The 57,671-nt window shown below is 64.4% G+C and carries 48 protein-coding genes (2 of these 48 running past the window's edge); 21 read left to right on the top strand and 27 right to left on the bottom strand.

Going from position 1 to position 57,671, the window contains the following annotated elements; translation table 11 throughout:
• The 11 genes from wecC to SNE34_RS09035 all read left to right on the top strand — a co-directional run.
• Positions 1-720 carry the 3' portion of a UDP-N-acetyl-D-mannosamine dehydrogenase gene (gene wecC, locus SNE34_RS09080; protein ID WP_332616664.1) on the top strand. Its footprint begins 543 nt before the window's first position, so the window shows 720 of its 1,263 coding nt (coding positions 544-1,263); its start codon lies beyond the left edge, outside the window; it ends in the stop codon at positions 718-720.
• 63 nt (positions 721-783) lie between these two features.
• Positions 784-4,557 (top strand): glycosyltransferase family protein, encoded by a 3,774-nt coding sequence (locus tag SNE34_RS09075; RefSeq protein ID WP_332616663.1) that lies wholly within the window; start codon positions 784-786, stop codon positions 4,555-4,557.
• Positions 4,554-6,602, top strand: a complete 2,049-nt coding sequence (locus SNE34_RS09070; protein WP_332616662.1) for a DUF6270 domain-containing protein — start codon at positions 4,554-4,556, stop codon at positions 6,600-6,602. Before SNE34_RS09075 ends, SNE34_RS09070 begins: the two co-directional genes overlap by 4 nt.
• A 162-nt stretch (positions 6,603-6,764) precedes the next feature.
• Positions 6,765-7,241, top strand: coding sequence for a hypothetical protein (locus tag SNE34_RS09065; protein ID WP_332616661.1), 477 nt, complete (start codon positions 6,765-6,767; stop codon positions 7,239-7,241).
• A gap of 62 nt (positions 7,242-7,303) precedes the next feature.
• Entirely contained in the window at positions 7,304-8,908 is a 1,605-nt protein-coding gene (locus SNE34_RS09060) for an FkbM family methyltransferase (RefSeq protein ID WP_332616660.1), read from the top strand.
• On the top strand, positions 8,905-12,528 hold the full coding sequence (locus tag SNE34_RS09055) for a glycosyltransferase (protein ID WP_332616659.1): 3,624 nt from the start codon (positions 8,905-8,907) through the stop codon (positions 12,526-12,528). Before SNE34_RS09060 ends, SNE34_RS09055 begins: the two co-directional genes overlap by 4 nt.
• Before the next feature lie 68 nt (positions 12,529-12,596).
• A complete protein-coding gene (locus tag SNE34_RS09050) occupies positions 12,597-13,067 on the top strand; it encodes a hypothetical protein (protein WP_332616658.1) in 471 nt (156 codons plus the stop codon).
• A 38-nt stretch (positions 13,068-13,105) separates the two neighbouring features.
• Positions 13,106-14,458: a hypothetical protein gene (locus SNE34_RS09045; protein WP_332616657.1), complete on the top strand. Its 1,353-nt coding sequence runs from the start codon at positions 13,106-13,108 to the stop codon at positions 14,456-14,458.
• A complete protein-coding gene (locus tag SNE34_RS14830) occupies positions 14,400-14,555 on the top strand; it encodes a DUF6270 domain-containing protein (RefSeq protein ID WP_425604491.1) in 156 nt (51 codons plus the stop codon). Before SNE34_RS09045 ends, SNE34_RS14830 begins: the two co-directional genes overlap by 59 nt.
• A 99-nt stretch (positions 14,556-14,654) precedes the next feature.
• Positions 14,655-16,772 (top strand): hypothetical protein, encoded by a 2,118-nt coding sequence (locus tag SNE34_RS09040; protein WP_332616656.1) that lies wholly within the window; start codon positions 14,655-14,657, stop codon positions 16,770-16,772.
• A 39-nt stretch (positions 16,773-16,811) separates the two neighbouring features.
• On the top strand, positions 16,812-17,516 hold the full coding sequence (locus SNE34_RS09035; RefSeq protein WP_332616655.1) for a class I SAM-dependent methyltransferase: 705 nt from the start codon (positions 16,812-16,814) through the stop codon (positions 17,514-17,516).
• An 18-nt stretch (positions 17,517-17,534) separates the two neighbouring features.
• On the opposite strand, the gene SNE34_RS09030 is transcribed toward SNE34_RS09035, so the two are convergent.
• From SNE34_RS09030 to SNE34_RS09005, 6 genes are all read right to left on the bottom strand, one after another.
• The gene (locus SNE34_RS09030; protein WP_332616654.1) at positions 17,535-17,912 is read right to left on the bottom strand and encodes a GtrA family protein; all 378 of its coding nucleotides are present in this window, start codon (positions 17,910-17,912) and stop codon (positions 17,535-17,537) included.
• A 19-nt stretch (positions 17,913-17,931) separates the two neighbouring features.
• Complete coding sequence (locus tag SNE34_RS09025; protein ID WP_332616653.1) at positions 17,932-18,906, bottom strand: glycosyltransferase family 2 protein; 975 nt, start codon at positions 18,904-18,906, stop codon at positions 17,932-17,934.
• Between the two features lie 7 nt (positions 18,907-18,913).
• A complete protein-coding gene (locus SNE34_RS09020) occupies positions 18,914-19,873 on the bottom strand; it encodes an NAD-dependent epimerase/dehydratase family protein (RefSeq protein ID WP_332616652.1) in 960 nt (319 codons plus the stop codon).
• Positions 19,874-19,939: 66 nt separating this feature from the next.
• The gene (gene wecB / locus SNE34_RS09015) at positions 19,940-21,103 is read right to left on the bottom strand and encodes a non-hydrolyzing UDP-N-acetylglucosamine 2-epimerase (RefSeq protein ID WP_345786101.1); all 1,164 of its coding nucleotides are present in this window, start codon (positions 21,101-21,103) and stop codon (positions 19,940-19,942) included.
• Positions 21,100-22,038, bottom strand: coding sequence for an electron transfer flavoprotein subunit alpha/FixB family protein (locus SNE34_RS09010; RefSeq protein WP_332616651.1), 939 nt, complete (start codon positions 22,036-22,038; stop codon positions 21,100-21,102). The genes wecB and SNE34_RS09010 overlap by 4 nt, the downstream gene beginning before the upstream one ends.
• A complete protein-coding gene (locus SNE34_RS09005) occupies positions 22,038-22,790 on the bottom strand; it encodes an electron transfer flavoprotein subunit beta/FixA family protein (protein ID WP_332616650.1) in 753 nt (250 codons plus the stop codon). The genes SNE34_RS09010 and SNE34_RS09005 overlap by 1 nt, the downstream gene beginning before the upstream one ends.
• A 136-nt stretch (positions 22,791-22,926) precedes the next feature.
• Here SNE34_RS09005 and SNE34_RS09000 point away from each other — a divergent pair, with 136 nt between their 5' ends.
• The 4 genes from SNE34_RS09000 (at position 22,927) to SNE34_RS08985 (ending at position 28,341) form a co-directional block, all read left to right on the top strand.
• Positions 22,927-24,354, top strand: coding sequence for a mannose-1-phosphate guanylyltransferase/mannose-6-phosphate isomerase (locus SNE34_RS09000; RefSeq protein WP_332616649.1), 1,428 nt, complete (start codon positions 22,927-22,929; stop codon positions 24,352-24,354).
• 222 nt (positions 24,355-24,576) lie between these two features.
• The gene (locus SNE34_RS08995) at positions 24,577-25,317 is read left to right on the top strand and encodes a CoA transferase subunit A (protein WP_332616648.1); all 741 of its coding nucleotides are present in this window, start codon (positions 24,577-24,579) and stop codon (positions 25,315-25,317) included.
• Complete coding sequence (locus SNE34_RS08990; RefSeq protein ID WP_332616647.1) at positions 25,317-25,949, top strand: CoA transferase subunit B; 633 nt, start codon at positions 25,317-25,319, stop codon at positions 25,947-25,949. The genes SNE34_RS08995 and SNE34_RS08990 overlap by 1 nt, the downstream gene beginning before the upstream one ends.
• 31 nt (positions 25,950-25,980) lie before the next feature.
• Positions 25,981-28,341: an acyltransferase family protein gene (locus SNE34_RS08985; RefSeq protein WP_332616646.1), complete on the top strand. Its 2,361-nt coding sequence runs from the start codon at positions 25,981-25,983 to the stop codon at positions 28,339-28,341.
• 4 nt (positions 28,342-28,345) lie between these two features.
• Here the strand turns inward: SNE34_RS08985 and SNE34_RS08980 are convergent, their stop codons facing one another.
• The 6 genes from SNE34_RS08980 to SNE34_RS08955 form a co-directional block, all read right to left on the bottom strand.
• Positions 28,346-28,690, bottom strand: coding sequence for a hypothetical protein (locus SNE34_RS08980; protein ID WP_332616645.1), 345 nt, complete (start codon positions 28,688-28,690; stop codon positions 28,346-28,348).
• A gap of 257 nt (positions 28,691-28,947) precedes the next feature.
• A complete protein-coding gene (locus SNE34_RS08975) occupies positions 28,948-30,447 on the bottom strand; it encodes a DUF4331 domain-containing protein (RefSeq protein WP_332616644.1) in 1,500 nt (499 codons plus the stop codon).
• A 640-nt stretch (positions 30,448-31,087) separates the two neighbouring features.
• Positions 31,088-31,651 (bottom strand): dTDP-4-dehydrorhamnose 3,5-epimerase, encoded by a 564-nt coding sequence (gene rfbC, locus SNE34_RS08970; RefSeq protein ID WP_332616643.1) that lies wholly within the window; start codon positions 31,649-31,651, stop codon positions 31,088-31,090.
• On the bottom strand, positions 31,648-32,532 hold the full coding sequence (rfbA, locus tag SNE34_RS08965; protein ID WP_332616642.1) for a glucose-1-phosphate thymidylyltransferase RfbA: 885 nt from the start codon (positions 32,530-32,532) through the stop codon (positions 31,648-31,650). Before rfbA ends, rfbC begins: the two co-directional genes overlap by 4 nt.
• A 2-nt stretch (positions 32,533-32,534) precedes the next feature.
• Positions 32,535-33,596 carry a dTDP-glucose 4,6-dehydratase gene (rfbB, locus tag SNE34_RS08960; RefSeq protein WP_332616641.1) on the bottom strand — a complete coding sequence of 354 codons (1,062 nt, stop codon included), beginning with the start codon at positions 33,594-33,596 and terminating at the stop codon, positions 32,535-32,537.
• Between the two features lie 146 nt (positions 33,597-33,742).
• On the bottom strand, positions 33,743-35,371 hold the full coding sequence (locus SNE34_RS08955; protein ID WP_332616640.1) for an electron transfer flavoprotein-ubiquinone oxidoreductase: 1,629 nt from the start codon (positions 35,369-35,371) through the stop codon (positions 33,743-33,745).
• A 78-nt stretch (positions 35,372-35,449) separates the two neighbouring features.
• On the opposite strand from SNE34_RS08955, the gene SNE34_RS08950 reads away from it, so the two are divergent.
• Positions 35,450-36,055 carry an alpha-ketoglutarate-dependent dioxygenase AlkB family protein gene (locus SNE34_RS08950; RefSeq protein ID WP_332616639.1) on the top strand — a complete coding sequence of 202 codons (606 nt, stop codon included), beginning with the start codon at positions 35,450-35,452 and terminating at the stop codon, positions 36,053-36,055.
• 107 nt (positions 36,056-36,162) lie between these two features.
• Here SNE34_RS08950 and SNE34_RS08945 read toward each other — a convergent pair whose 3' ends face one another.
• From SNE34_RS08945 to SNE34_RS08930, 4 genes are read right to left on the bottom strand one after another with little or no spacing between them, the layout of a single operon-like run.
• On the bottom strand, positions 36,163-36,798 hold the full coding sequence (locus SNE34_RS08945) for an ABC-type transport auxiliary lipoprotein family protein (protein ID WP_332616638.1): 636 nt from the start codon (positions 36,796-36,798) through the stop codon (positions 36,163-36,165).
• A gap of 47 nt (positions 36,799-36,845) precedes the next feature.
• Positions 36,846-37,772, bottom strand: coding sequence for an MlaD family protein (locus tag SNE34_RS08940; RefSeq protein WP_332616637.1), 927 nt, complete (start codon positions 37,770-37,772; stop codon positions 36,846-36,848).
• A gap of 13 nt (positions 37,773-37,785) precedes the next feature.
• Positions 37,786-38,622 (bottom strand): ABC transporter ATP-binding protein, encoded by an 837-nt coding sequence (locus SNE34_RS08935; RefSeq protein WP_332616636.1) that lies wholly within the window; start codon positions 38,620-38,622, stop codon positions 37,786-37,788.
• The gene (locus SNE34_RS08930; protein WP_425604500.1) at positions 38,622-39,785 is read right to left on the bottom strand and encodes an ABC transporter permease; all 1,164 of its coding nucleotides are present in this window, start codon (positions 39,783-39,785) and stop codon (positions 38,622-38,624) included. The genes SNE34_RS08935 and SNE34_RS08930 overlap by 1 nt, the downstream gene beginning before the upstream one ends.
• A 46-nt stretch (positions 39,786-39,831) precedes the next feature.
• On the opposite strand from SNE34_RS08930, the gene SNE34_RS08925 reads away from it, so the two are divergent.
• Complete coding sequence (locus SNE34_RS08925) at positions 39,832-41,088, top strand: threonine/serine exporter family protein (protein ID WP_332616843.1); 1,257 nt, start codon at positions 39,832-39,834, stop codon at positions 41,086-41,088.
• Positions 41,089-41,231: 143 nt separating this feature from the next.
• On the opposite strand, the gene SNE34_RS08920 is transcribed toward SNE34_RS08925, so the two are convergent.
• The 8 genes from SNE34_RS08920 to SNE34_RS08885 all read right to left on the bottom strand — a co-directional run bounded on the left by SNE34_RS08920 (position 41,232) and on the right by SNE34_RS08885 (position 50,107).
• On the bottom strand, positions 41,232-41,600 hold the full coding sequence (locus SNE34_RS08920) for an H-NS histone family protein (RefSeq protein WP_332616634.1): 369 nt from the start codon (positions 41,598-41,600) through the stop codon (positions 41,232-41,234).
• Positions 41,601-41,756: 156 nt separating this feature from the next.
• Positions 41,757-43,454 (bottom strand): proline--tRNA ligase, encoded by a 1,698-nt coding sequence (locus tag SNE34_RS08915; protein ID WP_332616633.1) that lies wholly within the window; start codon positions 43,452-43,454, stop codon positions 41,757-41,759.
• A 56-nt stretch (positions 43,455-43,510) separates the two neighbouring features.
• Positions 43,511-44,875 (bottom strand): c-type cytochrome, encoded by a 1,365-nt coding sequence (locus SNE34_RS08910; RefSeq protein WP_332616632.1) that lies wholly within the window; start codon positions 44,873-44,875, stop codon positions 43,511-43,513.
• On the bottom strand, positions 44,868-45,563 hold the full coding sequence (locus SNE34_RS08905; protein WP_332616631.1) for a cytochrome c oxidase assembly protein: 696 nt from the start codon (positions 45,561-45,563) through the stop codon (positions 44,868-44,870). The genes SNE34_RS08910 and SNE34_RS08905 overlap by 8 nt, the downstream gene beginning before the upstream one ends.
• Positions 45,563-45,991: a hypothetical protein gene (locus SNE34_RS08900; protein ID WP_332616629.1), complete on the bottom strand. Its 429-nt coding sequence runs from the start codon at positions 45,989-45,991 to the stop codon at positions 45,563-45,565. Before SNE34_RS08900 ends, SNE34_RS08905 begins: the two co-directional genes overlap by 1 nt.
• A gap of 10 nt (positions 45,992-46,001) precedes the next feature.
• Complete coding sequence (gene ctaD / locus SNE34_RS08895) at positions 46,002-48,521, bottom strand: cytochrome c oxidase subunit I (protein WP_332616628.1); 2,520 nt, start codon at positions 48,519-48,521, stop codon at positions 46,002-46,004.
• Entirely contained in the window at positions 48,518-49,534 is a 1,017-nt protein-coding gene (gene coxB / locus SNE34_RS08890; RefSeq protein ID WP_332616627.1) for a cytochrome c oxidase subunit II, read from the bottom strand. The genes ctaD and coxB overlap by 4 nt, the downstream gene beginning before the upstream one ends.
• 132 nt (positions 49,535-49,666) lie before the next feature.
• Entirely contained in the window at positions 49,667-50,107 is a 441-nt protein-coding gene (locus SNE34_RS08885) for a DUF4124 domain-containing protein (RefSeq protein ID WP_332616626.1), read from the bottom strand.
• Positions 50,108-50,236: 129 nt separating this feature from the next.
• On the opposite strand from SNE34_RS08885, the gene pssA reads away from it, so the two are divergent.
• The 3 genes from pssA to rimI are packed head-to-tail and all read left to right on the top strand — an operon-like array spanning position 50,237 to position 52,037.
• Positions 50,237-51,043 carry a CDP-diacylglycerol--serine O-phosphatidyltransferase gene (gene pssA, locus SNE34_RS08880; protein WP_332616842.1) on the top strand — a complete coding sequence of 269 codons (807 nt, stop codon included), beginning with the start codon at positions 50,237-50,239 and terminating at the stop codon, positions 51,041-51,043.
• Positions 51,040-51,555 (top strand): hypothetical protein, encoded by a 516-nt coding sequence (locus SNE34_RS08875; protein ID WP_332616625.1) that lies wholly within the window; start codon positions 51,040-51,042, stop codon positions 51,553-51,555. The genes pssA and SNE34_RS08875 overlap by 4 nt, the downstream gene beginning before the upstream one ends.
• A complete protein-coding gene (gene rimI, locus SNE34_RS08870; RefSeq protein WP_332616624.1) occupies positions 51,552-52,037 on the top strand; it encodes a ribosomal protein S18-alanine N-acetyltransferase in 486 nt (161 codons plus the stop codon). Before SNE34_RS08875 ends, rimI begins: the two co-directional genes overlap by 4 nt.
• Positions 52,038-52,212: 175 nt before the next feature.
• Here the strand turns inward: rimI and SNE34_RS08865 are convergent, their stop codons facing one another.
• The 3 genes from SNE34_RS08865 to SNE34_RS08855 are packed head-to-tail and all read right to left on the bottom strand — an operon-like array spanning position 52,213 to position 57,196.
• The gene (locus SNE34_RS08865) at positions 52,213-55,200 is read right to left on the bottom strand and encodes a valine--tRNA ligase (RefSeq protein WP_332616623.1); all 2,988 of its coding nucleotides are present in this window, start codon (positions 55,198-55,200) and stop codon (positions 52,213-52,215) included.
• Positions 55,201-55,251: 51 nt separating this feature from the next.
• Positions 55,252-55,674, bottom strand: coding sequence for a DNA polymerase III subunit chi (locus SNE34_RS08860; protein ID WP_332616622.1), 423 nt, complete (start codon positions 55,672-55,674; stop codon positions 55,252-55,254).
• A 10-nt stretch (positions 55,675-55,684) separates the two neighbouring features.
• Positions 55,685-57,196, bottom strand: a complete 1,512-nt coding sequence (locus SNE34_RS08855; RefSeq protein ID WP_332616621.1) for a leucyl aminopeptidase — start codon at positions 57,194-57,196, stop codon at positions 55,685-55,687.
• Between the two features lie 220 nt (positions 57,197-57,416).
• Here SNE34_RS08855 and lptF point away from each other — a divergent pair, with 220 nt between their 5' ends.
• On the top strand, positions 57,417-57,671 hold the beginning of the coding sequence (lptF, locus tag SNE34_RS08850) for an LPS export ABC transporter permease LptF (protein WP_332616620.1). Its footprint extends 846 nt past the window's final position; 255 of the gene's 1,101 nt are visible here — the first part of the coding sequence; it begins with the start codon at positions 57,417-57,419; its stop codon lies off the right edge, out of view.

The raw sequence follows: 57,671 nt of genomic DNA, 5'->3' as shown, positions 1-57,671 counted from the left end.
GACCGGATCATTGGCGGAATGACCCCGCGTTGCGCGGAGCGCGCCGCGACCTTGTACAAGCGTTTCGTGCGTGGTGTTTGCCACATCACCACGGACCGTACCGCCGAGATGGTCAAGTTGACCGAAAACTCGTTTCGCGACGTCAATATTGCATTTGCCAACGAACTGTCGATGATCTGCGATGACCTCGACATCGACGTCTGGAAGGTGATCGAGTTCGCCAACCGCCATCCCCGCGTATCCATCCTGAAGCCTGGTGCAGGCGTGGGTGGCCATTGCATTGCGGTGGACCCGTGGTTCATCGTCTCCAGCTCGCCAGAGCGAGCTCGCATGATCCGTACCGCGCGTGAAGTCAACGATCTCAAACCGCACCACGTCGTCGCCAAGGTCGACGCGGCATTGACCGCGAACCCGGAAGCTACTGTTGCTTGCCTGGGCTTGACGTACAAGCCCGACGTGGATGACTTCCGTGAAAGCCCCTCGCTGGAGATTGCCAGCATCCTGTCGCGCAAGTACGCGGGACGTGTTGTCAGTTGCGATCCGTTCTTCACGGCACTACCGGACGATGAGGCACGCGATCGCGCAATCACTTTCGTCGAAACCGAGAAGGCGTTGCAGGAAGCGGATGTGATCGTGGTACTGGTGCCGCACAGCGCCTTCCATGGCTTTCCAAAACCGCAGAACAAGGTCGTTGTCGATCCCGTGGGCTTTTGGGTCTGACCAGGATTTGTATCTGAGCGACGTCCGTCGGGCGTTCCAAACCCAAGTTGAAGTGAGGAAGTGATGGCGGGCACGGGTCGGAATCCGGAGGTAACGCAGGCAGAACATCCCTCCGACCCGCCGGTCGGTGCCGGGCGACAGCTGGATGGGACGCAACAACGCATCCGGCAACTGCACGACGATCTTCGGCGCAGCCAGGGGGAAGCCCGTGAGTTGCGCGCAACCGTCCAGCGGATCGAACGTGAGAACTCGCGCAGGGCAGACCTGCTGATTGAAGCGGATGCATTACTGACCGCGATGGAAGCGGGCCTGCATGCGTTGCTGCGCTCCATCTCCCTGCAGCTGGGCTACGTGATCACGCGCTCGGTTCGATCGGTTACAGGCATGTTGGCGTTGCCCTATCGGGTCGCGAAGCTGGTGCTGGAGGCGCGCCGCTCGGGCCGATCCATGCCCGGCGAGGCACGGCAACTGGTCACGATTCCGTTGCCACATGACTGGTTCGCACCGGCCCTGCGCCAGCAACTGGCAAGGTTCCACGCCGAGTACGCACCAGATACTGGCGACGAGAGGAAAGGCGAGGGCAATCCGGCAGCAACCATGGCACCGCGGGTAAGCGGTTTGCCGGCTAACCCGGCGGATCTCCGTGTCGCTGCGATCATGGACGAATTCACGTTCAACGCCTATCGCGATTGCTGCGATGTCAAGGCGGTGACGCCGGAAGGCTGGCGCGGGGAACTTGAACTACACAAATCCCACCTGCTGTTCATTGAGTCGGCATGGGATGGCAAGGACAGCCTGTGGCAACGCAAGATCTCCAACGCATCCGCAGAACTGCATCAGCTGGTTGCGCACTGCCGACGGATCGGCGTTCCAGTGATCTTCTGGAGCAAGGAGGACCCCGTCCACTTCAAGACGTTCCTCGACACGGCCCGGCTGGCCGACTTCGTGTTCACCACCGATATCGACTGCATCAAGCATTACAAGCTCGCGTTGGGACACGAGAGGGTGTATCTGCTGCCGTTCGCGACGCAGCCTCGTGCGCACGACCCAATCGAGCGCTACAACCGAAAACACGCGTTCTGCTTTGCCGGCTCCTATTACGTACGCTATCCGACCCGGCAGAAGGATTTCGCCAATCTTATCGCAGCGGTCTCGACGCTGGCGCCGGTCGACATCTACGATCGCAATCACGGGAAAACCCATCCCAACTACATATTTCCCGAACAATACCGGCCGCATATCCTCGGCAGCCTGCCGTTCGAGCAGATCGACATGGCCTACAAGGGCTATCAGTTCGGCATCAACATCAACACCGTAAAACACTCGCAAAGTATGTTCGCACGCCGGGTTTTCGATCTGCTGGCGAGCAACACCGTGACGGTCAGCAATTATTCCCGCGGCATGCGGCTTGCGTTCGGTGACCTGGTGATCGCCAGTGACGACAGTGAGCAGTTGATTCGCCAGCTCAAGCCGCTGGTTGAAGACCCCGTCAGGATGAGCAAATTCCGCTTGGCAGGCCTGCGCAAGGTCATGCGCGAGCACACCTACCAGCATCGACTCGGCTATGTGGTCGAGAAAGTATTCGGCCACGCCACGCAAGCGCAAGGCGCGAAAGTCGTTGTACTGGCGAATGTCGTCGATGACGCTTCGCTTGATGCGGCCATTGCCAACTATCGTCGCCAGCAGTGGGTGCACAAGCGTTTGTTGCTGAGCCTGGCAACCGGTTTCCTCCCTGCGAGCCCGCTTGTAGCCGACGACGTGGAGGTAATCCTCGCGGACCAGCACTGCCACCGAAAGCTAAGTGACCTGCTTCCCGGCGATCACTACTTTGCCCTGTTCGCGCCTGGTGACTACTACGGTCCCAATTACCTTGTCGATCTGGCTCTGGCGACCGGCTACAGCCCGGTGGATGCCGTCGGCAAGCACGCCTACTACCGACTCACCCCAAACGGCGTCCAACTGGAGAACGCCGGGGGGCAATATCAGATGAGCGAGGAAGTGGCGTTGCATCGGGCTTTGGTATTGCCGAGCGCGCTAGGCGACAACGTCACACTTGAATGGGTCCAAGCACCCCGGATCGTGCCGATCGAAACCCTGACTCTTGATGAGTTCAACTACTGCGCTGTCGCCACGGCACAGCCAGGTGACATCACTAGTGCTGTGGTAGATGATTTGGATGGTTTGGACGAAGGTCTCCCAGTCGATGAGTTGTTGAAGATCGCAGAAGACATTCGAGGGGGAACCTTGACTCTCGACGCGAGCGGCCAACATGGAATCGAGGAGATCGGTTCGAAGCGGCTCCACGATCTGTTCGGGACATTGGCCAACAAATATCTTTCGATGGAGCACGACGGCAACGAACTGATCGTCAACTCGACGGTGCCGCCGGGCAAGCATGCTTATTGTTACCTGACACAGGCGCTGTCCAAAACTTCATTGAACCTGACCGACGTCGCGCGCATGCAACTGGTTTGCGAGCCGGGCAAGGGGCTCGAGCTGGTTCTCGTTTTCCAGGACGAAGCAGACAACAAGCTCGGCCACTCCATCGTCAAGGCGGCCACCAACATCACCGCTTCGGTGCCTGCAGGAACGATTCAGGCGCTGATCGGCCTGCGCCTGACGTCGGCGGGGCGGTTCGCGATCAAGCGCCTGGCGCTCGACCACGTCCCGCTGCAGGTGGACACCATCATCGGCCGCTCCCGCACTCTGCTGCTGGCAAAAAATTATCCTTCCTATCGCGATCGCTACAAACATGCATTCGTGCACCGAAGAGCCACCGAGTACGATCGTTGTGGCGCGAGCGTTGACGTGTTCCGGATCGGCTCAGCCCAGCTTTGCTTCAGCGAACATGAAGGCGTGGATATCACTGAAGGGCAGTTCGAGCATCTGCGCGCTGCGCTGGCGTCTGGACAGTATCGCAACATCCTGGCCCATGTCCTCACGGAGCAGGCCTGGGAAGTGCTGCAGAAGTACGTTGGCCATACGCGGATCTACGTGTGGGCGCATGGATCGGAAGTGCAGCCGTGGACGCGGCGGTCGTTCGAGTACAGCACCGACGCCGAGCGTGATCGTGCAACTGTGCTTAGCGAACGACGCATGCGCTTTTGGAAGTCGCTTCTCAAGGTTCCCCATCCAAACCTTGTGATGGTTTTTGTTTCGCACCACCTTGCGGAAACTATGTTCGAAGACCTGGGCTTCCGATTGCCGGACAGTCAATACCGGGTCATTCACAACTTTGTCGATGACCAATTGTTTGCATACCGTAAAAAATCGGCGGAGCAGCGGACCAGGATTATTTCGATCAGGCCGTATGCAGGGCGAGTGTATGCCAACGATCTGACGGTCCAGGCAATCGTTGAACTCAGTCGTCGCGAGTTCTTCGATGAACTCCAGTTTCATCTCATCGGCGATGGCGTCCTGTTTGACGATACGGTCGAGCCGGTACGGGCGTTCCCGAACGTCAGGATTGAGCGTCGGTTCCTGTCGCAGCGCGAGATTGCCGATTTGCATGCCGACTACGGTGTGTTTCTGTGTCCGACGCGCATGGACTCGCAAGGCGTTTCGCGGGACGAGGCGATGGCCTCCGGACTGGTTCCGATCACCAACCCGGTTGCTGCCGTCCCCGAGTTCGTCGATGAAAACTGCGGACTGCTGGTCGAGCCCGAGAATGCTATCGCGTTGGCCGACGCCATTGAACGGCTGTATCGGGAACCAGAGTTGTTCATGCGCCTGTCGCGCGCCGCTGCGGCGAGGGTGCGCGAACAGAGCGCGTTTGAAACCACCATCGCCCGGGAGATCGAACTGTTCGACGGTCAGGCGAGGCGCGCTGGCGCATGATGCTTGCGCTGGATTACACGCGTTGGGGCAACGCGAGACACGTTTGGAACTCCACCGCCGACCTGTTGGCCGCCCCGAGCATTGCCGATGGCGTGCACAGCATCCAGGCCGAAGGACTGCCGCTCGATGTGCTGATGGTCAACGGTGCATGCTTGGGGAAAGCGACACAGACCGTACTTCCGGTGTTCTTCTCCGGCGCGGTGAGCAACCGCGGCGGCAAACCGGGACCTTTTTTCTCCGGATCTGGCATCGCCGAATCGAAGGGCATTGCAGCGATATGCATCGCTGATCCGACCCTGGCGTTGGATCCCGATCTCGGATTGGCGTGGTACGCCGGAAGTAGTCGGCAGCAAACGCAGGCTTGTGTGCTGGAGCTATTGGCCGGACTTGCCGACAAGTTTCAGATCGAATTGCTTCTGGTCGGGGGATCTGGCGCGGGGTTTGCAGCACTGCAGTTCGGGGGCAAGTTGCGGGAGCGCGCTTCAGTGCTCGTCTGGAATCCGCAAACCGATCTGCTGGCGTACTACCGCAACGCGGTCAAAACGTACTTGCGCAGTGCATTTCCGGACGAAGCCTGGGAAGACGATCCTCGATTGACCAGCGCGGGCGCCACGATGCGGGGCAAGGGAATCTCCCACGCCGTGCATCTGGATTACGCTGCGGGGCAGTTGCCGCGGCGGTTGGTGTACCTGCAGAACGCCAGCGACGACTTCCATGTGCTGAACCACGCGGGCAGCCTGCTGGCCGGCATGACGGTCGAGGCGAACGAAGGCCGATACCGAACTGCCGACGAGCGAACGCTGTTCTGGTTCGGCGATTGGGCGCAGGGGCATGAGCCAATTCCGAAGCGTACGCTTTGCGCATTGATTGACCTCATGCTGGACCCAGCGAACTCGATTGAAGCAATCAGTCATAACTTGGGAGCGCTGGACGAAGCAGGTGGCGGAGTGTCAGGGCTGCCGCTTAGTTTTCGTCATGCTGCCAATCGCGCGAACCTTGGCGTCCGGGCGGCGTTGACCGACGTGGCCACGCTGAAGGTAAGCGCGGCGGTCGAGGGAGTGCCGTCAGGACTAGGCTCTGCGCGTTTCGCCTTCTACGTCTTTTCGGGGGGCGAGCGTATTCAGGTGCGGTGGTACGAAAGCGCATCGGAGGCCGAGTTTCCGCTGTTGCCCGGCAAGCCACCAACCCGGGTTGCAGCTTTTGCGATGGACAGCTTCGGACAAAAGACAAAGGCCACGACGCCAGTCGGGTCCGCTCATGCCCGAACCCTTGGCAGTCCAGCGGCGCACGATCCGAACGTCCTATCGAATCAACCGTGTCCACCTTCCGTATTCGTGCTCGGGAGTTGCGTCTCGCGGGACGCGTTCGCACTGGTCGAAACCGACATTACCTTGGTCCGATACGTCGCCCGTACTTCGCTGGCCAGCGCCTTCCATCGAACTCCGGCGCCGGCGCACATGCTATCCGCTTTAACTTCCATGGACAGCGAGTGGCAGCGCCGGATGGTCGAGATTGATCTCGCCAGAAAACTGCCAGCCATGCTCAGATCGACTCAGTTCGACGTAGTGCTGGTGGACTTGATCGATGAACGCTTTCCCCTGTTGATGCTGGACGATGTGCCGGTCACGGCATCCACGGAGTTCAAGAAAGCGGGATTTCCGGAAGGTCGGGGCCAATCGCTGGGATATGCCAGTGGCGCGCGCATGCAGCTTTGGCTGCAAGGGGTGAGGCGGCTAATGGCTACCGTCGACCCGGGCAAGATCATTATCAATCGCGTGTATTGGGCTTCGCGGACCGCGAGCGGCGAACTTCTTGAGGATCAAGACAGCATCCGGGCCCACAACGAAATGCTCGGGAAGATGTACGCCCGGCTGGCAAGCTGTCATCCATTCGCCACGATTGATTATCCGCCGCACCTGCTGGTTGCGGATGAGAATCATCGTTGGGGGCTGTCGCCATTTCATTATGCGCCGCGGATGTATGAGCACACCATGGAACGTTTGCGCGATCTGGCCGAAGCCTCGCATGGGCTCCGGATAATCTAATGGCATTACCGCCGATTGCCCCGAGCCGGGGCGAATGAATGACTGGCTCCCTGGCAGCGCCTGGCATTTGTCCGGGCGCATGCCGAGGGTACAATGCAAGATGCATACAGCATCCAGACGCCGTCCCAGCATGGCGGACTGGCCCATGAAATGGAGAGATACATGCGCAAGACCATTGTTTCCGTGACGCTGCTGTGCCTGCTGGCGGCAGGTTGCGACCAGAAATCCTCGGTGGATCAAGGTGCGTCGTCCCCGATTGACGGCGCAGCAACCCCGGGTCCGGCAAAGTCGAGCTCCGTCAAGGCATTGGTTCTGGCTGACAACTACACCCCGACGTTTGCGCTTCAGGTGCGCTCGCAGCGACATGAGGCGGCTGGTGCGAAGTTTCGCCACGTGGTGATAACCGAGTATCTGGACATGGACGCGCCGGAGGTCATTGCGACGATCCAATCCGACCTGGCCAGCCACGGCTTTGCCGTTGCGGCACCCGTTGCGCATGGCGATGCCACAAGGCTGGTCGGCAAGAAAGAGGGGCTGCAGTTCTTCGCTGACGTCCATGACTCCCCGACAGTAGAGCTACAAGCCGAGAATGCCCGCGGGATTGTTTCCTTTACGTGGATGGATGGCGATTCGCGTTAGCTCGCGGGGCGCGTCAGCCAATCCAGTTTATTGGCCTAAGTGATTGATCGTTCCGGTGGGTTATGGGCAAAATTGTCGAACGCTTGCAGATTGAAATAGAGTATGCGGGAACTCCAGTTCTGTTCACGCTGCCGTCCAGGGACGATCATATTTCAAAAATATTGACGACGGATCGCAATTTTTACGAGATTGACATGCTGGAAGCACTCGCGCCAGCGTTGAATGAGGGTGACCTGGTAGTCGATGCCGGTGCCAATATCGGCAATCACACCATTTTCTTCGCCAAGATCCTCAAATGCCGTGTTCTCGCGTTTGAGGCATTTCCCGCGACTGCGGCGGTGCTTGCTGAGAATGTGAAAGCCAATGACCTGACTGCGCTCGTGCAGGTTCACCAGGTTGCCTTGGGCGAGCGCAGTGGCGCCGCCAGTGTGGTGGCCTACGACGAAACCAATGTCGGTGGTACTACATTGAAGACCGACAAGCGCGGCAGCATCCCGATTACCCCCCTCGACAAAGTCGACATCGATGGAATGGTTCGATTGCTGAAGATCGACGTTGAGGGAATGGATCTGGCGGTATTGAAAGGTGCGAGGCGTATCCTCGAAAGGGATCGGCCCTGGATCGTTTGTGAGGCAGGGAGTGACGCCGCTTACCAGTCCATCCATGGATTCATGGATGGACTGGGTTATACGTGCACCGCGGTTTACAACGCGACCGACACCTTCTTGTTCCTCCCCTCACGTAGTGATGACGAACGTCGCTTGCTGGTTGATCGGGCTTTTGCCCAGATGATGGCAATGCAACGCGGCGAAAGGCAGATTGCGGCTGGATTGGCGCAGGCAGGGCGTTACAGTGAGCGGATGAAGCGTGAGGCGTTGGCTGAGGTGCAAGGGCGTCTGGAAACTTGGGACAAGAAGCAGGCTGAGTTGGAACAGAAACTCGTGATTGCGACGGATCGCGACACCCGAGCCGAACTGGATCGGGAGCAAAGTTTGGTAAAGCTTGCGGCGTTTGAGCGACAGCAGGAAGCGAGCGTCGCCGCGCTCGCCGAAATGCGTGCGACCCTGCAAGCCGAGAGACAGCAGGCCGCTGCGCAGTTGGCTGATGCGCAGGGCCGCGCGAACGAGGGTAGGAAGGAAATCACGGCGCTGCTGGAGCGGTCGATGCAGGCCAGGCAAGTCCTGGAGCAGCAACGCGCGTCGCTCGCTCGACTGGAGGCCACACTGGGCCGCGAACGAGCGGAGCACGAGGCACAAGTGACAGACTTGCGCGAATCGGCCCAGCGGACGCTTGCGGCAGCCGAAGCGCAGGCAAGCCATCTGTCGGAGCGACTGGTCAAGCGGGACGGACAGCTGGCCAGACACGAGCGCGAGTTGGCAGACAAGCAACGGCGGATCGTCGATGCTCATCGTGTGTTGCGGCTCAGGACCCATAGTGTTTCCGAGTTGGAGCGACAACTCGCAGTCGAAAGACAATCTCTGGCGACGGCCAATGACGAGTTGGACAGCCTGCGTGCTTCAACCTCGTTCAAGCTTGGAGTGCTCGTCGTAAGCTCGATGCGTTCACCGATCCGCGCCTTCGCGCTGTTGTGGAACATACCTGTCTTGTTGTGGCGGGAATGGCATCGCCGTGGCCGCGGCGGAAAGTCCCCGAGGGGCGATTCGTGACCGTTGGTGGCGACAAGAAAGGTGTGAGTGAGGTGGCCTCTGGGTTGGGAGCGACGATAGAGGCCAATGATCGGGATCGTCGAGAAGGCGCCGCCGTACTCGCGCTCGCTCGTGACCTCGCCCAACAGGAACGGAAGATCCTGCTGCTGCAGCAGGAGATCGCACTGCGTGAGGCGGCAGCCAAGGAGCTTCAGGAAAGGCTGGCGACCCAGCGTGTCGATCACGAAATAATGTCGCAGCGGATGCAGCAGCAAGCCGCGGCCCTACGCGAGGAGCGCGACGACCTCGTCATGATCGCGCGCATGGTCCGTGAAAAGCTCTGCGAGCTGGAGGACTACCGTGCCGAACTTGATCCGCGGGAAGCATCCCTGGTGGCCAGAGGCCCCGCACTTCATGTCCCGCAAGCCATGCGTCACCTGCGGCTCGCAGGGATCATGGACGAGTTCACCGCCAGTACGTTCATCCATTCGTGCGACCTGTGTCTGGTTGACGTGGCGGGCTGGGAGCAGCAACTGGTCGCGTTCAAGCCGGAACTGCTGATCGTCGAATCCGCCTGGCACGGCAACAACGGGCAATGGACGCGCAAGGTCAACCACCCCTCCCGTGAGTTGCTCGGCCTACTCGACTGGTGCTCGCGCAATGGCGTGCCAACGGTGTTCTGGAACAAGGAGGATCCGGTCCACTTCGACACCTTCATCAACACCGCGAAACTGTTCGACCATGTGTTCACCACCGACCTGGACTGCATCGGTCGCTACAAGACATTGCTCGGTCACGACCGCGCGTACCTGTTGCCGTTCTGGGGACAGCCGCGTCTGCACAACCCGATCGAGCGCTTCGAACGCAAGAACGCCTTCTGCTTCGCCGGGGCTTACTACGTGCGCTACCCGGAACGCCAGCGTGACTTTGACACGCTCATCACCACCTTGGAAAAGTCCGCGCCCGTCGAGATCTTCGATCGCAACCATGGCAAGGACGATTCGAATTACATGTTTCCGGAGCGCTACCGCAATCTGATCCAGGGCACGCTCGCCTACGCCGAGATTGATCGTGCCTACAAGGGCTATGCGTTCGGCATCAATCTCAACTCGGTGAAACAGTCGCAGTCGATGTTCGCGCGTCGCGCTTTCGACTTGATTTTGTCCAATACCCACGTGGTTAGCAACTACTCGCGTGGCTTGCGATTGATGTTTGGCGACTTGGTGACCTCGACCGACGCCGGTAGGGAACTGAACAAGCGTTTGCAGCCGATGCTCGAAGAGGGTGGGACGGGGACGGTGTCATACCGTCGCATGCATCGTCTGCTGGCCTTGCGCAAGGTGATGCTCGAGCACACCACCGACAACCGGCTCGCATACATCCTCAGCAAGGTCGGGGGCAGGCACGTTGAACGCGAACTGCCGTCGGTCGTGGTCGCCGCCGCGGTTGGCAGTGATGCGGACATGGCCCGGGTGATCACGGCCTATGATCGGCAATTGTGGCACGCCAAGCGCCTGGTGTTGGTTCTGCGCGATGGATTCTCGCCAGGCAACGCGCCGACGCATGGCCGGCGCGACATCAGTCTGCTGATGCAACGCGATGCCGAGACGATCGCGCCCAACGAGGCGTGGCCGGGCGGGGTGGTGGCATTCTTCAGCGTGCGCGATTTCTATGGCGCGAACTACCTCACCGACACGGCGCTCGCCTTCCTGTACTCACCCGCCGACGTGGTCGGAAAGGGTGCGTGGTACGAAGCGAGCGAAGAGAGCCTGGAATTGCAAGGTGACGGTCGCCAGTACCACTGGCAGGCATCACTACCGTTGCGCCGGGCGGTCGCTGCGGTGTCGGCGCTCGCGGGCTCTTCGCTGCAGGAGTGGCTGCGGGACCTGGACATCCGCCGCATCAGTGGCGAGTCCTGCCTTGCCCTGGACGAGTTTGGCTACGTCGCCAATGCCGCCAGGGATACGTGTCCCGAACTCGACGAGCCGGTGATCGATACCGGCCTGCCGATCCAGGTGATGCTCGACAAGGCCGAAGCCATCCAAGGAATTGCCCAGGCACTCGACATCGAGCACGGTCTCGATGCGACGACGTTGGGCGCGTTGTTTGGCGGTGATATCGACTCTGGTGCGATTCGCCTGAAGAAGGTCGACGATGCTCTTTTTCTGCGATCACTGCTGGGCGAGACCCAGCACAAGTACGTATACGCCAGCAGGCTTCTGACCCCGGACGAGCTTTCAAGCTCCGCCGAGATCAGTTTCAATCTGGTAGCGATGCCCGGGCTGCACCTGGATGTGGTGCTGATTTTTCTGGCCCACGATGGCTCCAGACTGGGGCAGACGATCAAGCCGTTCGGCCGCAACCACGTTTACGTCATGCCGGAGGATACTGCCAACATCCGTCTCGGACTGCGCGTCCTCGGTCCCGGTAGTGCCCGGATCGCCGGTCTGTCGCTGCGGCCGATGCCGGACACGGGGCCGACGGTGCCGCAGTTGGGCCGCTCGCGAAACCTCTTGCTGACCAATATCTATCCCTCGGCCGAGCATCTCTACCGCAACGGTTTCGTCCATCGTCGGGTGCTCGGCTACCGCGACGCGGGTGTTCGCACCGACGTGTTCGCGTTCAACCCGCGAACCCGGCCCCATACCTATGAGTTCGACGGGGTTGACGTTGGTGTCGGCGGTGCGGACCAACTGCGATCGCTGCTCGATACAAACTCTTACGAATCGCTGTTGGTGCATTTCCTCGATCCGGCCATGTGGTCAACGATCAAGGATCGACTGCATAACACGCGTATTGTCGTATGGGTGCATGGCTCAGACATCCAGCCGTGGCAGCGGCGTGCCTTCAACTACACAACCGAGGGTGCGTTGGCGGAGGCGAAGGCGGCCAGTGAAGTGCGGATGTCGTTCTGGCACAAAGTGTTCAGTTGCGACCATCCGAACCTGCACTTCGTTTTCGTTTCGCGTTACCTCGCTGAAACAGCGATGGAGGACATCGGCGTTGCGCTCACTGGCCGTCGCTATGACATCATCCACAATTATGTAGACAATGAGTTGTTTCTGTATGCGCCGAAGCCGGAGAACCAGCGGTACAAGGTGCTTTCGATCCGACCTTACGCGAGTCGGACATATGGTAATGACTTGACAGTGAAATCCATTCTGGCGTTGCGCGACCAGCCATATTTTGCCGACATGGCTTTCAGATTGATCGGTGACGGAGCGCTTTTCGATGAGACTGTGGAGCCGTTGCGGGAGATGGAGAACGTTACAATTGAGCGTCGCTTTCTTTCACAGATCGAGATCGCTGAGATCCATCGGGAGTACGGAGTGTTTCTCTGCCCCAGCAGGATGGATACGCAGGGGGTCTCCCGTGACGAGGCGATGTCATCTGGCCTGGTGCCGGTGACGACCGAGGTGGCGGCAATCCCCGAGTTTGTCGACGACGAATGTGGCCTGCGGGCACCAGCGGAAGACTGGGCTGCGCTGGCGAGCGGGTTAGGGGAGTTGGTCGAGAATCCGGCCCTATTCGCCAAGCTCTCCAGGAACGCCGCCCTTCGCGTGCGCGCGCAAAGCGGCTTCGAGCAGACCTTATTCGCGGAGTTGCGACTTATAAATCCATGTCATCACAGTGACAACTAAGTGTTCCGGGTCGTGCTTTTGATGCAGCGTCCCTGTTGAAACCTGCTTTTAAAAAAAGGGCCACCTCCATGAACAACAAACTCGTTTCCCTAGCGCTTACCGCGGTGCTGCTCGTCGCCTGTGCCCAATCCGATGCCCCTACCTCGCCAAGTGCGGGATCTCCGTCGAGCAGCCCGCCGCCTGCCACCACAGATCTTGAGCTCGCCCAAGGCGATGCTGTTCTCATCAATGGCTATATTCCAGCGTTTCCACACAAAGTGCGCTCGATGCGCGACGAAGGGAACAGTCATTTTGTGGTGGTGGAGTATCTCGGCGTGGATCGCGATGTCGCGATTGCCGCAATGTCGGATTCGTTGCGGGGCAAGGGCTTCAAGGTTGCAGGGCCACAACCTCGTGAGGCAGCGGTGCAGTACGTCTATATCGGCACCGACGGTCGCCGCATGAGTGCCATCTTTTCCGATCCGTCCTCAGCACGGCTGATGAATCCCGATGCCCAAGGTATTGCGATGTTCTCGTGGACCGACACGGCAGCGAACTGATCTAGCCAAGAATTTCGCGAAGCACACGGTCGCACGCGATGCACGGGTACAAGCAAGTGAACAAAGAGGATATCCTCGATGGCTACGACTACGCAGCTTGGCACTGCCAGCGGCACGTATGGCCATCGATCGACGCGTTCCTGACAGCTCCGGTCCTTGCAGATGGCATCCATTCCATCGATTGCGCTGGGTTGCCGCTTGATCTGCTGTTTCATGGAAGCCCGCTGGACATCTCTGGCTGCGTCGTGGTGCCAGTGTTTTTCTCCGGTGCCGTTACCACTCGGCGCGGAACTCATCCTCCGTTCTTCTCTGGCCTTGGCATTGCCAAGACCCGGCGCATGCCGGCAATCTGTGTTGCGGATCCCTCCTTGGCGCTGGATTGCACCTTGGGTTTGGCATGGTATGCCGGAAATGCACTGCAGCCGATCCAGACTGCACTGGCGGCAGTACTTCAAGGGCTCGCCATACGCTCGGGACGGGAGCTATTGCTGATCGGCGGTTCCGGCGGTGGATTCGCAGCACTCTACTACGGCCATGTCCTGGGTTCTCAGGCGTCGGTGTTGACGTGGAATCCACAGATCGATTGGCTCGAATATGAAGAGACGGCGGTCCGGCACTACCTCGCGGTGGCCTACCCCGATCTGCCGTTGCCAAGTGAGAAAGGTCCTGCTTTCAGACTGGCCGCGTCGAATGCGTTGCAGTCGCTTGAGGTGGTTCACTCACTGCTGCCCATCGCGGAACAAGCTGGGGTTGCGGTACCACGTCGCCTCGTCTATCTGCAGAACGCGTCCGACTGGCACGTCGCCCGCCATGCAGCGCCCTTTATGGAGGCCGTCGAATATTCCGACTTGGGCGACGGGTTCCACATGTCCCTCAGCCGTGAAGGATTCATCTGGTTCGGAAATTGGGGAAAGGGACATGAGGCGGCACCTCGCGACCTGGTTGAGTTCGTGTTGCAGCGAATGCTGGATTTCGACATGCCTCCCGCCGCGTTGATCTCAGAGATCAGCGGAGGCGAGATGGCGTGCTACATCGATGCGAAGGATGCGCCGCGTGATCTGCGACAGGCAATTTTCAGTACCACGGTAAAAGCCACCACCACCGGCGAGACGCTCCACGCGCAAGTACACCTTGATCCGGTTCCGGAACGGCAGGGCCGGCTCAGCTATGCCTTCTATCTGTTCTCGGGCGAAGAGCGCATCGCAACGCGCTGGTATGAGAACGAAAACTCGTTTGTTCACGCCGAAGTTCTCGACAAGCCGGTCACCAGGGTGATGGCCTTCGTGCGAGACGGTTTCGGCCGTCAGTTGTCGATCCAGGAGACTCGAGAAATTGCGAGGATGGCTGCACTGCCGGTGGCCCGAGACTGTCTCGGGAGTTCGTTTCATTGATTATCCAGGCGAACTTTTGGTCGCGGACACAAATCACAAATGGGGTATCTCCCTATTTCATTATCTCTGGGGAGATGTGTTTGCACATGATGCGTGAGCTTGGACGGTTGCTGAAAGTGCCGGCAGGCACTGACGATGCTGTATACAATCAATGCCTTTCGCAGCCTTCGCGAGGCCAACAGATGGACGACGGTGAATGCTCAAGTCAATGAAGTCTTTTGCGCTTTCATCTGCTCGTTTGCGGCGTGCGGGAAGCGCGCGCGCAGTGGAGATGATTGTTGCGCTGTTGGCCATTCCGTTGCTCATGTTGCTGGCGCTGGTGCTGTTGCAATACGGACAACAGGTGATTGCGGCTATCGGCAATGGCGGGGTTTACTCGTTCTATGGATTTGCCGCCGCACTCGCGACCGCTGTCGGATTGATGTTTGTCGCAGTAGTGCGGCGGGTGACGCCCTTCAATCCGACCGGATTCCTGGCGTGCTCGCTGACGGCAGCTGCCGTCCTCTACTACGCCTATATTTCGTCGATCGATGTTGTTTGGATCAGCGATTTCAAGGGAATGTGGCAGGCAGCCGTGGACATGGTGTCCAGCGGAAACTACACAGTTCAGACCATTCATGATGAGCGTGTACTGCCCATTCTGGTCCCGACGATTCTACTGTTCGGGGCTGACCCCGCCGTGGTGCCGATCGTCAACCTTGTCCTCCTGCTGGCTATTCAATTGGCAGGGTATGATCTGGCGCGTCGTATCGCGGGGCATCGCGCGGCGCAAGGATTTGTGGTGCTGTGGATCGGTGCGATGGAGCCGATTTTTGCGTTGCCGCTCACCAATCACGATATATGGGGCCTTTTCTTTCTCGTCTTGTTCCTGTGGGGGCTGCGGATCACGTTCGACCGTCTGGCAGCGGGCAAGACGTCCACGTCGAGAAATAAGGGCATCTTGGCTGGATGTGTTCTGGGCTTGGCGGTGGTTCTCACGTTGTTGGACATGCAGCGCGAGCTTACGCCGATCGTGATATTGGGTTTCGCCCTGGGCGCACTGCTGTTGCTGCTGAAGGGTGGCACTGCAGTTCGCCTGCGATCGGCCGTGCTGCTCGCGACGGCGGCGTTCCTTCTTTACGGCGGTATCACTGCTGGTTTGAAGCACAGCGGTTACATGCTGACCTCGCAGCAAGGGAGCTACTTGGCAGATATCCGAGTTGGCGCTTACGGATCATCTCTGTCAACGGGTAGGTACGGGCAAGGGCAGGTGCTGTACAAGGCATTTATTACCCAGTTGGATGGCGAGGCACGCCATGATTTGGTGAACGCCATTCCGCTGTCCGACCTGGTTCTGCAACCTGCGGCGCGGATCGGGAACGTCGTTCATCGAGCCCAAGGGCAAGCATTGCTTGGGTCGCAGACGTTCTTCTATCAATCACAGGCCAAGACGAAGTCGGATTGGTTGCTCCCGCTGACGCGCGCGTACAACGTGTGTTATTCCGTCGTGCTCGCTGCGTTGAGTCTGTGGCTGATCCTGCCGTTGCTGCGGCGGCTCGATTCGCTCGACGGATTGATTCAGATGAGCCTGTTGAGCGCGTTGGTGGGACTGCTCCTGCTCGTTGGAGAGAGCCAGCCGCGTTATATCTTCCCCTTGTGGTTCATCCTGGCTCAGTTGGTGGCTTTCGCTTTGGCCATGCGCCCGGGCATTACGGGCGACCGCGTGCCGGTGACTTCGGTGTGGGGTTGGGACGTCACTCGCGGCACATTGCTGATATTTGCCGCATACGCGGTGCTCGCGCTTGCGGCGAGATGGGTTTACGTGGAGTCTCGCGGTCGCACGCTGTCCGGCTGGCAACCGGGCTTGAATGGTGCCGTTGAACCCGTGCCGCAGAACTGGTTCCAAGCCAGTCAGGCGCTATCCGCAGCCAAGATCAAGCACGATGGCGCTGACAAACGCTCCGCCGGATTCGGTGACCTGGCCCTGGTGCTGAAATTTCCGGTCAATGTCGAGCCCGGAGCAACGACTAGCGCCGATAAGACGCTATGCGTGGGAGACGAAAGGTTGTCGCTCGAATTTTTCTACTTCATGCCCTATCAGAACCCCGCGGCGAAGGGCGCCTTCACGCTGGAGGCCCTGGTTGACAACCGACTGCGCTGGACCATCCAGTTGCCCGGCACCGAAAAAATCACCCGCGTACGTATCCCGGATGTCCTGCCTGCCGGCACCTGCGGTGACCTGAAATTCAGTCTCCGGGCCAATCGGGGGCTTTTCCGTCCGTCCTGGGTAAGCGCCTCCCAGGTAGACGTGTACTTTCCGAGACTCGTGCGTTGATCTCCGCACGCGGATCATTTGAACCCGGGAAACCAAAGCATGTCTGATTCAAATCGCTGGGCCAACGACGAATACCCCGACTATCGGAAGGACGTGGATGACGCCATCGGGTTTTCCGGGCTCGGCGTGGACTACTTTCTGAAAGGCAAGGCGGACAGTGCCATAGCATTGCTCGACAGACACTCGTCAGGGGGGGCAGTCGCGGCGTCTTGCCTGGACATCGGTTGCGGCATCGGCGCGATGCATCCTGCCCTGATGGGCCGGGTAGGCCGGCTCGATGCGGTGGATCTATCGAGCGACGCGATCCAGACCGCCAGATCCGCCAACAGAGGGATCGAATACCAGGCGTACGATGGCGGCAGGCTTCCCTACGCTGACGGGACTTTCGACATGACGCTCACGGTGTGCGTCATGCACCACGTACCGCCGGCCGATTGGCCCGCGTTCGTGGCCGAGGCCTGGCGGGTGACTCGCCCCGGAGGGCTGTTCGCGGTCTTCGAGCACAACCCGGTCAATCCGCTTACGCGGCTGGCAGTGTTGCGCTGCCCGTTCGACCACGACGCGGTTTTGCTGGGACCGCGCAAGGTCACGCAGTTGCTCGAGCATCAGGGCTTCGTCCCGGTCGACCGCGAATTCCTGTTCTTTGTCCCGCTCAAGTACGGGTGGGCAAAGCGGATCGACACGGCGCTGTCGCGGGTCCCCATCGGCGCCCAGTACGTGGTCTGCGGCAGGCGTCCCGAATAGCCCGGTGAACGCGCTCGATCACTTTGAGTTCAGCGCGATTCGGATGAACAGGAACGTCGGTGGGATCGTCAGGACGATCACCCCGATCGCAGCGAGCCAATGTGGCAGCAGTAACACCTCCAACGCGACCTTGAGCAGAAGGATGCTGACCAGGTACTGCGCCAGATAGACGCAGAAGAACGCCAACGCGGACCTTCCGCGAAGCGGCTTCTTGAACACGAACAGGGCGTTGGCCACATAACCAGACCCGATGCCGAGCAGGTAGCCGATCCCCCACGCAATCGGATACGGCAACCAGTTCACCAACAGCAGGTATGCACCGTAGGCGACCAGTGTGTTGCTCGCGCCGACGATGAGGAAGCGGATGAACTCGCGTGAAACCACGGCGGTCGTCATCCGGTTCGTACGCAGGCAATCAAGGCTGGTCAGGCGGTTGCGCGAGCCGCCCCGGGCCACTGGTGCGCTCGATCGAGTAAACCGGACGCTTGTATACCGCGCCCATCAGGCGGCCGAGATACTCGCCCAGGGTGCCGAGGATCAGCAGTTGGATGCCGCAGGCCAACAATACCACCGACATCAGCGATGTGTAGCCGGGGTCGGTGATGTGCCCCGTCAGCCGTCCCCAGATCACATAGAGCAGATAGAGGAAGCTGAAACCCGAGAGCGCCGCTCCACCGTAGGTTACCAAGCGCAACGGCAGGTGGGAGTAGGTGACAAGGATGTTGGTGGCGTGCGAGATCAGCTTGCGCAGAGTGTAGGCGCTCTCGCCGTGCCTGCGTTGGCCATGCGGGACGGCGACGGCGCGCGCGTTTGAGGTCAGCCAGGACAGCATGCCGTCGACGTAGGGACGATTGAGGTCGAACCGACCCAGTTGTTCCGCGAGGGAAGCATGGATGACCCGGAACGAGGTGTAGTCCTCGTTCATGTCCGGGAAAGCGCGCTTCAGACAAAGACGCATCAGCTCGGAAGTGATGTTCCGATAGCTGGCATGCGTGCGCTGCGCGAACACACCGTAGACCAGTGGATGATCGATGTCAGCGGCATCGAGCAGCGCGCCGATGGCTTCTGGCGGATGCTCTATGTCATCGTCCATGGTGACGATCCACTCGCCACGGGCCTTGCCGATGCCGCAGATCGTCGCGGCGTGTTGGCCGAAATTCCGGGTGAGGCGGACGCCGACGACCTCGGGATGGCTCCGGCTCAGTGACTCGATCATGGACCAAGCGTGGTTCTGCCCACGGTCATCGACCAGGATCAGCTCATAGCTCAGAGCGCGTTCACGCATTGCGGTGTCGAGACGCTCGCGCAGCTCGGGCAATGCCTCGGTTCCGCCGTACACGGGCACCACCACGGAAATGTCGACGGGACGGTTCGCGACTGCGGTTTTCATGGGCGAGCTACTCACGATCGGCGATCTGTTCGCGGCTGTACGACCCCAGGAACCAGCGCCAAGTTTGATCGAGTCCTTCGCGCAGCGGGATTTTCGCCTTCCAGCGATAGGCCGCGCGTGCTGCGTTCGTGTTCAAGGATACGTGGGGCACATCGAAGCTGCGAGCGGGCTGGAACTCGACATCGATTCGCCGGCCGGCGCTACGTTCGCAGGCCGCGACCAGTTCCAGAATCGAGGCGGTCTCACCGGACGCAGCATTGTAGACGGCATACTTCGTGTCGTCCTCGTGTTTGAGCGCTTTGATGGTGAGATCGATGAGATCGCTTACGTGGCAGTAGTCGCGCACGGTCTGGCCGTCGCCCCATATTGTGAAACTGGTTGCCTCGGCGGCGCGGGCGAACAACGTTGGCACGATTGCGAAGCCACTCGCGGCATGCTGCCCTGGTCCATAAATGTTGCTGGGCCGCAACACGACAGCCTGCCAGGTCGTGGTCGCGGTGCATGCATGGATAAACGTTTCCGCGGCGGCCTTCCCTGCCCCGTAGTACGACCGCGGTCGCCGTGACAGGCTCTCATCGGCATCGATGGCCAGGTCGCCATAGACCGCACCGGCGGACGACATGTAGAGCATGCGGCGCTCGGGAAAGTCCTTGGCAAGCGAGAGAACTTGCGCGAGTGCAGTGAGGTTTCCGCTGATTTCCAGCAAAGGTGCCGAAGTCGATGCCGAGGGCGTGGTGAGACTCGCGACATAGATGACATGGCGGCATCGTCCGATCAGCTTTCGCAGTAGAGCCCCATCGTCGATTGAGCCCTGGATGCGTCGCACCTTCCCGCATTCTGAATCCACTTCGGAGCGTGCGAGTGCATAAACGTGATAACCGAGTCCCGCGAGGCGGTCGACCAAGTGGGCTCCAATAAAGCCCGTTGAGCCAAGCACCAACACTCCATCGCGTATGTCGTGGTCCATTCATTGCGTCCGTAATGCGGGGCTAGGCGAATAGCTGGCTTGCCGGGGGACAAGAATCACTCTCGGTCAGAGTTTTGCCCTGGCAATGGTTTCGGCGATCCGGCGCGAAGCCAACCCGTCCCCGTACGGATTGAGCGCGCGTGCCATCGCAGCGTATGCCTCGGGATCGTCCAGCAAGCGCGTCGCTTCGGTGAGGATGCGGTCCACTGACGTGCCGACCAGCCGTACCGTGCCCGCGTCCACCGCCTCGGGTCGCTCGGTGTTGTCGCGCATCACCAAGACAGGCTTGCCGAGCGAGGGTGCTTCTTCCTGGACGCCGCCCGAATCAGTCAGGATCAGGTGCGAGCGCATCATCAGGTAGACGAAGGGCAGGTAGTCCTGTGGTGCAATCAGGTGGATCCCCTCGGTACCTCCCAAGACGCGATTGACCGGTTCTTGCACGTTCGGGTTCAGATGTACGGGATACACTACCTGCACGTCACCGCGCTCCGCCAATGTGCGCAGGGCGATACAGACTTGTTCGAATCCGGCGCCGAAGTTCTCGCGGCGATGGCCGGTAACCAGCACCATGCGCTTGCCGGAATCGAGGAACGGAAAGCGTGCTTCGAGTTCTACGCGCAGATCGGAGTCGTTCTCGATACGTCGCACCACGTCCAGCAATGCGTCGATCACGGTATTGCCCGTGACGTGGAGGCTCGCGGCAGCCACGCCTTCAGCCAACAGGTTGTCGCGCGACAGGGCTGTTGGGGCGAAATGCAATGCGGTCAGCGGTGCGGTGAGACGGCGGTTGGCCTCTTCCGGCCAAGGAGAGTACAGGTTGCCCGTACGCAGACCGGCTTCAACGTGTCCGATCGGAACTTGTTGGTAATAGGCAGCCAGAGCCGAGGCGAGCGTAGTGCTGGTATCGCCATGCACGAGGACGAGGTGGGGGCGTCGACGGGCGATGACCTCACTCATTCCACTGAGGATGCGTCCGAACAGGTCCGGCAATGTTTGCCCCGGGGTCATGATGTCGAGGTCTTCGTCCGGAACAAGGTCGAAGAGTTCAAGTACCTGATCAAGCATTTGCCGGTGCTGGGCGGTGACTGCAACGACTACTTCCGTGCCAGGCGTGGAACGAAGTGCGGCGACGACAGGCGCCATCTTGATCGCTTCCGGACGCGTGCCGAAGACGACCATGACACGCTTGTTGATCAGCTTGTCGTCCGTGACGGCGGCATTGTCGTTCAAAGTACCTGCTCCAGTTCCGGCAACACCTTGAACAAGTCGCCCACCAAACCGATATCGGCAATCTCGAAGATCGCGGCATCCGCGTCCTTGTTGATCGCGACGATCGTGCCGGCGTCCTTGATCCCGGTCAGGTGCTGGATCGCGCCGCTGATGCCGATGGCGACATACAGCTCCGGGGCGATGATCTTGCCGGTCTGGCCGACCTGCATCTCGTTCGGGCAATAACCGGCGTCGACCGCCGCGCGCGAGGCGCCGACCGCGGCGCCAAGCTTGTCGGCGAAGTCGTAGATGATCTTGAAGTTCTCCGCCGAGCCGACGCCGCGGCCGCCGGAGACCACGCGCTTGGCGCTTTGCAGGTCGGGGCGGTCGGATTCGCCGGCGGCGAGGCCGATGTAGCGGCTGTGGCCCGGAAGGTTGGCGTCGACGCTGGCCGCCTCGACCGCGGCGTTGCCGCCCTTGGCGGCTTCGGCCCACGAGGCAGTGCGCACGGTCGCGACGACGGTGTGGTCGCTCGGCGCCTCGACCGTGACGATCGCGTTGCCGGCGTAGATCGGGCGCTTGAACACGTGGCTGGATTCGACCGCCATCACGTCCGACACCTGGGCCACGCCGAGCAGGGCGGCGACGCACGGCATCAGGTCCTTGCCGAAGGTGGTGCTCGGGCCGAGCACGTGGCTGTAGCCGTCGGCCAGCTTGGCCACCTGCGGCGCGAGCACCTGCGCGATCGCGTGGGCATTGGCGTCATTGGCGACGGTCAACACCTTGGCGACGCCCTCGATCTGCGCGGCCTCGGCGGCCACCGCGGCCGGGTCGGCGGCCAGCACGACGATGTCGATGGTTTCCGGCGACAACGCCTTCGCCGCAGTCACGCACTTCGCGGTCGCGGCGTTGAGCTTGCCATCCAGGTGTTCGGCAACAATCAGTACCTTGCTCATTACAGCAACCCCTTCGACTTGAGTGCGGCGACCAGTTCGGCCGCGTCCTTGACCATCACCCCGCGGCTGCGCTTCGGCGGCGCCGCGTAGTGAGTGGTCTTGAGGGTGTCGCCGGTGTCGACGCCGAGGTCGGCGAACGCGATCGCCTCCAGCGGCTTGCTCTTGGCCTTCATGATGTCGGGCAGCTTGATGAAGCGCGGCTCGTTGAGGCGCAGGTCGGTGGTGACCACGGCCGGCAGCTCGACTTCCAGCGTTTCCAGCCCCGCGTCGACTTCACGGGTCACGGTGGCCTTGCCGTCAGCGACTTCAAGCTTGGACGCGAAGGTCGCCTGCGGGCGGCCCCAAATCGTCGCCAGCATCTGCCCGGTCTGGTTGGCGTCGTCGTCGATCGCCTGCTTGCCGAGGATCACCAGGTCCGGCTGTTCCTTCTCGATCAGCTTGAGGAACGTGCGCGCGGCGGTCAGCGGCTGCACGTCCTGGCCGGCCTCGGTGACGACGTGGATGGCGCGGTTCGCGCCCATCGCCAGGCCGTTGCGCAGGTGCGCCTGGGCATCAGCCGGGGCGATCGTGGCGACCACGACCTCGGTCGCGATGCCCTTGTCGCGCAGGCGCAGCGCCTCCTCCAGTGCGATCTCGTCGAACGGGTTGGCCGACAGCTTGACGCCATCGGTGACCACGCCGGAGCCGTCCGGCTTGACCTGGATGCGGACGTTGAAGTCCACCACGCGCTTGTAGCCGACGAGGATTTTCATCGTTGCGGGGGTTCCTTGCAGGTGTGCGGCCGTGGGGGCCGATAGCCGCTCATTCTAGCCGAGCAGCCGGGTGCCCGCAGGGAGGTGGCCGGCAGGTCGGCTATCCTTGGCGCCACCCGCTTTACGAGGATTCGCGATGCTGCATCCGGTGGTACTCAGTGGTGGCAGCGGCACCCGGCTGTGGCCGTTGTCGCGGCAGAACCAGCCCAAGCAATTCCTGGCGCTGGTCGGCGAACGCTCGCTGTACCAGGAGACGATCCTGCGAGCGGCGGCGCTGGAGGGCGTTCAGCCGCCGGTGACCGTCTGCAGCGAGGACCACCGGTTCATGGTTGGCGAGCAATTGCAGGCGATCGGGATCGCCAGTGGCGGCATCGTGCTGGAGCCGGTCCCCCGCAACACCGCGCCGGCGATCGCGCTGGCCGCGCTGCACGTGCTGGCGGGCGATCCGGAAGCGACGATGCTGGTGATGCCGGCCGACCACCTGATCGAGGACGAGGCCGCGTTCCGCCAGGCGGTGGCGACGGCGCTCGGGTTGGGCGGCGACGGTTGGCTGGTCGCGTTCGGCATCGAGCCCGACTACGCCGAGACCGGCTACGGCTACATCCTGCGCGGCGAGCCGCTGTCGGGCCGCGACGTGGGGGAGGGTGGCTACCGGATCGAGCGCTTCGTCGAGAAACCCGACCTCGCTACCGCCGAGCAGTACCTGGCTGACGGCCGCTATGCGTGGAACTCGGGCATGTTCCTGTTCCGCGCCCAGCGTTATCTGGACGAACTCGGCCGCCACGCGCCGGCGATTCTCGATGCCGCCCGCAAGGCCTACGCCACCCCGTCGCCCGACCTCGACTTCACCCGGATCGATGCCGACGCCTTCGCCCTCAGCCCCAGCGACTCGATCGACTACGCGGTGATGGAGAAGACCGATCGCGCCGCGGTGGTGCCGGTCAGCTGTGGCTGGAGCGACATAGGCTCCTGGACCTCGCTGTGGGCGGTCGCCGAGCACGATGCCGACGGCAACCGCAACGAGGGCGACGTGATCTCGATCGATACCACCGGCAGCCTGATCAAGGCCTCCGAACGGCGCATGATCGCGACCATCGGCGTCGACGACCTGGTCATCATCGACACCGCCGATGCCACCCTGGTCGCGCGCAAGGGTCGGGTGCAGGACGTCAAGGCCGTGGTCGATGCGCTGAAGGCGGCCGGTCGCACCGAGCACCTGTTCCACCGCAAGGTCTACCGGCCGTGGGGCAGCTACGACTCGATCGGGGTCGGCGAGCGCTTCCAGGTCAAGCGCATCCAGGTCAAGCCAGGCGCCGCGTTGAGCCTGCAAAAGCACCACCAGCGGGCCGAGCATTGGATCGTGGTGTCCGGCGTCGCCGAGGTCACCTGCGACGACAGAGTGTTCGACCTGCGCGAGAACGAGAGCACCTATATCCCTCTGGGCAGCGTGCATCGACTGCGCAACCGCGGGACCGAGCCGGTCGAGCTGATCGAGGTGCAGTCGGGCAGTTACCTGGGCGAGGACGATATCGTCCGGCTGGAGGACGTCTACGGTCGCTCGTGACGTGCTCCCGCTCTCGCTTGCGGGAGAGGGCTGGGGTGAGGGCACGCGAATCACGCTTGCGTCGGCCGTCGCGACGGCGCATGCCCTCATCCGCCCTTCGGGCACCTTCTCCCGCAGGCGAGAGAAGGGAACGGCCATTGCCCTAACGTACGGTTCGGTCGGGCGGCGCACCCGCGATACACTGGCGGTTCGCAAAAGCACGCCCCCGCAAAGGAGTTGTCCATGGCCCAGGCCAGTGCCGCGACGCCGTCCGCCGGCAACGCGAAGAGCAAGCTCTACCCCGACGCCAGAACGGCGCTTGAGGGCATCGTCGCCGACAACCAGACCCTTGCGGTCGGCGGTTTCGGCCTGTGTGGCATCCCCGAGGCGCTGATCGCCGCGCTGCGCGACTCCGGGGTCAAGGGCCTGACCGCGATCTCCAACAATGCCGGTGTCGATGGCTTCGGCCTCGGCCAACTGCTCGGCACCCGCCAGATCAGGAAGATGATTTCGTCCTACGTCGGCGAGAACAAGGAGTTCGAGCGGCAGTTCCTCGCCGGCGAGCTTGAGCTCGAGTTCAACCCGCAAGGCACCCTGGCCGAGCGCCTGCGCGCCGGTGGCGCCGGCATCCCGGCGTTCTTCACCGCGACCGGCTACGGCACCGTGGTTGCCGAGGGCAAGGAGACGCGCGAGATTGACGGTCGCCATTACGTGCTCGAAACCGCACTGGTCGCCGACGTCTCGCTGGTCAAGGCGTGGAAGGCCGACAAGGCTGGCAACCTGCTGTTCCGCAAGACCGCGCGCAACTTCAATCCCGCTTGCGCGATGGCAGGCAAGACCTGCATCGTCGAGGTCGAGGAAGTGGTCAAGATTGGCGCGATCGACCCCGACCACGTGCACCTGCCCGGCATCTACGTCGATCGCATCGTCCACAACCCCACCCCCGAGAAGCGCATCGAACAGCGCACCGTGAGGAGCAAGTAATGGCCTGGACCCGCGAGCAGATGGCGCAGCGCGCCGCGCAGGAACTCACCGACGGCGCCTACGTCAACCTTGGCATTGGCCTGCCGACTCTGGTGGCCAACTACATCCCCGACGGCATGGACGTGTGGTTGCAGTCCGAGAACGGCTTGCTCGGCATCGGCCCGTTCCCGACCGAGGACGAGATCGACGCCGATCTGATCAACGCCGGCAAGCAGACCGTCACCGCGCGCGATGGTGCCAGCTATTTCGGCAGCCACGACAGCTTCGCGATGATCCGCGGCGGCCATATCGACCTGGCGATCCTCGGCGGCATGGAAGTCACCGACAAGGGCGACCTCGCCAACTGGATGGTGCCGGGCAAGATGGTCAAGGGCATGGGCGGCGCGATGGACCTGGTCGCCGGGGTCAAGCGCGTGGTCGTGCTGATGGAGCACACCACCAAGCATGGCGAGCCGAAGCTCCTGGCGGAGTGCACGTTGCCGCTGACTGGCGTGGGTGTGGTCAGCCGGATCATTACTGACCTGGCGGTGATGGACGTGACGGACGATGGCTTGAAGCTGGTCGAGCTGGCACCGGGCGTCAGCGAGGAAGAGTTCCGCCAGAAAACTGGGTGTCCAGTGGTTGCAGCTTAAGTCTGGTTGCAGCCTAAGTCCTCCGGCCCGCATGACCAACACTGCAGCTAGGCCAGGAGCTTACCGCCCGGACATCGACGGGCTTCGTGCGGTTGCCGTACTTAGCGTCATTTTCTACCACATCAACAACGCCTGGGTGCCCGGAGGATATGTCGGCGTCGACATCTTCTTCGTTATCTCCGGTTTTCTGATCACCCGGAATATCTGGAGAGAACAGCAAGCCGGCAAGTTCTCACTGGCCGATTTCTATCTTCGACGAATCAGGCGCATCGCGCCAGCGTTCCTTGTGGTTACCGCCACTACCGTGGCAGCCGGAGCGTTCTTGTTGCTGCCTGCTGACCTGCTGAGACTCGCCGTATCGGCGATATGGGCATCCTTCTCCGCGGCCAACATTTACTACTGGAAGTATCTGGACACCAGTTACTTCGCGGCTGCGTCATCAGAGGAGCCGCTGCTACACATGTGGTCGCTTGGCGTGGAGGAGCAGTTTTACCTCCTTTGGCCTGCGTTGTTGATGCTGCTTGCCCTGGCCTCGCGACGTAAGTGGATCACGATCTCGGCAACGGCGCTGATTTGCGTGGGATCCTTTGCGATTGCGGAGCTGACGAATGTCAGCGCGCCGAAGTTTGCTTACTACATGCTGCCGGCAAGAGCCGGCGAGTTGATGATGGGCGCGCTGCTCGCGTTCCACGCGTGTTCGCGCAATGGAGAATCCCGCGTACCGACCGGTTGGTGGCTGTGGGCGCGTGAGCTGGCATCTATCTGCGGGCTCGGACTAATCGCGTTCTCGCTCTGGTGGCTCGATGATGCATCGCCGTTTCCCGGCGTCAACGCCCTCTATCCTTGTTTGGGCGCAGTGCTGGTTATCTTGTCCGGACAATGGGGCTCAAGGCTGACTCATGTACTGCTTACTCCACGCCCTGCAGTTTATATCGGGCTGATTTCCTACTCGCTGTACCTGTGGCATTGGCCGATACTTGCTTTCATCCGCTATTTCTATGGCAAGGTAAACCATGATCACGCGGTGCTCGCGCTAGCGGCGATGCTGGTCTTGTCGGTTGCCAGCTACCGCTTCGTCGAGCAACCGGCAAGGCGAGCGCGAATGGCGCCGGCGAGGCAGGTGCTGGCAATGCTGGCGTTGCCTGTCGCGGTGGTTGTGTTCGCCGCCAGCCTACTGGTCCGAAGCGACGGACTCAAATCCATGATCGAGTCGACGGACCAGTACCAAGATTCGATGGCTACTTTGAATCGGCAAACCAGCGTTGCTAGTCGTAGCGTATATTCATGCATGGACTCGAAGCTTTCAATGCGGGCTACGCTAGTCAGCGAACACTGCGTGCTGGGAGCGAAATCCGGTGGCCAGGCAATCACTCCGAAGGTATTCCTCTGGGGAGACTCGAATGCCGGACATTACATTGGAACTCTCAGGGCGATTGCGGAGCGCGACGGGTTCGCGTTCAGGTACGCGACTTTGTCTGCGTGCCCCGCCCTGTTTGGCGACGGTGAATTCGGTTCACCCCGCGCGAGGGACGGCTGCAGTTCGTTCCGCGAGTCGATGAGGAAGCATTTGTTGCGGGACTCTGTGGTCGAGACCGTGGTGCTGGCATCACAATGGGCAGTCCATCAACGCATCCCCGGATTCAGGGAAGCTCTGGACAGAACCGTCGAGGAACTGACAAGCGCAGGAAAACGCGTGCTGCTGATTGGACAGGTTCCGGGCTTTGCCGGGTACAACAAGGATTGCGCGCTGCGTTGGGCCCGAGTTTCTACGGCGCGTTGCGAGGAGCGTCAGTCGAAGTACCACACCGGAAATTTATCCATTAACGACTACATGGATGATCTGGCGTCGCGGGACGACGCGGTCGACTATGTCGATATCCATGACGTCCTCTGTCGGGACGGTCAATGCTCACCCTATGTGGACCAGGCCCCGGTGTACTTCAATCCGACGCACCTGAGCGCCGCGGGATCGTACTTGATCGGAAGGAAAATCGCCGCTTCGCCGCTGCACGATCCATGGCTTGCCGCTTTCTCGGCGGTGGTACCGCGCTCTCGCGCCGTTCTCGCGGGGGGCTATCAGCCCGGCTTCCCGTACGAGATCAGGTCGCAACGACACGTCCCCCGCGATAATGGGCTGGTACAGCATGTAGTCATTACCGAATATATCGGCATCGATGGCGTAGCTGTCCTGGAAACACTTCAGCAAGAGCTGGGAAAGCGTGGATTCTCGATGGAAGGCCCCACCGAAAAGGGCCGGGCCAAGCGTTGGGTTGCTCGACGCGGCCCTTACGACATGGTCATCGACATCACCGAGAATCCGGCCATCGCACTAACCGCGCCGGATGCCCGGGGTCTTGTCTATTTTGCTTGGAAGGACCAGCGCATGCGCTGAGAAGTCAGCGGGTTGTCTTTTCTTTTTCGGCTTGTTCCGCGGCCAAGCGTGCCTGATCTTCGATGGCTTCTGCAATGGCAGCATCGTTCAACACGCGGTCGGCTACGGCGGCTGCCTTTGGAACGCTTGCTGTGACTTCAGCGGCTTCGGCGGCAATGACGGGGTCGAGAGGTTCGATGCTGGAGGGACTCGCCACGCTGGCTGCGCTGCTGGTAGCTAGGCTGGCGTCAGCGTCAGCGTCAACGGTAACCGGTTGCGGGCTACCGGCCGCCGGGTCCGCGGATTCGCCCCGGCAGGCCGACAGGGCGAGCACCGATGCGCTCAACAAGATGAAGATGTTCGGGTTCATATGGCTAGGCTTCCTGTGGTTGCGCGATTGTCTCAAGTGCTGATTGATGCGACACAGGCCTGCGGCTGGGCGTGAACCCCGCACGTTCCAACAGCCAATATGCGAGTAAGGCGACGATAGCCTCGTACTCTATCAACCCGTGACGTATCCGATGGTTGCCTCATGAACGCAGGTGACGCTTCGGCGGCATTGTTGCCGCCGAAGCGTCAGTACCGGATCAATCAAGTTCGTCTTTCGACCCTGGGATCGGCCCAGGATCAGTTCGCGACACCGCCAGGTGCGCCCGCCGTGTTGGGCGAGCCGGCAAGCGGCGTATTGAGGTACGGGAAGGTGTCTCGAAAGTCGGTGGCCGCGACGATTGCTCCGTCGGTATAGGGCAACTGACCTGACGGAGCGACATCTGCAGGCAACAAGGCGCCCATTGCGACCCGTAGCTCGATATCCACCACGTCGTCGCCGGGACGACGGCCGTTGGGGAAACCAGCAGCGTCGCCAGCCAGCGCGCCCAGCGAATCCTGTGCTGCGGCGGCTGCCGGGGCGATTGCGGTGTTGAGTCGCATCATCTCCGCAGGCCGGATGTTCGCAGGCTGGTTGAGGCCCGGTAAGCCGGTCAGGAACGCGGCCACCAAGTCGGTTCGCGGGAACTGGTTGGGAGCGGTGACAGTCGGATACAGCGCCTGGATCAGCTCGGGCAGGGTGGGGTGGGTCACGTAGCGGGCGAAATACGCGTCGTTCCACGGGAACGAATTATTGAAACTGTCCTTGTCCGGCAGGCCTATCACCACCTCGTTGACCAGTGGGGCCGACAGCCTCGAGACCTGGGTGAAGCGGCCGTTGGACGTTTCGAGGCTGGCAGTACTCCACGCCCCGATAACCGGATCGCTGCCTTCCGTCATGCAGGAAATTGGAACTTCCAAGGCGATCGTGGTGACGTTCTTGTCCGCAAGTACGTTCTCTTCGCCATCACGCGCGCCCAGCGGATTGGTGTTGATCAGGTCGAACACCTCACCGACGTTGACCGAAAAACCTTCCCGGCGTTGGCCGACGAACACGCGGGCATCTCCGGCGCATCCGGCCAGGCCAACGTCATAGATGTGGCGGTCTGCATAGGCGGCGTAGCCCGGAATGGATTTCTCACCGATGTAGTCGGAAGGTTTGATGAATACGTTGCCACCGCCAAAGCTCAGGTTGGTGGCGGGACTAATCTCGGTGCGGTTACGAACCGTTACGAGCGAGTAAACCTCTCGGAGATTGTTGTTGCTTGCCTGTGCGGCAGCACCAAACGGGCCGATATTTCTCAATGGCACGGGAACTTGGACTCCGTTGACCGGAATCCAGATGTTCCTGTAGTTGTTGGCGAAGCGGAAATGGAAGGCCAGGTCCTCCACCGAGTTGCCGTCACTGTCGACGTGGATGCTGTACATCGCATCCGGGTCCATCGTGAAGTAGTTCGGTCCGCCGTAGGGGTCCTGGAACGGCTGGAAGTTGGCGATCAGGGTGACGTACCCTTCACGTCCCTCCTCGTAACTGCGGAACATATACACATCGGTGTTGTCTACTTTGGGAGTCTCGGTGATCAGCGGCGCTTCACGGTGGCTGGACCCGACCGCGACACCGGTTATCGCCGCGCCTCCGGCGAGTGCTATGGCAATGGCTGTTCGTTTGATCATTTGGGTTTCATCCTGGATGTGGGCGAATGCGAAGACGCTCGCGTGATCATGAACAGGCGTCACCCAAGGTGACTTTCGTCTGTTCATTTGGGGGTACGTCTGAAGTAGGTGTTCGGATGCAGTTGGCTCGATCCCGAGCGGTGGCCGCACCGGCACGTCATTTTTTCGGGTTCTTCACGACGCATGCGACCATCGCGAACACATCTGATCGCTAGATCTCCAAGGCGCATTTGCATGCGCGTCGACGTGGATATGACTGAACAGGAAGATAGCGCAGCTGTTTGTCGAGGGGCGTACAGCGGACTGAGAACACCCACCTGAGTCATTTTGGCTATCGCCTGGAAGGAGGCGGTGGAGCCGGAGTGTCCATCTTTGGCACTTGGGTCTGCGGCGCCAAGCGGATTGCACGGAGGCCTGACGATTACGTTGCGGTGTTTTGCTGCTTGTGGCGCAGGCAGCTCCAGAGATCGTCTTGAGAGGCAAGGCAGTCGTGCAAAAAAACACATCGATGCGAACCAACGCTTGGGCGCGTTTCGTGGATGACGTCCGGCGGGCGGAACTCTGCAGGGCTCCTTGGTAGAAGCGATGTAAGTCGCTACCCATTGACTCCCTCGAAGGGCTGCTATCAGCGCGTCCTCCATGACGCGATAGCCTCCTCCCCCGCGGATCTTGCGGAATCCGCTGGTCAGTAGGTTGCGACCCGACGACGACTGCAAGACCAGTCGTATCAACCGATACGCCGAAGATCAGGGAGCCGGTCCGCCGCCACATCTTTCAAGAGCGGCGCGGCCGCGTCCTTCGTCGACAGCATTGGGGAATTGACCGGCCAATCGATGCCAAGTTCGGCATCGTTCCAAGCTACGTTGGCGTCTGTGCTGGCATCGTAGGCGGCGGTGCACAGATAGGAAATCTGTGCGAACTCGCTCACGGCAATAAAGCCGTGGGCGAACCCCGGGGGTATCCAGACTTGGCGCTTGTTCTCGGCCGACAGCGTGACCGCTGTCCAGCGCCCGAACATCGGCGAGCCGCGGCGAATGTCGACGGCGACGTCATAGACCTCGCCCTCCTGCACGCTGACCAGTTTGCCTTGCGGGTTCGGCCACTGGTAATGCAGCCCGCGCAGGACGCCGCGTGCAGAGCGCGACAGGCTGGACTGCACGAAGTCGGGGCCGATGCCGTGCGGTGCATAGCGCTCACGGTTCCAGGTTTCCTGGAAGAACCCGCGCGCGTCATTGAACACTTTGGGCTCGATCACTAGGCAGCCTGGCAGGGCGGTCTCGATGACTTTCACAACAGGTTCCTGCGTTCGATCAGGTTCGCAAGATACTGGCCGTAGCTGTTCTTGAGCAGCGGCGCGGCCAGGCCCAGCAGTTGTTCGTTGTCGATCCAACCCTTTTGCCAGGCGATCTCTTCGGGGCAGCACACACGCAGGCCTTGGCGTGCTTCGATGGTTTCGATGAACGTGGCGGCCTGCAGCAGCGACTGGTGGGTGCCCGTGTCGAGCCAGGCCGAGCCGCGACCCAGCGCCTCCATTCGCAACGCGCCATCGTTCAGGTATAGGCGGTTGAGATCGGTGATCTCGAGTTCGCCGCGTGCAGACGGCTTCAACGAGTCAGCGCGATCGCAGACGGTGTGATCGTAAAAGTACAGCCCGGTCACCGCGTAGTTGGAGCGCGGCTTGGCTGGCTTCTCCTCGATGCCCACGACCTTGCCGGAGTCGTCGAGTTCGGCTACGCCGTAGCGCTCCGGGTCGCTGACGTAGTAGCCGAACACGGTGGCACCGTCGGTGCGCGCATCGGCGCGGCGCAGGGTGTCGGTCAGGCCGTGGCCGTAGAAGATGTTGTCGCCGAGCACCAGGCAACTGGGCTGGCCGTCGATGAAGTCACGGCCAATGGTGAACGCCTGCGCCAGCCCGCCGGGGCTGGGCTGCACCGCGTACTGGATATCCAGGCCCCACTGCGAACCGTCGCCGAGCAACTGCTTGAACAGCGCCTGCTCGTGCGGGGTGTTGATCACCAGGATCTCGCGGATCCCGGCCAGCATCAGCACGCTGAGCGGGTAGTAGATCATCGGCTTGTCGTACACCGGCAGCAGTTGCTTGCTGATGCACTGGGTCAGCGGATACAGCCGGGTGCCCGAGCCGCCGGCGAGGATGATGCCCTTGCGCGCCACGGTCAGGCCTCCTGGCCGAGGCGTTCGAGGCGGTAGGCGCCGTCGAGGATGCGGTTGGTCCACTCGGTGTTGTTGAGGTACCAGTCGACGGTCCGGGCGATGCCGTCCTCGAAGCTCACCGACGGCGTCCAGCCCAGGTCCGACTCGATCTTGCTCGCGTCGATCGCGTAGCGGCGGTCGTGGCCGGGACGGTCGCGGACGTAGGTGACCTGGCTGGCGCGCGGTTGGCCGTCCTCGCGCGGACGGCGCTCGTCGAGTAGCCGGCAAATGGTTTCCACCACCACGATGTTCTCGCGCTCGGCGTTGCCGCCGACGTTGTAGGTCTCGCCGATGCGACCGGCCTCGAGCACCCGGCGGATCGCGTCGCAGTGGTCCTTGACGAACAACCAGTCGCGCACGTTCTTGCCGTCGCCATAGACCGGCAGCGGTTCGCCGGCGACGGCCTTGGCGATCACCAGTGGGATGAGTTTCTCCGGGAACTGGTACGGCCCGTAGTTGTTCGAGCAGTTGGTGGTCAGCACCGGCAGGCCGTAGGTGTGATGGAACGCGCGGACCAGGTGGTCGGAGGCCGCCTTGGACGCGGAGTACGGTGAATTGGGCGCGTACGGTGTGGTTTCGGTGAACTTGCCTTCGTCGCCCAGCGAGCCGTAGACCTCGTCGGTGGATACGTGCAGGAAGCGGAATGCCTCCCGACGCTCCTCCGGCAGCGCGCGCCAGTAGTCGCGCGCGCACTCCAGCAGGCCGAGGGTGCCGACCACGTTGGTCTGCACGAACTCGGCCGGGCCGTCGATGGAGCGGTCGACGTGGCTCTCGGCGGCGAAATTGACGATGGCGTCGGGCTGGTGTTCCTGAAGTAGGCGCGTGACCAGGGCGCGGTCACCGATGTCGCCGCGCACGAACACGTGGTCGGGATTGCCGTCCAGGGTGGCGAGAGTGTCGGAGTTGCCGGCGTAGGTCAGCAGGTCGAGGTTGACCATCCGGATGCCGGCCGCGACCGCGTCGAGTACGAAATTGCCGCCGATGAAGCCGGCGCCACCGGTCACGAACCACGTCTTTTGGGGCATGAAAAACACCATCTTCAGCGAGGAATCGACTGTCGGTCGAAACGAATCGGGCATTATAGGCCGGACCTCGAACGCATTTCTGAAAGCGTTCGGGGCCTGATCGCTGTCACGGCGCTTCTGAATCTCGCGTGGAGGGCGAGGCTGGCCTACAGATTCTGGTAGTTCGGCCCCGAGCCACCCTCCGGCGTCACCCAGTTGATGATTTCGTACGGGTCCTTGATGTCGCAGGTCTTGCAGTGCACGCAGTTGGCGGCATTGATCTGCAGGCGCTTGCCGGCGGCCTCGTCCTCGACGATCTCGTAGACCCCGGCCGGGCAGAAGCGGGTGCAGGGGTTGCCGTATTCGACGGCGCAGCGATCGATGCAGATGCTGGTGTCGGCGACCTGCAGGTGGACCGGCTGGTCCTCGTCGTGCTGGGTGGCGGCGAAGTAGACGCCGGCCAGGCGGTCGCGCGGGGCGAGGGTGCGGTCGACGTAGTCGCGTTTGGGGGACTCCTGTTCGCCGAGTTTGTGCAGCGATGACCAGTCCGGTTTGTTCTTCAACGTCCACGGCGAACGGCCGCCGGTGACGGTTTCCCAAGCGGCGTTGAGCATGCCCCACCACAGGCCACGCTTGAAGCCGGGCTTGATGTTGCGGACCTGCTTGAGTTCGGCCATCGCGGCGGACCCGCGCAGCGCGGCATCGAACCCCTGCGGTGCCAAGGCGTTCGCGGCCAGGTGCTCGGCGGCGAGCATGCCCGAGCGGATCGCCTGGTGGGTGCCCTTGACCTTCGGCACGTTGAGCAGGCCGGCGGTGTCGCCGATCAGCAGCGCGCCGGGCATCTCGACCTTCGGCAGCGACTGGTAGCCACCGGTGACGATCGCGCGGGCGCCGGCGGAGACGATTTCACCGCCTTCCAGCAGCGGCTTGACCATCGGGTGGTTCTTCCATTGCTGGAAGGCCTCCCACGGCTTGTACTGCGGGTCGCTGTAGTCGAGGCCGCTGACGTAGCCCAGGGCGATCCGACCCTTGTCGAGGTGGTACAGGAAGCTGCCGCCATAGGTCCTGCTGTCGGCCGGCCAGCCGAAGCTGTGGACGATCTTGCCGGGGCTGGTGCGTTCCTCGGGCACCTGCCACAGCTCCTTGATGCCGATCGAGTAGCCCTGCGGGTCGCTTTCGGCATCCAGCTGGAAACGCTTGACCAGCCGCTTGGTCAGGTGGCCACGGGCGCCCTCGGCGAGCACGGTGACCTTGGCGCGGATGTCGATGCCCTGGGTGTAGCCGGGCTTGTGCGAACCGTCCTTGGCCACGCCCATGTCGCCGATGCGCACGCCGGTGACCTTGCCATCGCCATCGTGCAGGGTCTCGTCGGCAGCGAAACCGGGGTAGATCTCGACTCCCAGCGCCTCGGCCTGCGGCGCCAGCCACGCGCACATAGTGCCGAGGCTGACGATCACGTTGCCCTTGTTGTGCATGCCTGGCGGCACCGGCAGCTTGCGGCCGCCGGTCTTGCTCAGCAGCCAGAACTCGTCCTCGGTGGCCGGCACGCAGATCGGCGGCGGGTTGTCGCGCCAGTCCGGCAGCAACGCGTCGAGTGGACCGGTCTCGATCACCGCACCGGACAGGATGTGGGCGCCGATGGTCGAGGACTTCTCGATCACGCAGACGGTGGTTTCGGCGTCCAGTTGCTTGAGCCGGATCGCCGCCGACAGTCCGGCCGGGCCGGCACCGACGATGACGACGTCGTACTCCATCACGTCGCGTTCGGCTTCGGGGGCAGTGGTCGGGTCGGTCATGGCGGGCTCCTGCGTGCTAGGCCTGAATTGTCGCGGGTTTGGGGGCAGGCGCCAAATTCAGCCATGCTAGCTTGGCCCATGCCGCCTGAAATGCTGCCGCTGCCCGATGCCGAGGTGTCATTCGATCCTCATTGGCTCGTGCCCGAGGCGGCCGACGGCCTGTTCGCCGCCCTGCGCGACGGGATCGCATGGGAGACCCATCGGATTCGATTGTTCGGCCGCGAGGTCGACAGCCCGCGCCTGAGTTGCTGGATCGGCGACGCGGAGGCGGTCTATCGCTATTCCGGCACCCGTTTCGAACCGCGGCCCTGGCCGTCGGTGCTGCGGCCGATCCGCGACCGGCTGGCCAACGAGCAGGGCGTCGTCTCCAACAGCGTGCTCGCCAATCTCTACCGCGGCGGCCGCGATGCGATGGGCTGGCACAGCGACGACGAGCCCGAGCTCGGGCCGGCGCCGGTGATCGCCTCGATCAGCCTCGGGGCGACGCGGCGGTTCGTGTTGAAGCATCGACGCGAACCGGATCGCAAGTTGGCGCTGCAGCTCGGTCACGGCAGTCTGCTGCTGATGTCTGGCGAGACCCAGCGCAACTATCGGCATGCGCTGCCGAGGACGGCCAGGCCGGTGGGCGAACGGATCAACCTGACGTTCCGCCGGGTGGCCTCGGGAAATTCCGGGCGATTGTAGGAGCGGCTTCAGCCGCGATCCTGGAACCGTTCGCCCGCGCCCGACATCCGATCGCGGCTGAAGCCGCTCCTACAACAGCGCGGGCATTCGAATAGGGTCCGTGCGAATCAATCGTGCCCCGTGCGCTCGTGCTCGTCGCCGCTGGCCAGCACCCAGCCGGCGAGCTCGGCGGTCACCGCTTCCAGGCTCTGCTCGAACGCGGCCACCACGTCCGGCACGGCGGTGGTCGCCGCCGCCGGGGCCTGCAGGAACGTGCGCGCGGCGACCACCGCCTGGTCGGGCGCGTGCAGCAACTTGGCGTTGATCTCGATCGTCGCCGCCGGGGTGCTGCCGCCGGCGGTGTAGTCGGCCTCGAACCGGCGCAGGTCGAGCACCAGCTTGTAGTCGGCGCCGATGCCGGCCCCCTGGCGCGCGACGGCCGGGATCCGGCCGGAATCCTCCAGCGCGCGCAGCACGGCGTCCTCGACCATGCTGGTCGGGGTCTTGGCCCAGCTGGCGCCCTTGTAGACCTGCAATTCGTTCGCCGACGGCCGCACCGCGATGCGCAGGCTGTCGGTCATCGAACTGGCGGTGGCGCGCGACAGCGACAACTGCCAGTCCACCGTCGGCCAGGCCGGCGCGGCCTCGACCCGGGGGTCGGGCGCGTAGATGGTGCCGGGTTCGGGCTTGGGACCCAGGATCGAGCAGCCGGCCGCCAGCAGGATGACGGCGACGGCGGTGGCCGCGCGCAGCGGATACTGCATGCGCCGGATCCGGGTGAGATGGCACGCAGGGTTCATCGCTTGGAGGCTCATTCGGGCTCGAACTCCTTCGGGGCATCGCGGCCGAGCAGGTAGTCGGTCGGGTTGTTGTCGAGGCGGTCGCTGATCCGGCGCAGGTCGCGTACCAGTGCGCGCAGCTCGCCGAGGGTCGGGCCGAGCTGGGCCAGGCCGTCGTTGGCAAAGCTGCTGACCGCGGCGCGGTTGTCGTTGATGATGCCGTTGGCCCCGGCCGCGGCCGAGTCCAGTTCGGTCAGGGTGCTGTCGAGCTTGGCCACCAGGTCCGGCAGCTTCTGCACCAGTTCGCGGTCGACATCCTGCACCACCTGGTTGGTGGTGGTCAGGGTGGCTTCGAGCTGTTCGCTGGCCTCGCGTGCGTTGACGATCAGCGCACGCAGGTCCTCGCGCTGGTCGGCGATCGAGCCGGTCAGGGCCTCGATGTTCTCCAGCGTGCTGGCGACGCGCTCGACGTTCTCCTCGCTGAGCAACTCGTCCATCCGCGCGACCAGCCGGTTGGCGGTGTCGGCGATGTTCTGCAGGGCGGACGGTTCGGTTTCGATCAGCGGGATCTCGCGGCGGTCGACGTCGACCAGCATCGGGCTTTGGGGACTGCCGCCGGTGAGCTGGATGATCGGGCTGCCGGTGATGCCGGTCATCGACATCTTGGCGCGGGTGTCGGTCTTGACCGGAGCGTTGGCCTGCAACCGCAGCAATGCACGGACCCGGCGCGGATCGTCCGGCGCCAGGCTCAGGTGTTCGACGGTGCCGACCGAAATGCCGTTGTACTGCACGCTGCTGCCCTCGCTGAGGCCGGTGACCGGCTCGTTGAAGATCACCAGGTACTCCTGCCAGCTCTTCTCCGACGAGTACTTCGCCGCCCACAGCGCGAACAGCAGCAGGAACAGCGAGACGATGATCGTGAACGCACCGATCAGGACGTAGTTGGCCTTGGTTTCCATCAGTCGACTGCCTTCATGTCTGTGACCTTACGTCACTTGCGCGCATGTCCAGTACCCCGAGGTTGCGCTCGCGTGCGGTCTGCGCCGCGCGGGCACGCGGGCCGTGGAAGTATTCGCGCACCCACGGATGGTCGAGGCGTTCGACCTCGGCGATCGGCGCGCAGGCGATGACCTTCCTGTCGGCCAGCACCGCGATCCGGTCGCAGATCGCGTACAGGGTGTCGAGGTCGTGGGTGATCAAGAACACCGTCAGCCCGAGCGCCTGTTGCAGGGTCCGGATCAAGTGGTCGAACGCGGCCGCGCCGATCGGGTCGAGCCCGGCGGTCGGCTCGTCGAGGAACAGCAACGGCGGGTCCAGTGCCAGCGCGCGGGCGACGCCGGCACGCTTGCGCATGCCGCCCGACAGTTGCGAGGGCAGCTTGTCGAGCGCATCGGCCGGCAATCCGGCGAGCTTGACCTTGAGCAACGCCAGCTCGTAACGCAGCGAGTCGGGCAGGTCGCGGTGGTACTCCTTCAACGGCACCTGCACGTTCTCGCCGACGGTCAGCGACGAGAACAGCGCGCCGTCCTGGAACAGCACCCCGGTATTGCGCTCGATCTGCCGGCGCACCGCGTCGTCGTCGCTGCGCGCGTCGATCCCGAGCACCTCGATCTCGCCCGCGTTCGGCCGCCGCAGGCCGAGGATCGAGCGCATCAGCACCGACTTGCCGCTGCCGGAGCCGCCGACCACGCCGATGATCTCGCCCGGCAGCACGTCGAGGTCGAGGCCGTCGTGCACGACCTGGTCGCCGAAGCGGTTGACCAGGCCGCGCACGCGGATGACTGGTTCTGTTGTGGTGGCGGCCGCCATCAGATGCCGACCTCCATGAACCAGATCGCCGCGAACGCATCGAGGATGATCACCAGCGAAATCGCCTGGACCACACTGGAGGTCGTGCGCTCGCCGACCGACTGCGCCGTGCCTTCCACCTGCAGGCCTTCCAGGCAACCGATCAGCGCGATCACCAGGGCGAAGAACGGCGCCTTCGCCAGGCCGACCCAGAAGTGGCGCAGCTCCATCGTGTCGTGCATCCGCGCGATGTACTGCTGCGGCGGGATGTCGAGGCCATAGGCGCCGACGGTGAGGCCGCCGAGCAGGCCGAACACCATCGCCACGAACGTCAGCAGCGGCAGCATCAGCAGCAGCGCCAGCACCCGCGGGATCACCAGCAGGTCGACCGGGTCGAGCCCGAGGGTGCGCATCGCGTCGACCTCCTCGCGGCTGACCATCGCGCCGATCTGCGCGGTGAACGCGCTTGCCGTCCGGCCCGCCAGGATGATCGCGGTCAGCAGCACGCCGAACTCGCGCAGGAACGCGATGCTGACCAGTTCGACCACGAAGATGGTCGCGCCGAAATCGCGCAGCACGTTGGCGCCGAGGAACGCCACCACCGCGCCGACCAGGAAGCACAGCAGTGCGACCAGCGGCACCGCGTCGAGGCCGACCTGTTCCATGTGGAAGACGGTCGCGGTCGGGCGGAATCGCGACGGCTCTTTGACCATCCGCAGCAGCTTCGACAGCACTTCGCCGAGAAAGCCGAGCAGGGCCAGGAACTCGCGCCAGTTGTCGGTGACCGCGTAGCCCAGACGGCCGAGCGCCGCGTACACGCCGTACTCGCGCCGGGGTTTGGGGCGCTCGTCGGACACGTCGTCGATCGCCGCGACCAGCGCGCGGTGGTCGTCGCGGAAGGTCACGTCCTCGAACGCGATGCGGCGCCGTTGGGCGAATCGCAGCAGCTGCAGCACGCCCAGCGAATCCAGCCGGTCGACCCCGCTGGCGTCGATCGCGGTGGCGTCGGCGGGGGCGCTCTCCAGTTGCTTGCCGATCCGTCGCGCGTGTTCCAGCGTCCACTGGCCGCTGAGCCGCAGGCGGCCGGACTCGCGGTCGTCGGTGTGGATCCGTGGCGATGGCGCGGGGGGTGCGGTCATGGGGCCTCGCCGCGCAGGATACAGGCTGCCGTGCCGACGGTGCATCGCGATCACTTTCGCATGCGATGCTATCTCGATGAACAGCCCGGCATTGACGATGTCCAGCCCGATCCCGTTGAGCAATGCCAGCTACGCCGACCGCATCCGCTTCATGGTCGAGCTGGCCGAACGCCTGCACCTCTACGGCACCACCGCGCAACGGCTGGAGGCGGCGCTGCTGCTGGTCGCCGAACGCCTGCGGCTGGAGTGCGAGCCGTGGTCGAGCCCGACCGCGCTGATCCTGACCTTCAGCGATCCGCAGCACCTGCCCGGCGCCAGTGACACCACGCGCGTGGTTCGACTGCCACCCGGCGACAACGACCTGTACCGGCTGGCCGAGACCGATCGCATCGCCGAGGCGCTGATCGCCGGCGAAATGGACCTGGCGTCGGCATTCGAGGCGATGGACGCGCTCGACAAGCCGCCCGCGCGCCGCACCCGGGCATTGCGGGTGCTGGGCTTCGGACTGGTCGCGGCCGCGGTCGGCGGCATGTTGCGGTTGCCATGGCTGGACATCGGGGTGTCGGCGTTCAACGGTCTCGCGATCGGCGTGCTGATGCAGATCGCCGAAGACCGACCGCGGACCAAGGAAGCGGTCGATGCGGTGCTGGCGATGTTCGCCTCGGCGGTCGCGATCCTGGTCGCCAGCTTCGTCGCGCCGCTGAACCAGAACACCGTGATCATCGCCTCGTTGATCGTGTTGCTGCCGGGCTTGTCGCTGACCAATGCGATGAATGAGTTGTCCAGCGACCACCTGGTGTCGGGCATGGCGCGCTTCGCCGGCGCGATCACCACGGTGATGAAGCTCGCGGTCGGCGCGATCATCGCGTTGTACGTGGCCGACCTGCTCGGACTGGAGCCGGCGGTGCGCGCGCTGCGGCCGCAACCCGCATGGGTCGAATGGGTCGCACTGGCGGCCGCGTCGCTGGCGTTCGCGGTACTGTTTCGCGCCGAGCGCCGCGATTACCCGCTGGTGATGGCGGCCGCGGCCTCGGGCTATCTCATTTCTCGGTTTGGCGGCGCGGCCTGGGGCAGCGGCGCCGGCATATTCCTCGCCGCGCTGGTGATGACCGCCGCCGGCAACGCTTACGCGCGCTGGTGGCATCGGCCCGGCGCGATCGTGCGCGTGCCGGGGATCATTTTGCTGGTGCCCGGCAGCGCCAGCCTGCGGGGGTTGCTCGATTTGATCCAGCAACAGGACGTCACCGCCGGCCAGGTCGCCGTGCTCGGGGTGATCAATATCCTGCTTGCGCTGATCGCCGGATTGCTGTTCGGAAACCTGATGTTGCCGGCGCGACGGAATCTGTAGGAGCGGCTTCAGCCGCGATCCGGAACCGGACGATCGATCACCCATCCGATCGCGGCTGAAGCTGCTCCTACACAAGGCATTGAACAACGCACAATAAAAACGCCGGCAATGCGCCGGCGTTTTTTATGCAACCCGACCAAAACCTACTTGATCAGGAAATCCTCGAGGTTGCGGCCGTTGCCGGTATACGCGGCCAGCCAGCGCGGCTGCTTGCCGCGGCCGGTCCAGGTGTTGTCCGGGTTGGACGGGTCGCGGTATTTCGGCGCTACCTTGCCCAGCGACTTGCGGGCCTTCTTGGCGGTGCCGCGCGGTGCACGCGTCGCCGCGGCGGTACCGGTGCCGGTGCCGAAAAGCTCGGCAATGGTGTAACCCTCGGCCTTGGCCTGCTGGGTCAGCTTCTTGCGGACCTGGACCAGCGGCTTGCGCTTGTTCAGCGTGGTCTTGCGCTTCTTGGCCTTGCTGATCAGCGATTCAAGTTCCTTCGCGGACAGCGTATTGAGGTCGATCGCCATTGTGATTCTCCGGGACGGTGGTTGGAAACTCGGGTCGGGACCCGGCCTGCCGCGCATGGTAATCGTCCGCTTGTCTGGAGTAAATGAAGGGCGATATTCGAAATCGCCCCCCGGGCCACCCGTCCCGGGGTCGGGTCGGGGCGAAACCGGCGCCGCTCAGGCGCCGAGCCGCGCCATAAGCTCGGCGCGGCCGAGGTTTTCCGGCTCGCTGGCCCGGCGCTGGCGATATTCGAAGGTACCGGCCGCCAGGCCCCGCTCGGACACAACCACCCGATGCGGAACACCGATCAGCTCGATATCGGCAAACATCGCGCCCGGGCGCAGGCCGCGGTCGTCCAGCGCGGTTTCGATGCCGGCCGCATTCAGTTCGCGATACAAAGCGTCGGCCGCCTCGCCGACCGCCGGGTCCTTTTTCGGGTTGATCACGCAGACCACCGCCCGCCACGGCGCCATCGCCTCGGGCCAGGTGATGCCGTTGTCGTCGTGGTTCTGCTCGATCGCCGCGGCGACGATGCGCGAGACGCCGATGCCGTAACAGCCCATGCTCGGGGTCGCGGCCTTGCCGGAATCGTCGAGCACGGTGCAGCCCATCGCCTGCGCATATTTGCGGCCGAGCTGGAATACGTGGCCGACCTCGATCCCGCGGGCGATGCCGAGGGTGCCGCGGCCGTCCGGGGAGGGGTCGCCGGCGACCACGTTGCGAATATCGGCAACCAGGTCCGGCTCGGGCAGGTCGCGGCCCCAGTTGACCCCGGCCAGGTGGAATCCGCGCTCGTTGGCGCCGATCACGAAGTCAGCCATCGCCGCGACGCTGCGGTCGGCGATCACCCGGATCGCGCGTTTCGCGCCGATCGGGCCGAGGAAGCCGGGCTCGCAGCCCAGGTGTTCGAGAATCTCGGCCTCGCTGGCCAGCCGGTAATCGGCCAGGCCGTCGAGCTTGCCCAGCTTGATCGGATTGACCTGGTGGTCGCCGCGCACCAGCGCCAGCGCGAAACCCTGCTCGCCGACGATCGCGACCGACTTGACCGTGCGCTGCAGTTCGATCCCCAGCAGCGCGGCGACGTCCTCGCAGGTTTTCTGGCTCGGGGTTTCGAGCTTGTGCAGGGTTTTGCCGGCCGCGCCGCGTTCGCCCGGCGCCAGCGCCTCGGCCAGCTCGGTATTGGCGGCGTAATCGGAGCCGTTGGAGAAGGCGATCGCGTCCTCGCCCGAATCGGCCAGCACGTGGAATTCATGCGAGGCGCTGCCGCCGATCGCGCCGGTATCGGCGAATACCGCGCGGAACTGCAGGCCCAAGCGGCTGAATATGCGGCCATAGGCGTCGTACATCACCCGGTACTGGCGGTCGAGCCCCTCGTCGTCGAGATGGAACGAGTAGGCGTCCTTCATCAGGAACTCGCGCGCGCGCATGACCCCGAAACGCGGGCGGATCTCGTCGCGGAACTTGGTCTGGATCTGGTAGAAACACACCGGCAACTGCTTGTAACTGGCCAGCTCGTTGCGGGCGAAGTCGGTAATGACTTCCTCGTGAGTCGGCCCGTAGCAGTACCAAGCCTGCTTGCGGTCCTGGATTTTCAGCAACTGGCCGCCGAATTTCTCCCAGCGCCCGGTTTCCTCCCACAACTCCTTCGGCTGCACCGCCGGCATCAGCATCTCGATCGCACCGGCGGCGTCCATTTCCTCGCGCACCACGCGTTCGACCTTGCGCAGCACGCGCAGGCCCAGCGGGGTCCAGGTGTAGAGGCCGGAGGCCAGCTTGCGGATCATCCCGGCCTTGAGCATCAGCTTGTGGCTGATGACCTCGGCGTCGGCGGGAACTTCCTTGCTGGTATGGAGGTGGAATTGCGAGAGGCGCATGGCGGGTTCTTGGGCCGGAAACCCGGCATTCTGACACGCGCCCGCGCGGGTCCGGGCTAATCGGCGGCGGCCCGCGGCGCGGTGCTTGCGGCGCTCGGCGGCAGCGAGCCGTACCAGGCGGCGAGGTCGTCGATGTCGGCGTCCTCCAGCGAGCCGGCGATCGTTTCCATGATGTGCGAATACGCCGTGCCGCCGCGCCGGCCCTGTTTGAACAATTGCAGCTGCAGCGCGAGGTAGTCCGGGTGCTGGCCGGCCAGCCGCGGGTACAGCGGGTTGCGCGCGCCGTCGCCGGGTCCGTGGCATTCCACGCACGACGGAATCCGCAGCGCGGCGTCGCCCCGGCGCGCCAGGCGCTCGCCGCGTTCGATGGAGCCGGTCTCCCGTTCGTCGTTCTCGGACCTTCCTGCTCTTGTAGGAGCGGCTTCAGCCGCGATCGAACCCCGGCTGCCGTCGCCCGCCCCCGCACCCCGTACCGGAAGCGCCGCGTAATACCCCGCCAGCGCCCGCATTTCCCCCGCACCAAGCGCCACCGCCACCGGTTCCATCACCCCACTGTGGCGCTCGCCACGCGCATACGCCCGCAGGCTCGCCAGCAGGTAGGTCTCCTTCTGCCCTGCCAACCGTGGAAACGCGCCGGTGCCCTGGCTCTCTCGGCCATGACAGCGCGAGCAGTCGGCCACTCGGAGGGCAAACGCAGCGTCGGAAACAGTGCCGGGGTCGCCGCCGGCTCCGTCATGGTCCAACCGCGCACTGGCAGCACCCACCGCCACATCGAAAAGGGTCAGGTCCGTCCCCTCCGGCCCCACCGCTGCACTGTCGCCATAGGCCAGTCGCCGGAACTGCGCCGGCTGCAACTCCGGCAACCGCCGCAAGAATGCGACCATCGCCCAGACCTCGTCGTCGCGCTGCTGTGACGGCCACGCCGGCATCGCGGTGTATTTGATCCCGTGCTTGACGATCCAGAACAACTGCTTGTCGCTCCACTGCTCGATCTTCGGCGGCAGGTACGGCGGCTGCGGCACGATGTGGCGCACCACCTCGGCACGCGGCTGGCCGGGCGCGCCGTGGCACGGCAGGCAGCCGCTCGCGTAGTGGCCGGCGCCCTTCAGCACCATCGCGCGCTCGTCGAGCGCGCGATCCACCGGCGGCGGTCGCTTCACCGCGAGCGCGTGGGTCTGCACCGAGCGGATCATCGCGAAATGCAGCAGCACGCGGGTGATCGGCCAGTGGCCCTGGCTTGCGGCGACCGGCACCAGTCCGGCGGAAACGAACAACAGCGCGCCTATGCCGAGCGCGGCCAGCACGATCACTAACCGCAGCGCCGCCAGCCCCCAGGAGCCCGCGGTCAGGCCGGACCACGCGCGCTGCAGCCATCGCCAAACCCGCGATCGCCCGATCGCCTCGCGCCAGCGCCTAGCCATCGGCCACCGCCTCGCCCCGATCGCGCAACAAGCCCAACAGCAACACCAGCGCGCCGGCCATGTATGCCACCCCGCCGAACAGCAGCATCAGCACGCCGCCCAAGTGCTGGTCCTGCAACGCGGTCAGGCCGAACGCGACAATCGCGTCATGCGGGTACAGCGGCCGCGCCGCCAGCGCCAGCAGCACCCCGAGCAGGGTCATGTGCATCGAGGTCAGCAGCAGCCCGCCGATCCCCGCCGCAGCGCGCCGTCGCCGCGGCCCGGCGCCGCCGCCGAAGGCCGACAGCCACACCAGCAGGCCGACAACGAGGAAGCTGGCCTGCTCGACCACCAGCAACCCGGCCGAATGGCGTGCGGCGTGGTGCAGTGCCGGCGCATGCCACGCCCAGACCACCAGGAACTCGATGACCGAGGCGACGATCGGCGAGAGCACGACTGCAGCCAGCGCGGCCGCCGGTGGCATGCCCGGCGGCCGCGCATCCGTCGACAACCGCCGCACCGGGTCGAGCCGGCTGCCGGCGAGCCCTACCGCTAGCAACGGCGCCGCGACCGCGACTACCGCCATGTGCATCGCCATGTGCGCGGCGAACGACTGCCGCGACCATTCCGGCAGCGGCCCCAGCCACGCCGCGCCAAGCACGACCAGCCCGCAGCCCAGCGACCACCGTGCGGGCCGTCCGGCGCGCATCAGCGACACGTCCCGATTACGGCCATCGCAAGCGCCATGTAGGCCACCGCGACGAAACTCAGCCCGCAGAGCAGCAGCGTCGCGAAGCCGAGGAACCGATGGCGGTCGCCGGCGCTGGCGGCGTCGTGCGGCAGTTCCGCCTCGCCCCACTGGTGCTGGCGCCAGCTGCGCCAGCCGAGCGCCGCGATCGCGACCAGCGCCACCACCGTGTACGCCACCAGCGCGATCCGCGCCGCGCCTAGCGGTGCCGCCTCGGTCGCCGCCTTGGCGCACCAGATCGCCGCGGTGACATACGACAGCAGGAAGTGCACCGCCCAGATCGCCGGCCCCGCGGTCAGCCACCACAGGCTGGCGCGCCGTTCCGGCAACGCCGCGTCCTCGGCGGGGCTGCGGTGCACGGGTGCGTCGGAGGGCTTGCGTGGCGTCATCGTTGCGACCTCATGCCACCAACGGGAAGCCGGCGATCGTCGCCACCGTCACCAGCACGGTGATCGCCACGAAATGCCAGTACAGGGTGACGTTGCGGATGTCGATGTCGTGTTCGGCGGTCATGCGCCCGGCCGCGCGCCGGGCAATGCAGTAGAGCTGCATGACCACGCCGGCGGCGATGTGGGCCGCGGTCCAGCCGACCAGCAGCCATACGGTGGCGGTGTAGGCGTGGCGGGTCGGATCCATGCCGGTCAGCCATGGCCCGGCCAGCAGTGCCACGCCCGCCGCCAGCGCCAACATCACCGCGGTGACGGCGGCCAGATAGAAACCGATGCCCGCATCGCGCCCGTTCATTCCGCGCGCCAGCATCGTCGCGGCCCACGCGGCGAGCGCCAGCGCCAGCGCGAGTGACGGCCACAACAGCCCCGGGCCGGCGGTCGGGTCGGGCGGGAAGTCCTCGTGGATGGTCCAGAAGAAGAAGTAGCCAAACACGAGGCTGGCGAACGCGGTCATGTCGCCGATCATGGTGATGAACATCGCCCACCAGCCCACCGACGCCGACCCCGACGCATACAGCGGCAACGTCAGTCCGAGCCCGACATCCTTGTCCGGCTTCTCCGGCACCAGCGCGGTGCCCGTCCATGCCCAGGCCAGGATCGCGACCAACGCGAACACTGCGCTGATGCCCGCGGCGACATACATGCCGAACACCGGGAAGATGAATGCCCCGCCAGTGAACAGCGCCGCCCACAACGTCAGGAAGGTCGGCCCCGGCACCCGCAGGCACTGCTCGGGCACGGCGTCGATCGTCGAGGTGACCAGGGTCTCGCGCTGGCCCTCCTCCGCGTCGGCCAAATAGAAGCGGCCGGCATCGACGTCGCGCATCAGCCCGGGCTGGTCCCACAGCGGATAGCGGCTGCGGACGATCGGGATCGAGCGCATGCCCCAGGCCTTGTTCGGCATCTCCGCCAGCCACTCCAGGGTGCCGGCGCGCCACGGATCGCGCGGCGAATGATCGCGCCGGAACGCGGTCCACAACGCATCGAACAGCAGCAGCGCGAACCCCGCCGCGAGCACGAACGCGCCGAGCGTCGACAGCAGGTTCAACGCGTCGAAACCCTGGTCGGCGCGGTAGGTGAACACCCGCCGCGGCATCCCGCCCAAGCCGGTGATATGCATCGGCAGGAACGCCACGTTGAAGCCGATGAACATCAGCCAGAACGCGATCCGACCGAGCCGCTCCGACAGCTGCTTGCCGACCACCAGCGGGTAGAAGTAGTAGCTGCCGGCGACCACCGGGAACACCATGCCGCCGATCAGCACGTAATGCAGGTGGGCGACGATGAAATAGGTGTCGTGGGCCTGGAAGTCGAACGGCGCCAGCGCCACCATGACCCCGGTCAGTCCGCCCAGCACGAAAATGGTGATTGCGCCGAGCACGAACAGCATCGGCACCGAACGCACCACGCGCCCGGCCAGCACCGTCGCCAGCAGCGCGAAGATCTGCACCCCGGTCGGCAGCGCGACGGCCTGCGACGCCGCCGAGAAGAACGCCAGCGAGATATTCGGCAGCCCGGTGGTGAACATGTGGTGGACCCACAGCCCGAAACTCAAAAAGCCGGTGCCGACCGCGGCCAGCACGATCCAGCTGTAGCCGACCACCGGGTGCCGCGCGAAGGTCGGCACGATCATCGCCACCAATGCGATCGCCGGCAGGAAGATGATGTAGACCTCCGGGTGGCCGAAGATCCAGAACAGGTGCTGCCACAACAGCGGGTCGCCGCCGCGGGCCGGGTCGAAGAACGGCCAGTCGAGCATGCGCTGCAGCTCGAACATCAGGTCGCCGGCGATCAGCGGCGGGAACGCGAACAGGATCATCGCGCCGACCACGAGGATGTACCACGCGTACAGCGGCATCAGGTTGATCCGCATGCCCGGCGGCCGGGTCTTGAGCACGCCGACGATCAGCTCGACCGCGGCCGCGATCGAGGCGATCTCGATGAAGCTCAGCCCGAGCAGCCAGATGTCGGCGCCGAGGCCTTCCTGGTAAGACGTCGCCAGTGGCGGATACATGAACCAGCCGCCCTGCGGCGCGGCGTCGAAGAAGATCGAGCCGCAGACGAACACGCCGCCGATCAGGAAGCACCAGAACCCGTACGCCGACAGCCGCGGGAACGGCAGTTCGCGGGCGCCGAGCATCGACGGCAGGATCAGGATCGAGAAGGCCTCGAAGATCGGCACCGCGAACAGGAACATCATCACCGAGCCGTGCAGCGTGAACAGCTGGTTGTAGGTGGTCGCGCTGACGAAGTCGTTGTCCGGCAGCGCCAGTTGCACCCGCATCAGCAGCGCCAGCACGCCGGCGAACAGGAAGAACACGATCGCGGTTGCGGTGTACCACTGGCCGACCTGGGTGTTGTTGACCGACGACCAGTAGCGCCAGCCGGTCGGGGTTTGCCAGGCCGCGCGCAGGCGTTCGGCCTGGGCCGGATCGCCATGCGGCTCGGTGGCGGCGAGCGAAGGGCTCATTGCAGCCCGTCCAGGTACAGCGCGATCGCCTCGATCTCCGCATCGGGCAACATGCCGAACGGCGGCATCAGCGCCTCGGGCTTGACCGCGTGGGTGTGGCCGATCCAGCGCCGGAACGCGGCGACGTCGTTCGGCAGGATGCCGGCGGCGAGACTCGCGCGGCTACCGACGTGGGTCAGGTCCGGGCCGACGACGCCGGCGGCCGGCGTGCCGCGGATCGCGTGGCAGGCGCCGCAGCCGTTGCCGAGGAAGGCGCGCTGTCCGGCTCTTGCGATCGCCGACTCCGGCGGGTTTGCCGGTGCGGCCTGCCGCTGCAACCAGGCGTCGAACGCCTCGCGTTCCATCACCACCACCACCACCCGCATCAAGGCGTGCGAGGTGCCACAATATTCGGCGCAGACGCCGCCGAACGTGCCGGTGCGGGTCGGTTCCAGCACCAGGGTGGTGGTGCGGCCGGGGATCATGTCGACCTTGCCGGCCAGCGACGGGATCCAGAACGAGTGGATCACGTCCGGGCTGTCGAGGATGAACTCGACGCGTTCGCCGACCGGCAGTCGAATTTCGTTGGCGAGGGTGACCTCATTGGCGAGGGTGATCGGCTCCGCGCCGGCGGGCAGGTAGCGCACCCGCCACCACCACTGCTCGCCCGACACCGCGATGCGCAGACCATCGTGCGGGGCGGGTTGGCGCAATTGCGGCATCAGCACCAGCCCGTACAGCAGCAGCGCCCCCAGCACCAAAGTCGGCGTGATCACTCCGCCGCCGAGGATCAGCCAGCGCGTGGTGCGCCGGCCGTGCGGTTGCGGCCGAAAGAGCCCGGCATACAAAGCGATGCCGACCACGGTGGCCCAGACCACGACGGCCCCGGTCGCCATGACCCGGAACAGCCGGGCGATGGTGTCGGCTTCCAGACCCGCCGGAGCCAGCGTCGACGTGGCGTCGCTGCAACCGGCCAATGCCATTGCCACCGCGCCCGCGGCGATGGTGGCCGGACCGGCGGAGTTGGGTCCCACGGCGCGCTCCCAGTCAGCGCGTACGGGACCGGATCACTTCATGGATGCGGCCGGCTACGCGTGAACCGGGAGACTGGCCCGCCGCCTTGCAAAGATTCGTGAAGGCGGCGGCGTACTGATGACGGCGGACTACTATGCTTCGGAGTTCGCCGTGGCGGTCGCGGTGCTGCAATGGACCTTGATCGCGGCCTCGGCCAGTTGGGCCTGCGCGGCGCGCTCATCGGCGGTAAACGCCGTATCCGGCTTGCCGTCGCCGTCGGCATCGGCGCCGACCGGACCTTCGCCCTGCAGCAACGCGAGATTGCCGCGCGCGGTGGTGCACTGGTTGCTTTCGGCAGGTGCCTCGACCTTTTCGGTCGCGATCGCCGCCGAGCCACGGTTGCTGATCGTGCGGTTCTTGTAGTCGGCGCCGGCCGGCGGCGGGGCGTCGGAATAGTGGGTCACGCCGTTGGCGTCCTTCCACTGGTACAGCTCGCCGGCCGTGGCGGGCAGCGCGAACGTCAGGGCCACGGCGACGCCGGCGACGAGCCGCGGCAGCCGGTGGGCGAGGGACGACGGGTTCGACTTGGACATGCGGATTGACATGCGGATTCCCCAGGGTGACGCACGACGTTGAAAAGTGTCGCAACGGGCGCGATTGCAGCACCGCGCCGGCCCGCAAGCAAGCGTTAAACTGCCGAAATGGAACGCGAAACCCCGGAAATGCCCACCGATGTCGCCGAAACCGCGCCCCGTGACCCGGCCAGCCCGCCGTCGCGGCCGCGCGGTCGCGGGATCTACCTGCTGCCGAACCTGTTCACCACCGGCGGCCTGTTTGCCGGCTATTTCGCGATCATTGCCGCGACCCAGGGCCGCTTCGACGATGCCTGCATCGCGATCTTCGTCGCCGCGATCCTCGATGGCGTCGATGGCCGGGTCGCGCGGCTGACCAACACCCAGAGCGAGTTCGGGGTGCAGTACGACTCGCTGGCCGACCTCATCAGCTTCGGCCTGGCGCCGTCGCTGGTGATGTACCACTGGGCGCTGGCGTCGATGCGGCTGGACGGGGTGACCGCCGGCAAGGTCGGCTGGGTGATCGCGTTCCTGTATGCGGCCTGCGCAGCGCTGCGGCTGGCGCGCTTCAACTCGCAGGTGAACCAGGTCGACAAGCGCTGGTTCATCGGCCTGGCCAGTCCGGCGGCGGCAGGGTTGCTGGCGAGTTTCGTCTGGACCTGTTTCGCCCTGGGCTACGAGGGCGCGACCCTGCGTTACCTCGCCCTGGCGGTCACTGCGGTGGCGGCGTTGCTGATGGTCAGTCGGGTGCGTTATTTCAGTTTCAAGGGCGGCGGTCCGCGCCACGACCGGATGCCGTTCCTGTCGGTGGTGGTGGTGCTGGCGGTATTGGCCGCGATCGCGATCGACCCGCCGGTGGTGCTGCTGACGATCTTTGGCCTGTACGCACTGAGTGGTCCGGCCTATGCCGGTTACCGACGGCTGCGCCGATCTCCGGCAACGGAGGTGTCACCGTGAGCCTGGCCGGGGAGGGGATGTGGGACCCGCAACAACGCGAGTGGCTGCAGGCAATGGGTCACTCGTTGTTGGTGCTGGCTGCCGACGAACCCGACGAAGCGCCCGCCATGCCATCCGCGGAGCAGGCGGAGACCGAACTTGCGCGCGGCACCGCTCCCCACGGTTCCGCCGCCGCCGCTCGCGCGCCGATCGAGTCGAAGCCGCCGTCGCGCCCGCGCCCGACCCCGCCCCCGCCGGCAGATGAGCCCGACGCGCCGATGGCCCCGTCACGACCCCGCACCGATCCCGCGGCCAAGCTCGCGGCCCTCGAGGCCGCGCGCCGCGCCGGCGCCGCCCGCAATGCCAGCGGGCCGCTTGGCGAAGCGCTGTTGCGCGCCACCGCGCAGTCGCCAGCCGCGGCGGCGCGGATGCTGCGCGAACTGGCGGTGGACCCGGCGGCCCTGCGCGATGACCCGGCCGCCAAGCGTGTGCTGTGGGCCCGTTTGCGGACGCTGCGCAAGGCGGTGAAATGAACGCGCTGGCCTGCGACCCGCCGCAACCGGCAGTCGCGTTGCGGGCGATGCGCGAGGGCGACCTGGCTGACGTCCACGCGCTGGAAATCCGCGCCTACGAGTTCCCCTGGACGCTGGGCATCTTCCACGACTGCCTGCGGGCGAACTATCCGGCCTGGGTGCTGCAGGTCGACGGCCGCCTCGGCGGCTACTTCCTGATGAGCATCGCCGCCGGTGAAGCACACGTGCTCAATGTCTGCGTTGCCCCGGAACTGCAAGGTCGCGGCTACGGTCGCGCGCTGCTGCACGCACTGCTGAAGATCGCGCGCGCGCGCCGGGCTGACCGGGTATTCCTGGAGGTGCGATCGAGCAACGCCGGCGCCATCGCGCTGTACGACGCCGAAGGCTTCAACGAGATCGGCCGACGTCCGCGCTACTACCCTGCGCGCGATGGGCGCGAGGATGCGCTGGTGATGGCGCTGGAGCTGTTTCCGGAGGTGTAGCGGCGCCGTCGCAAAGTCACCTCGGAAAACTTGTTACCGACATTGTCTATGTCTGTAGGAGCGGCTTTAGCCGCGATGTGGAATTGTTCGCCCGCGCCGATTTCCGATCGCGGCAAGCCGCTCCTACAACAACGGGGCGAGCCTGGTGGATCGAGCGCGCCCGGCGCTATAGGTGTCAGCCCAGCTTCGTCCGCTGCATCGCCAGTGCTTCGCGTTGCAGGTTCCAGTCGACCAGGCGCTTGCGCTCCTGTTCGACCACCGCGGGCGGAGCGTTGTTGACGAAGGTGTCGCTGGCGAGCTTGCCGTTGCACTTGGCGATCTCGACCTCGACTCGCTTGATCTCCTTGTCGAGGCGGATGCGCTCGGCGCCGAGGTCGACCAGGCCTTCCAGCGGCACCAGCAACTTCAGTTCGCCGACCACGGCGGTGGCCGCGGCGGGAGCGTTGGCCGCATCGTCGATGAATTCGATCCGCTCCAGCCGGGTCAGGAAACGCAGCGAGCTGTCGAAACGGGTGCCGCGCTCGCGATCGCTCGCGATGCCGCCAGCGAGCAGCAGGGTGACGTGCTTTGACGGTGCCACGTTGAGCTCGCTGCGCACCCGGCGTAGAGCCGACACCATCGACTTGAGCCACTCGACGTCGGCTTCCGCGCCGGCGTAGCCGTCGACCGCGAAGTCGGCGGCGCGCGGATAGGGCTGCAACATGATGGTGGTGCCGTCGATGCCCAGCCGCGGGGCGACCTGTTGCCACAACTCTTCGGTCACGAACGGCACCAGCGGGTGCAGCAGCGACAGCAGGCGTTCGAGCACATGCAGCAGGGTGTGGCGGGTGCTGGCGGCGGCTTCGGCGTCATTGCCGTTGAGGGCGGGCTTGGCCAGCTCGACGAACCAGTCGCAGAAGTCGTTCCAGGCGAACTCGTACAGCGACTGCGCGAGTAGGTCGAAGCGGTAGCTGGCGAAGTACTGCTCGGCTTCGGCGGCGGTCTTCGCCAGTTGCGCGAGGATCCAGCGCTCGGCGTCGGTGCTCGGCTGCGGGGCGCCACTGAAGTTCGCGCCCCCGGTGTTCATCAACACGAAGCGGGTCGCGTTCCACAGCTTGTTGCAGAAGTTCTTGTAGCCCTCGGCGCGGCCGAGGTCGAACTTGATGTCGCGGCCCGGCCCGGCCAGCGCGGCCATGGTGAAGCGTAGCGCGTCGGCGCCGAACGCCGGGATGCCGTCGGGGAATTCCTTGCGCGTGGCCTTCTCGATCTTCGGCGCGGTCGTGGGGTTCATCAGCCCGGTGGTGCGCTTGGCTACCAGCGCGTCGGCCGAGATGCCGTCGATCAGGTCCAGCGGGTCGAGCACGTTGCCCTTGGACTTGGACATTTTCTGGCCGTGCGAGTCGCGCACCAGGCCGGTGATGTAGACGTGCTTGAACGGCACCTCGCCGGTGAAGTGGTCGGTCATCATGATCATCCGGGCGACCCAGAAGAAGATGATGTCGAAGCCGGTCACCAGCACCGACGACGGCACGAACCTGTCGAAGCCGCGCTCGGCCATCCGCGCATTGTCGGGCCAGCCCATCGTGCTGAACGGCCACAGCGCCGAGGAGAACCAGGTCTCCAGCACGTCGCTGTCCTGCGACAGCGTCACGTCATCACCAAGCGAGTGCTTGGTTCGGACTTCGGCCTCGTCGCGGCCGACGTAGATGTTGCCGTCGGCGTCGTACCACGCCGGGATCCGGTGGCCCCACCACAGCTGGCGGCTGATGCACCAGTCCTGGATGTTCTCCATCCAGTGGCGGTAGGTGTTGATCCAGTTGCCGGGGACGAATTTGACGTCGCCCTTCTCGGCGAGCTCGAGGCCGCGCGCGCCGAGGCTGTCCATCTGCACGAACCACTGGTCGGTCAGGTACGGCTCGATCACCGTGCCGGAGCGGTCGCCGAACGGCTGCATGATCGCCTTGGCGTCGACCAGCGGGTTGCCTTCGGCATCGATCACCGCCAGACCCTCGCCGGTGATCGCCTCGACCACGCGTGCGCGCGCGTCGTAGCGGTCCAGGCCGCGCAGTTCCTCGGGCACGAGGTTGATTGCGCCGACGTCATCGGCGCCGCGCTCGCCGCGCGCGATCCGGCCGGCGATGACCGCGCTCTCTTCGTAGCCAAGGCCGTCGGTGCGCATGCGCGCCGCGTCGTCCATCAACGCATACAGCGGGATGCCGTTGCGCTTGGCCACCGCGTAGTCGTTGAAGTCGTGCGCGCCGGTGATCTTGACCGCGCCGGAGCCGAACTCGGGGTCGGGGTGGCTGTCGGTGATGATCGGAATCAGGCGGCGGTGCTGCTTCGGGCCGACCGGGATCTCGCACAGCTTGCCGACGATCGGCGCATACCGCGCGTCCGACGGATGCACCGCCACGGCGCCGTCGCCGAGCATGGTTTCCGGGCGGGTGGTGGCGATCGCGATGTAGTCGCGGGTCTCGCGCAGGGTGATGTTGCCGTCGGCGTCGCGCTCGATGTATTCGTAGGTTTCGCCACCGGCCAGCGGATACTTGAAGTGCCACATGTGGCCGGGGACTTCGCGGTTCTCGACCTCCAGGTCGGAGATCGCGGTCTTCAGCACCGGGTCCCAGTTGACCAGCCGTTTGCCGCGGTAGACCAGGCCCTGCTCGTGCAGCCGCACGAACGCCTCGATTACCGCCTCGGCCGCCATCGGGTCCATCGTGAACACGCTGCGGCTCCAGTCGCCGGACGCGCCGAGCCGGCGCATCTGCCGCTCGATGGTGTCGCCCGAGTGCTGCTTCCACTCCCAGACCTTGCCGATGAAGCCGTCGCGGCCGAGCGAATCGCGGGTCTCGCCATTGCCTTCCAGCGCGAGGTTGCGCGCGACCACCATCTCGGTGGCGATGCCGGCGTGGTCGCTGCCCATCTGCCACAGGGTGTCGTAGCCGCGCATGCGGTGGTAGCGCACCAGCGCGTCCATCAGCGTGTGCTGGAACGCGTGGCCCATGTGCAGGGTGCCGGTGACGTTCGGCGGCGGCAGCAGGATCGAATAACTTGGTCTTTGCTGGCTTTCGCCAGCGGGCTCGCCCTCGCCGCGCGGCTGGAACACGCCGCTGGACTCCCACTGCTGGTAGAGCCGGGATTCGAACTGGGTGGGGTCGTAGCTGGAGGCGAGGGTGTCGGTCATGGGGCTGCGGCGAAAGGAAGAAGATCCCCCGCGAACGAGGGAGGGAACTCGTTACATGTCGTGCTTGCTGACGTCGAGGCCGCGGGCTGCGTACTGCTTCCAGCGCTCGCGCGACGGCGCACGGGCGGACTCGTCGGCCGGCACCACTTCGAGCACGCGGTCGAACGCGCCCTCGACCGCGACGTCGCGCAGGTTGATCACCAGCGGCCGCAGCGCGACGTCGGTGTCGGGCGCGGCGATCAGCACGGTCGCCTCGTCCTCGTCGATCTCCGCACCGGCGATCTGGTGCGGGACGAACGCGTCGGGCTCGAACGACCACAGCAGGTCGTCGAGCTGCTCGGCCTGGGCGCTGTCGCGGGCCAGCACCAGCGTCGCCATGCCGGCGTCGCTGGCTTTTTTCGCCAGCTCGCAGACCAGCAGCAACGGCTGGTCGCGAAAGCGCGGCTTGTCGATCAGGTAGAAGGTCGCGCGCACGGGACGGGAATTACTTCGCGGCCTGGTCGAGCAGCCACTGGCTCAGCAGGCCGACCGGGCGACCGGTGGCCATGCCGCGCTTGCCGTCGTCGCTGCCGCTGCCGGCGATGTCCAGGTGCGCCCAGCGCTGGCCTTCGGTAAAGCGCGACAGGAAGCAGCCGGCGGTGATCGCACCGGCCCAGCGGCCGCCGATGTTGTAGACGTCGGCGTAGGTCGAGTCGAGCATGCCCTGGTACTCGTCCCACAGCGGCAGGCGCCAGGCGCGGTCGAACACGTTCTCGCCGGCGGCGAGCAGTTCGTTGGCGAGGTCGTCGTCCTTGCTCATCAGGCCCGAGGCGTACTTGCCAAGCGCGACCATGCAGGCGCCGGTCAGGGTGGCGACGTCGACCAGCGCCTGCGGCTGGTATTTCTGGGCGTAGGTCAGCGCGTCGCACAGGATCAGCCGGCCCTCGGCGTCGGTGTTGCCGACCTCGATCGTCTTGCCGGACATGCTGGTCAGCACGTCGGACGGGCGGTAGGCGTCGGCGTCGGGCATGTTCTCGACCGCCGGCACGATCACCACCAGGTTGACCGGCAACTGCATGCCGACCGCGGCGACGAAGGTGCCCATCACGGTGGCACCGCCGCACATGTCGAACTTCATCTCCTCGATCCCGCCCTGGGTCTTGAGGTTGAGGCCGCCGCTGTCGAAGGTGATGCCCTTGCCGACCAGCACGTAGGGCTTGGCGTCGCCGCCGCCGTCGTACTTCAGCGCGATGAGCCTGGGCGGGTTGGCCGAGCCGCGGCCGACCGCGAGCAGCGAGCCCATGCCGAGCTTCTCCATCGCGGCGACATCGAGCACTTCGCAGCTGGTGTTGTCGAAGCGACCGGCGAACTCCTGCGCCTGCTGCGCCAGGTAGGCCGGGTTGCAGACGTTCGGCGGCAGGTTGCCGAGCTCGCGGGCGAAGGCGACGCCGGCGGCGATCGCCTGGCCCTGGGCCAGCGCGGTTTTGTCGCCGCCCGTGCCGTTGGGAGCATGGATCGACAGCTTGCGCAGGCCCGGTTCGCCGTCCTTCTTCTTGTTCTTCGCGCCCAGCGTCGCGCTGTAGCGGTAGCACGCGTGGTCGGCGGCGATCGCGGCCTGGCGGATCGCCCAGGCGCTGTCGCGACCTTCGACCGCGACCTCGCTGAGGGTGAACAGCGCGTGCGTGACCGGGCCGGTCTTGAGCGCGCGGGCGGCATCACCGACCGCCTTGAGGTACTGCGGCACGCCGAACTTGCCGGCATCGCCGAGGCCGATCACCAGCACCCGCGGCGCCGTCACGCCGTCGAGGTCGTGCAGCAATGCGGCCTTGCCGGTCTTGCCGCCGACATCGCCGCGCGCCAGCAGCCTGCCGATGCGGCCGCCGCTGGCGTCGTCCAGCGCCTGTCCGGCGGGAGTCAGGGTGTTGTCGGAAGCGCTGTTTGAAAACACGCCGACGACAACGCAGTCCACCTGGGCGGTGGTCGGCGCGTCGCGGTTCAGGTCGAATTCGAGGGCCATGCAACAGATTCCGGGGGGTTGTGAAAGGATGGTTCGGACCTTCGACCGGTCGCGCCGGTGCGGCGAAAACCTCCGATCCGGGTGACAATGCGGGTCGGATCGCGCCGGGCGCGGTCAAAATCGGGGCGTGCGGGTCGGGTTCGAACGAACCGATGAGTCTAAAGCAAGCCCCCCCGGTTTCCGAACGCCACCCGAAATCGCCCTTCAAAAGCGCCCCTTGATGCCCAAGCTCGACCGATACCTGTTCAGCGAGTTCACCCAGTCGACCTTCGCCGCCCTGGTGATCCTGCTGATCGTCAGCGTGGGCGGGGTGATCACCGACGTGCTCAAGGACATCGCCTCCGGCCGCCTGCCGGCCGGGCTGATGCTGGCCCAGCTCGGCCTGGTGCTGCTCAACTGGTTGCCGCTGATCCTGCCGCTGGCGCTGATGCTGGGGTTGATGCTCGGGGTCGGCCGGCTCTACCGCGATTCGGAG

It is taken from the genome of Novilysobacter erysipheiresistens (assembly GCF_036663935.1).
Lineage (GTDB): Bacteria > Pseudomonadota > Gammaproteobacteria > Xanthomonadales > Xanthomonadaceae > Novilysobacter > Novilysobacter erysipheiresistens.
The sequence above is the reverse complement of the archived record's forward strand: the minus strand, read 5'-3'. Positions and strand labels throughout refer to the sequence as shown.

Bases quoted from the DNA above. Each gene is read 5' to 3' on its own strand.
- SNE34_RS09040 (WP_332616656.1), top strand. From the start codon at position 14,655: ATGCTCAAGTCAATGAAGTCTTTTGCGCTTTCATCTGCTCGTTTGCGG.
- SNE34_RS08990 (WP_332616647.1), top strand. From the start codon at position 25,317: ATGGCCTGGACCCGCGAGCAGATGGCGCAGCGCGCCGCGCAGGAACTC.
- ctaD (WP_332616628.1), bottom strand. From the start codon at position 48,521: ATGAGCCCTTCGCTCGCCGCCACCGAGCCGCATGGCGATCCGGCCCAG.
- SNE34_RS08955 (WP_332616640.1), bottom strand. From the start codon at position 35,371: ATGACCGACCCGACCACTGCCCCCGAAGCCGAACGCGACGTGATGGAG.
- rfbB (WP_332616641.1), bottom strand. From the start codon at position 33,596: ATGCCCCAAAAGACGTGGTTCGTGACCGGTGGCGCCGGCTTCATCGGC.
- SNE34_RS08855 (WP_332616621.1), bottom strand. From the start codon at position 57,196: ATGGCCCTCGAATTCGACCTGAACCGCGACGCGCCGACCACCGCCCAG.
- SNE34_RS08865 (WP_332616623.1), bottom strand. From the start codon at position 55,200: ATGACCGACACCCTCGCCTCCAGCTACGACCCCACCCAGTTCGAATCC.
- SNE34_RS09045 (WP_332616657.1), top strand. From the start codon at position 13,106: ATGCACGGGTACAAGCAAGTGAACAAAGAGGATATCCTCGATGGCTAC.
- SNE34_RS08995 (WP_332616648.1), top strand. From the start codon at position 24,577: ATGGCCCAGGCCAGTGCCGCGACGCCGTCCGCCGGCAACGCGAAGAGC.
- SNE34_RS08920 (WP_332616634.1), bottom strand. From the start codon at position 41,600: ATGGCGATCGACCTCAATACGCTGTCCGCGAAGGAACTTGAATCGCTG.
- SNE34_RS09075 (WP_332616663.1), top strand. From the start codon at position 784: ATGGCGGGCACGGGTCGGAATCCGGAGGTAACGCAGGCAGAACATCCC.
- SNE34_RS08885 (WP_332616626.1), bottom strand. From the start codon at position 50,107: ATGTCCAAGTCGAACCCGTCGTCCCTCGCCCACCGGCTGCCGCGGCTC.
- SNE34_RS08905 (WP_332616631.1), bottom strand. From the start codon at position 45,563: ATGCGCGCCGGACGGCCCGCACGGTGGTCGCTGGGCTGCGGGCTGGTC.
- SNE34_RS08975 (WP_332616644.1), bottom strand. From the start codon at position 30,447: ATGAACAGACGAAAGTCACCTTGGGTGACGCCTGTTCATGATCACGCG.
- SNE34_RS08935 (WP_332616636.1), bottom strand. From the start codon at position 38,622: ATGGCGGCCGCCACCACAACAGAACCAGTCATCCGCGTGCGCGGCCTG.
- SNE34_RS08900 (WP_332616629.1), bottom strand. From the start codon at position 45,991: ATGACGCCACGCAAGCCCTCCGACGCACCCGTGCACCGCAGCCCCGCC.
- SNE34_RS08950 (WP_332616639.1), top strand. From the start codon at position 35,450: ATGCCGCCTGAAATGCTGCCGCTGCCCGATGCCGAGGTGTCATTCGAT.
- SNE34_RS08945 (WP_332616638.1), bottom strand. From the start codon at position 36,798: ATGCAGTATCCGCTGCGCGCGGCCACCGCCGTCGCCGTCATCCTGCTG.
- SNE34_RS09060 (WP_332616660.1), top strand. From the start codon at position 7,304: ATGGGCAAAATTGTCGAACGCTTGCAGATTGAAATAGAGTATGCGGGA.
- pssA (WP_332616842.1), top strand. From the start codon at position 50,237: ATGCCCACCGATGTCGCCGAAACCGCGCCCCGTGACCCGGCCAGCCCG.
- SNE34_RS09025 (WP_332616653.1), bottom strand. From the start codon at position 18,906: ATGAAAACCGCAGTCGCGAACCGTCCCGTCGACATTTCCGTGGTGGTG.
- SNE34_RS09030 (WP_332616654.1), bottom strand. From the start codon at position 17,912: ATGACGACCGCCGTGGTTTCACGCGAGTTCATCCGCTTCCTCATCGTC.
- SNE34_RS09065 (WP_332616661.1), top strand. From the start codon at position 6,765: ATGCGCAAGACCATTGTTTCCGTGACGCTGCTGTGCCTGCTGGCGGCA.
- SNE34_RS09050 (WP_332616658.1), top strand. From the start codon at position 12,597: ATGAACAACAAACTCGTTTCCCTAGCGCTTACCGCGGTGCTGCTCGTC.
- SNE34_RS08930 (WP_425604500.1), bottom strand. From the start codon at position 39,785: ATGCACCGTCGGCACGGCAGCCTGTATCCTGCGCGGCGAGGCCCCATG.
- SNE34_RS08940 (WP_332616637.1), bottom strand. From the start codon at position 37,772: ATGGAAACCAAGGCCAACTACGTCCTGATCGGTGCGTTCACGATCATC.
- SNE34_RS09020 (WP_332616652.1), bottom strand. From the start codon at position 19,873: ATGGACCACGACATACGCGATGGAGTGTTGGTGCTTGGCTCAACGGGC.
- SNE34_RS08980 (WP_332616645.1), bottom strand. From the start codon at position 28,690: ATGAACCCGAACATCTTCATCTTGTTGAGCGCATCGGTGCTCGCCCTG.
- rimI (WP_332616624.1), top strand. From the start codon at position 51,552: ATGAACGCGCTGGCCTGCGACCCGCCGCAACCGGCAGTCGCGTTGCGG.
- SNE34_RS09000 (WP_332616649.1), top strand. From the start codon at position 22,927: ATGCTGCATCCGGTGGTACTCAGTGGTGGCAGCGGCACCCGGCTGTGG.
- SNE34_RS09070 (WP_332616662.1), top strand. From the start codon at position 4,554: ATGATGCTTGCGCTGGATTACACGCGTTGGGGCAACGCGAGACACGTT.
- SNE34_RS08910 (WP_332616632.1), bottom strand. From the start codon at position 44,875: ATGGCTAGGCGCTGGCGCGAGGCGATCGGGCGATCGCGGGTTTGGCGA.
- SNE34_RS08915 (WP_332616633.1), bottom strand. From the start codon at position 43,454: ATGCGCCTCTCGCAATTCCACCTCCATACCAGCAAGGAAGTTCCCGCC.
- SNE34_RS09010 (WP_332616651.1), bottom strand. From the start codon at position 22,038: ATGAGCAAGGTACTGATTGTTGCCGAACACCTGGATGGCAAGCTCAAC.
- SNE34_RS09005 (WP_332616650.1), bottom strand. From the start codon at position 22,790: ATGAAAATCCTCGTCGGCTACAAGCGCGTGGTGGACTTCAACGTCCGC.
- SNE34_RS08985 (WP_332616646.1), top strand. From the start codon at position 25,981: ATGACCAACACTGCAGCTAGGCCAGGAGCTTACCGCCCGGACATCGAC.
- SNE34_RS09035 (WP_332616655.1), top strand. From the start codon at position 16,812: ATGTCTGATTCAAATCGCTGGGCCAACGACGAATACCCCGACTATCGG.